Origin of the sequence: Streptococcus sp. cx1, from assembly GCF_052384325.1 — a bacterium.
GTDB classification, from domain to species: Bacteria; Bacillota; Bacilli; order Lactobacillales; family Streptococcaceae; genus Streptococcus; species Streptococcus salivarius_G.
On the sequence record NZ_JBQSUN010000002.1, the window covers coordinates 1 to 57,671 of the forward strand.

Below are 57,671 nucleotides of genomic sequence, written 5' to 3' on the forward strand. Positions count from 1 at the left end.
ACCTTGGATAAAGTTACAGGTAAAGAACTTTCAGCGACACCATGGGCATCAGATAAGACAGCCTACGCTGAAGTTCCAACACCAGGTTTGACAGGCTACTACGCTGATAAAGCAAGTGTTGCTTCTAAGACAGTTACTCAAGAAAACCTTGAAGAAACTGTTACTTACAAACCACTTGGAAACTTGGTTCCAAAACCAGAAACACCAAATGATCCAAACTTCCCATCAACACCAGGTGTTAAATATCCGAACGATCCAACAGATCCAACGAAACCAGGTCAACCGGTTGTGCCAGATATTCCAGGTTACAAGCCATACTTGCCAGATCCAAACGATCCAACGAAACCAGGTCAACCAATCCAACCAGGAACACCTGTAACACCAGAGGATCCAGGTAAAGATACACCAATCATTTATGTTCCGGTTACTCCTGATAAACCTGTAACTCCTCCAGAACAACCTAAGGTACCAACACCTAAGAAACCAGAGGAGCCAGAACAACCAGTTAAACCAGAACAACCAGTAAGTCCAACTGTTATTGAAGAAGTAACTCCACAAGTTGCTCAACCTCAAGAACAAGCAGTTCTACCAGAGACAGGAACAGAAAGTGGACATATTGCAGAAGTGACAGGTTTGTCAGCCTTGATTACAGGTCTTGGACTAGGTCTTTTGGGCCGTCGTCGTAAGAAAGAAGACTAATAACAAAGAGAATCCTTCCCTTCTTCTAAATAGTTAGTTAAAATAAAAAATTAGTCTTCAAAAAAAGAGGTTCTTCCCTATAGGTTGGGGGAGGACCTTTTTTGATCTATTTTTTAACCTAAGTACAAAATTGGAGTCTTGATTTTGTACTTTTATTCTTGATATGTGATTAAAGAAAATGCTTAAAAAGGAAGTTGAAATTAATCAACTTCCTTTAGTATAGATATATTTTGAGAAAAATTTAGGCTACTTTCCTACATTCTCTACAATTGCTTTGCACGTCCATTTTCATCAAAATGATAAGTCACACCATTGATGGTACGTGTTTGGTTGGTGACGAGCTCACCAGAGTTTTCATCGTAGTAACGAGTTCCCTTGTAGTCTGTAACGAAATCACCCTTCACTTGTTTACCTTCATAATCAAAGTAGAGGTGTTGACCATTGATAACTTGATCAAAGAGAAGAGCCTTACCATCGTTACCGAAGTAGTACCAGTTGCCCTTCCAATTAACGAATTGATTGGTTACAGCAGCACCTGTTTCAGCGTCAAAGTAGTAGTAACTGTAGATTTTAGGTTCGATGATAGTACTACTAGATGTCCGAGGATATCTAGTAGACTCTTTTTGCTCAGGACTAAGCACTTTATCTTTTGCGAGATAACCAGTAACTAAGCTTGTAGACTCTGTATTATCGAGATAATAGAGTTTCCCATCGATTTCTTGAAGACCGAGAAGTTTATTACCATTTTCATCAGTATAGTACCAATCGCCACCTACTTGATGGAACCCTTTTTCTCTGACTGCTGCTCCAGTAACCTCATCGTAGAAAGGTCCTGAACCGGAAGGCCCAAAAGTTCCTTGACGGGCTTGTCCATTTTCATAGAACGAATAGGTTACACCATTAATGGTATGAGAACCAGAAAGTGGTTTACCATCTTTATCATAATAGAAGAGCCCATTATCAGCACGAACAAATTGGTTCCGTGGGACTTCCTTCTGTTCACCGGTATCCTTATCATAGTAGTGGCCATTTTTAACTACGTTTTTGAATTGTGTTCCGAGGTGATCGTCAAAGTAGACAGGGATACCATCAATGGTATGAGCACCTTTTAGAATATTGCCTTGCTTATCTGCATAGAACCACTTACCTCGAGTTGTAAAGTAACGCCCCTTAACAAGTTCACCAGTATCCTTGTCATAATACTTAACTGGGATACCAAAGACAACAAAGCTATCATAGAGAACACTAATACCATCTTTATCTACAAAGCCATCTTTAGCTTGTGTTCCAAAGAACCTATCAAAATGTACCTGAACACCATTGATGATGTGGTCGCCTTTAAGGATTTTGCCATTTGAACCGACATAATACCAATGGTTATTAATATTATGGTAACGATTTTTTTCGAGTGTAATTCTCGTACCAGAGTCTTTATCATAGTAGTAACCGTCGTCTCCAAAATCACCTTTAACTTGTCGCCCATAATAAGAATCAAAGTAGACAGGAACATTATTTATGGTTTGTGAACCTTTTAATGGTTTGCCCTCAGCATCAACATAGTACCAATATTTATCTACATTGACATAACGGTTGGTCACGAGTGCACCAGTTGAAGTATCGTAGTATTTACCATTACTTTCAAACACACCTTTCACTTGAGCACCGGTCTTATCATCGAAGTAGTACTCTTTACCATCAATAAGAGTAGCACCTTTCACAGGTATACCTTTTGCGCCAATAAAGTAGTTTTTGTCTTTAACTGTTACGAATCGGTTAGTTACTAGCTTACCAGTGTGTTCATCATAATAGCGGTTATCCTTGTCAAAATTCCCTTTTATTTGAACACCATTTTCATCGAAATAGAGCTGAGCCCCATTAATGATATGGCTGCCCTTTATAATTTGTCCTCTATCATTGAGATAGTACCATTTTCCTTTGATTTCAACAAAATGATTGGTTCCTAAATTGACGAAAACACCATCCTGATCGTAAAAGTGTCCATTAGGAGCAAAGCGGTCAATGATTTGAGTCCCAAATTTATCGTCAAAGTAGGATGATCGACGATTAATTCGATACTCACCATACACGGGATTCCCTTTATCATCTAGATAATAGCGTTCATATTGTTTTGTATCGTTGCTGTAGGCAACGATAAATTGATTTTTGAGAAGAGCACCAGAATCTTTATCATAGAAATTTAGTTTTTTAGCATCATTAGGGTCTTTAGCAAAAACGCCTTTAGCTTGTATGCCATTTTCTTTATCGAAATAGACTTGAACCCCATCTATGGTTTGTGGTCCAGTCAGATCCTTACCATTGGCATCTCTGTAATGCCATTTGCCGTTTTGGTCGCTGTAATATTGACCGCCTGTAACGTTTACGTCCTCATTGATAACAGGAGTTGCCGTAGCTGTTTCACTAGCAGCACTGTCTCTTGTTGAAACGGCGTGTGCTTCAACGATGGCTGTTTCAGTAGGAGCTTGACTCTCATTAGTGGTTGCAGAGGCCGGTTCTCTAGTGTATTCCGAACTTACTAACTCTGGAGCATCTGTTGAACTTTCAGTAGAAGATGTTGCTTCAGTACTCTTTGTTTCAACTAAATCTGCTGTTGTTTCAAGATTGGCAGTAACACTTGCTGTCGTGTCATTCTTGAGTGTTTCACTAGCAGTTACTTCATCCGCAAAAGCAGCTCCGGCAATAAGTGCAAAACTAGCAAGAGCAGATGCACATGAAAAAGCAATAAGATACTTTTTAGATGCGTGTTTTTTGGCCTTATCATTTTTTTCCATAATAAATACCCCCTTTTAATTTATATTATAAGACAATAAGAAAGCCTTTTCAATATTAAAAATAAAAAGGTTTTCTTTTAATGTGAAGGGGTGGATAAAAGGGAAAAACATATATTTATCTGCATATTAAGTGAGATGTTGCCAGTTCTTACTAAATCCAAGATTCATAAAAAACAAAAAAATCCAGGACCTGAGTCCTGAATTTAGGAGATTATGAAAAAGAAAAGTTTTAGGATGGTTATAGTATATAAAGCAAAGCCTAAAGTTTTCTTAAAGTAGACAAAAATTATTTTCGTGGATTTTAAAAAGGAAGTTGAAATTAATCAACTTCCTTTAGTTTAGATGTCTTGTGAGAAAATTTTAGTCGATTTTCTTACATTTCTTACAATTGCTTTGCACGTCCATTTTCATCAAAATGATAAGTCACACCATTGATGGTACGTGTTTGGTTGGTGACGAGCTCACCAGAGTTTTCATCGTAATAACGAGTACCCTTGTAGTCTGTAACGAAATCGCCCTTCACTTGTTTACCTTCATAATCGAAGTAGAGGTGTTGACCATTGATCACTTGATCGAAGAGGAGGGCCTTACCATCCTTACCGAAGTAGTACCAGTGTCCATCTGCATAGACGAATTGGTTGGTTACCGCAGCACCTGTTTCGGCGTCGAAGTAGTAAGTTGGGTTTTCTTCTGGATTGTCAGGGAATGAAATGTAAAATTTAGGTCTAGCTAATTTTCCTCGAACTTGTTCGTGCGTTTCGTATTTGTTCATTGGATTGGCAGAGAAATAGTAAAGTTTCCCATCAATTTTTTTAAAACCTGCGACTTTTTTACCATTTTCTAGGTAGAACCAACTACCACGAGAATTAACAAAACCAGTTTTTTCTACAGCTTCGCCAGTTTCATCATCATAGTAAGGTGGATTTTGATAGATGTTAAAGGAACCACGAAGGACCTTTCCGTTTTGCTCAACATAGTAATTCTTCCCGTCAACATTTATATTCCCAGTTCGTCCATTACTGCTAAGGTAGTATAAATCGTCACCAATCTTTATAAACTGATCATGAGGGAGTTCTTTCCCTGCACCACTATCTTTATCGTAGTAGTAACCATTAAGAACAGTATCTTTAGCTTGAACACCATCATCATCAAAGTAAACGTCTACCCCATCAATGGTTTGTGAGCCTTTAAGGATATTACCTTGTGCATCTGCATAGTACCATTTACCATCATGGCTGAAGTATTGACCTTTTACAAGAGCTCCAGAATTTTTATCATAGAACTTACTAGGTGCTTCATAAGTATTGTAGTTCTCTTCACTGATTACTCGACCATTAGAATCAACTAATTCCCCCTTAGTTTGAATACCGTTATATGGATTAAAATTGACTTGAACTCCATCAATGATTTGGTCCCCTTTTAGAATCTTACCTTCAGCATTGACGTAGTACCAATTATCATTAACTTGGACATAGCGATTTGTTCCCAAATCTACTTTAGCACCAGAATCTTTGTCGTAGAAGTAGCCATCGTTACCAAAGATACCTTTGGCTTGTCTACCCCCATAAGGGTCAAAGTATACAGGAACATTGTTAATGGTTTGAGAGCCTTTAAGTGGTTTTCCGTCATTTCCTACATAGTACCAGTTTTTACCAACTTGGACATAGCTATTGGTTACGAGCGCACCAGTAATTCCATCATAGTATTTATCGTTACTAGCAAAATTTCCCTTAACTTGTGCGCCAGATTCTTTGTCAAAGAAGTATTCAACGTTGTCGATGACGGTTGCTCCTTTGATGGCCTTGCTATCGGCACCGATAAAGTAGGTTTTGTCTTTAACTGTTACGAAACGATTAGTAACTAGATTTCCAGAGTCTTTATCGTGAAATTGTTTGTTGTAGTCAAAATCTCCTTTCACTTGGATACCGTTATAGCCAAAGTAGACATGAGCGCCATCAATAGTTTGTTCACCTGTCAAGATTTTTCCATCGTTACCGATGTAGTACCAGTTGCCTTTAATTTGAACATAACGGTTTGTGCCTAGGTCGACTCGGTTACCATCTTGCCCATAGAAGTAGCCATCGTCACCAAAATTGTCGAAGACTTGTCTTCCATCATATGTAAAGTAAACCTGTTTACCATTGATAGTTTTAGCACCTTTTACACGAACACCCTGTTCATCCACATAGTAGCGTTCATTTTGGTGGGTATAGTTATCGTATGCAATAACGTAGTTGTTAGTGACTAGTGCACCAGAATCTTTATCATAATAGCGTTTATTATTGTCAGAATAGTCTCTGGCAAAATAACCTTTCACTTGAACACCGCCTTGGTCGAAGTAAACCTTAACTCCATCTATGGTTTGTGGTCCCTTTAAAATAGCACCATCATTTCCAGCATAGTACCATTTTCCGTTTAATTCAAAATAGCGGTTTGTCCCGAAATCAACTTGTTTTCCGTTTTCGTCGTAATAACGGTCATCAGAAGCAAATCTATCTTTAAGTTGTTCACCATACTGATCAAAGTAATACCACGCTCCATTAACTTCTTTGGAACCAATTGCCTTATTACCATTTTCATCAACGTAATAGGTTCTACCATATTCTTCAACGAATTTATTAGTAACAAGAGCACCAGAATCTTTGTCATAATAGTGACCGTCCCAGCCAAATCCCCCTTTAACCTGAACACCGCCTGGATTGAAGTAGACCTTAACGCCATCAATAGTTTGTGGTCCAGTCAGGTCTTTACCGCTAGCATCTTTGTAATGCCAGTAGCCTTGGTCGTCGCTATAGTATTGACCACCAGTGACGTTTGTTTCATTAGGTACTGAAGCTGTCTCGCTGGCAGCTCGGTCTGTAGTTACGGCTTCACGTGTTTGGCCTGCAACTGATTCTGTAGGAGTTTGGCTTTCGTTTGCAGTTGTTGAGGCAGTTTCACTGACAACTTCAGAGCTTGCAGCAGAAGTTGTGGCTTGTTCTGAGACATTTGTAGTGCTTTGAGTGGTGCCTAAATTTTCAGTAGTAGCAGGAGCTTCGACAACCTTAGTTTCTACGAGGTCTGCGGTAGTTTCCACATTTGCAGTGGTAGTAGCGTTCACATCAAGGTTTGATGAGTTATCAGCTTTAGCTTCCTCAGCGAAGGCAGGCTTTGCGATGAGGGCAAAACCTGCAAGAGCAGTTGCACATGAGAATGCAATCAGACGTTTTTTGGACTTAGGTCCAGTAAAATTAGAATGTACTTTCATAATTCTTCCTCCTTTTTCCTAAGTCCTATTATAGCGCTATTTTAGAGAGTTTCAAGGAAATATAAGAAATTTAGATAAAAATAAGAAAACGATTACATTACGTTACGAGTGAGAGGGGGATGATTTTAGTTGCTACGACCTTTCTAAAACAAAAAAAATCCAAGACCTGCGCCCTGGATTTGGGAGATTATGAAAAAGAAAAGTTTTAGGATAGTTATAGTATATAAGGCAAAGCCTAAAGTTTTCTTAAAGTAAGGGATATCTTAAACTTTAGTCGCATTACCATTCTCATCAAAATGATAAGTTACACCTTTGATAGTACGTGTTTGGTTGGTGACTAGTTCGCCAGAGTTTTCATCGTAGTAGTGACCATCTGGTGCAAAAGCGCCTTTAACTTGTCTACCATTACTTGTATTGAAGTAGAGCTTTTGCCCATTAATTTGAACTTCACCGGTTGCGGCTGTGCCATCCGCATAGAAGTAGTACCAGTAATTACCCCATTGATAGAAACGATTTTTAATTGCTCTACCGTCATGACCGAAGTAGTAGATTTTACCATCGATGTAATTAATACTGTCTTGCCACATGTCACCCAGTTGGGTGTACTTATAGGCACCTCCTCGACGGAAGTAATATAAATCACCATTGATTTCATGAAGTCCAAGGACTTTGTTACCTTTCTCGTCAAGATAGTAAGTTAAGCCTCTGTTATCTTTAACAAACCCAGCTTTGGTTACTTTGCGACCATTATCTTTATCGTAATAGTACTCAGGCATATAGACGCCATCTTGACCAAATCCTCCTTTAGCTTGTACCCCTCGATAGTTGAAGAAGACATCTTGTCCATCGATATTTCGAGCTCCCTTGACTGGCTTACCGTCTTTACCTACATAGAACCAATTACCCATGTATTCAACATAACGATTGGTTACAAGATTTCCAGAATTAATATCGTAGAATGCGTATAAATCACCGTAGGAATCACCATAAGCACCTTTAACCTGTTGACCATTGTCGCGGAAAAATAACTTTTGACCGTTAATGATTTGAGCACCAGTGAGGTTGTCTCCATTTACGTTCTTATAATACCAGTTTCCATTATCGTCGCTATAATAACCATTTGGGTTAGGAGCATCCATACCTACGCCGTTTTCATCAAATCGATAGGTCATACCATTAATTGTTAGAGTGGTGTTAGAGACGCGTGCTCCAGAATTAGGATCATAGTAGCGAAGAACACCATTGTCGAGAACAAGCTCTCCCTTAGCTTGACGACCATTAGCATATAGGTAAACGATTTGACCGTCTATATTGACTTCACCATCTTGAGGACGAATAGCATTTCCATCTGCACCATAATAGTACCAGCCATCATTTTCTTGGACATAGCGATTTTTAACGGCTTGACCAGTAACTGAGTCAAAATAGTAGCGACGGGTAATATTAGTAGGGGTACCAAAACCATAAGTACGTGGTGAATTTTGCCCTTCTTCTAGTAAAATGCTGATTCCTTTTTGTAGGACGCCGGTATCAACAGGAGAGGCAGCTTCACGTGCTTTGAAATAGTAGATATTACCATCAATTTCACGTATTCCTGTAAATTTAGAACCATCGTTCTTGATGTAAAAGGTTTGGCCTTTTTTATTCTGAACTAGACCTTCTTTTCGGACCCTTGCACCAGAGTTAGAGTCGTAATAGAAAGTTTGATCTGGATAGCTATAGTCCTCTCCGCTAAAGTCACCTTTGATTTGAACACCTTTATAATCGAAGTAGACTTCTTGACCATTGATAGTTTGTTCTCCAGTGAGTGGATAGCCATCTTTACCTAAATAGTACCAATTACCTTGGGATTCAAGGTATCGATTCGTCCATAGTTGCCCAGTATCAACATCGTAGTAACGAAATAGATTATTATTCCTATCGAGTAAAGGCCCCTTAACTTGTTGCCCATTACTGCGGAAATAAACATTTTGGCCATCGATAGTCTGTTCGCCTACGAGGTTTTTACCACTGGCATCTTTATAATACCAGTTGCCTTGGTCATCACTATAGTATTGACCACCAGTGACGTTTGTTTCATTAGGTACTGAAGCTGTCTCATTGGCAGCTCGGTCTGTAGTTACAGCATCACGTGTTTGGCCTGTGGCTGATTCCGCAGGTGCTTGACTTTCGCTTGCAGTTGTTGAAGCTGTTTCACTGGCAGTTTCAGAACTTGCTGTAGAAGTTGAGGCTTGTTCTGAGACATTTGTGGTGTTTTCTGTGCTAGCCACATTTTCAGTAGTAGCAGGAGCTTCGACAACCTTTGTTTCTACGAGGTCTGCTGTGGTTTCCACATTGGCAGTGGTAGCAGCAGTCACATCAAGGTTTGATGAGTTATCAGCTTTAGCTTCCTCAGCGAAGGCAGGTCTTGCGATAAAGGCAAAACTTGCAAGAGCAGTTGCACATGAGAATGCAATCAAACGTTTTTTGGACTTAGGTCCAGTAAAATTAGAATGTACTTTCATACTTTTTCCTCCATTTCCTAAGTCCTATTATAGCGCTATTTTAGAGACCTTCAAGAAAAAATAAGAAATTTAGACAAAAATAAGAAAACGATTACATTGTGATGCGAGTGAGAGAGGGGATGATTTTAGTTGCTACAGACTTTTCTAAAAACAAAAAAATCCAGGACCTATGCCCTGGATTTAGGAGATTATGAAAAAGAAAAGTTTTAGGATGGTTATAGTATATAAAGCAAAGCCTAAAGTTTTCTTAAAGTGGAAGAAATATCTTGTTCTTCCACTTTAATTCATTTTCTCAGTCGCTACACCATTTTCATCAATGACATAAGTTTTGCCATCTTTTTCTAGTGTTGCTTTGGTTGTGATTGGAGAACCGTACAAATCTTTCCCTAATGAGGTTGATTTTTCAAAGTGATAGAGCTTACCGTCGATTTCCTTCCAAGTTGGTTGGTAGAACTCGATTACCCTAGGCTCAAGATAGCATAGGTATCCTTTATCAGTACGGTAGAATCCTATTCGAACGATTCCATTTTCGTCTGAAACGTAACCGGAATTAGTTTCATTACGTAATAATTCTGCGTAAGAACCGAAAAGATAGGTCTTGCCATTTATGGTTTCTGTTGTATTGATATAGCGATATTGGTTGCTTGGATCTAGGTAATAGGTCTTACCGTCAATTTCTCTCCATCCGGATAATAATTTTCCTTCTGAATCTGCAAGATATAAACTATTATATGATTTAGCGGAACCATTAACAAGAAGTTGGCCATCTTGATTGAAGTAATAATAATTGCCATCAATTGAAAGTACCTTATCTTTAGCTTGTAGACCGTCTTCTTTAAAGTAAACACGATGACCATCTAGTGTGTACCATCCGAAAACTTGAGCACCATCATTTCCAAAGTAGAGCTTATATGAGGAACTAAAGGAATGGAATGCATTACGGAGGAGCTCGCCACTGTTCTTATCGAAATAGTAGTACTTCCCATCTATAAGTGTACGCTCACCTTTGATTTGTTTCCCCGTACCATCAAAGTAGAGTTGAACACCATCGATAGTCTGCCATCCAGTAGCTACTTGCCCTTTATCTTTGAGATAGGTCCAGTCACCATCTTTATCTTGAACAAAGGTATTTCGAAGTGACGATGTCACACGTCCTTGGTCATCAATTTCGTAGGTCATTCCATTGAGAGTTAGACTACGATTGGTCCACATAGCCCCACTGTCTTTGTCAAAGTAGTAAGTTTTACCATCAATGTCTACTAGGCTACCTTTGACTTGCTTACCATTTTTATCAAAGTAGAGTTGAACACCATCAATGGTTTGACGGCCTGTTAGGAGTTTGCCCTCTTTGTCGTAGTAGTACCAGTTCCAGAAATCATCGCGAACAAATTGGTTTTTAGCCGTAAATTCAGTCACTACTCCCTCATTATCAATTGTGTAGGTCTTATCATCGACTTTCAAAGTGTCGTTAGTAAGGATAATAGTGGTGTACATACCAGCATATCTTTCTGTTCGATATGATTTTGTTAGACGATAGCGCTTGCCATCGATTTCTTTCCACGTAGGCTTGTTAATACTTTCCACCTTTGGTTGGAAGTAGTGAAGGTAACCATCGGAGCCTCGTTGGATGCCCTCTAGGAGGACGCCGTTTTTATCAGTTCCATAGATTCCAGAGAAACTAGGCCCGCCCCAAAATGTTTTTTTTGAAAAAAGGGCTCCAAAATAGTTTTTTTCTATTTTACTATCTGTGACTAGATAAAGTTTGCTGTCATAACCTATGATACCATCAAGAACTTGACCCTTTGAAGCAAAGATATATTCTTTTCCATCGATAATTTGTTTACCAGTTAAGACTTCGCCGTTAGCATTGGTACGGTAGGTAGAAGTGTTTGCATGGAACATTGAAGGAGTTTCAACAATGCCATATTTGTTCTTGACCAATTGTCCTTGGTAATCAAAAAGATAAATCTTCCCATCAATTGTGACAGTATCATTTTTAGCCAAAAGTCCGTCAGGTTTGAAATAATAACGTTTACTGTCAATGGTATGCCATCCAATAAATGCAGCACCATCTTCGCCTAAGTAATTAGTATAAGTTGTATATTGAGGTTCTGTCCTATAGCCATTGAAAATTGAAGTGTGATGCCACTGATTCGTTAATAGAGAACCATCATTCTCATCGAATCGATAGTATTTTCCACCAATCTCTCGTTCTTGTCCTTTGACTTGTTTCCCATCTTTATCAAAATAAAGGATGACACCATCAACATTTTGCCAACCAGTCAATTTTTCACCGTTGGCAGTGTAGTAATACCAATCTTTTTGGTTGTCAGATTGGAAATGACCACCGGTCACGACCTGAGTAGGTAGTTGTGTTTTTTCGGTTAGGATACCATCAGCATCTGCTAGATAAGTTTTACCATCTACTTCAATACTTGTATCAGTTACCTTACGCCCATTATCTTTATCGTAGTAGTAATCCTTGCCATCAATGGTTACCTTTTCACCCTTTGCTTGGATGCCATTGTTATGGAAGTAGAGGTTAAAGCTATCGATGGTTTGTAGGCCAGTTAGTTTGTGGCCCTCGCTGTCTAGGTAATACCAGTTACCTTGCTCATCAGAAGTGAATCTGCCACCTTGTGAAGGTGTTTCCTGTGAAGTAGTTACGTTATCGCTTGTTTCAGATGAGGTTTCAACACTTCTATCGGTTGTAGCTGTCTCACCAGATTGAGCGGGTTCACCCTTTTTATCAGTCTCGTTAGCAGGCTGTGTAGTAGTCGTTTCTGTAGGCTGACTAGTCGCATTAGTAGAAGCAGTGTCAGTTGAGACTGTCCCACTAGGAACATTATTAACAGCAGTGTCAGTTGAGACTGTCCCACTAGGAACATTATTAACAGTAGTGCTTGCTGGAGCTACTTCGGTTCTTGTTATAAGGCTAGCACTAGTCTCAAGATTGCTGTCAGAGACGACATTTTCAGGACTGTTAACGGCAGTTGTTTCAGGCTTGACTTCATCAGCTCCGACCTGTCCTAGTCCAATTAGTGAAGCCCCAATAGCCAAACTTGAGGCAGCGATTGTGATCCAATGTTTCTTAACTTTATGAAGTTTGAAACGAACTTTGTTTTCCATAATTTTTCCCCTTATATGGTGACTTGGTAAATTCATGTTGTGACATTTAAAACAACATGAAAACCAAAATTAATTTACAGTTATATTTTAATCTTATTTTCTAATAAACTCAATAGAAAACGGATACAAAAACGCCATGATTTTATAAAAAGATTCTTATATTCGTGATAGTTGTAGCCTATAAAAGAGTTTTCCTAATTTATTTATTTTTTCGTCTATAGATATGCTTGAAAGGGTAATTGTCCCCATACAGTTTGAGAAAAAGACTCTTTTCTTCAAAAATCATCCTGTGTAAAATAGAGGGCATAAAAACATGAGAGGTGATTGCAATGACAAATCGTTACGACTTAAATAAAAATTTGGCACAGATGCTTAAGGGGGGCGTCATCATGGACGTTCAAAATCCTGAGCAGGCACGTATTGCTGAGGCGGCAGGAGCGGCTGCAGTCATGGCCTTGGAACGCATTCCGGCCGATATCCGTGCAGTGGGTGGTGTGTCACGTATGAGTGATCCTAAGATGATTAAGGAAATTCAGGACGCTGTTAGTATTCCAGTGATGGCTAAGGTGCGTATTGGTCATTTCGTGGAAGCACAGATTTTGCAGGCGATTGAGATTGATTATATCGACGAGAGTGAGGTTTTGACACCGGCCGATGACCTTATTCATGTGGACAAAACCAAATTTGATGTGCCTTTCGTCTGTGGAGCTAAGGACCTTGGTGAGGCTCTTCGCCGTATTTCAGAAGGGGCATCTATGATTCGTACCAAGGGTGAACCTGGTACTGGTGATATTGTTCAGGCTGTTCACCACTTGCGACTCATGAATCAAGAAATTCGCCGTATTCAAAATCTCAGAGAAGATGAACTCTATATTACTGCTAAAGACTTGCAGGTGCCAATTGATTTGGTCCGTTATGTCCATGAACATGGCAAGTTGCCCGTTGTCAATTTTGCGGCAGGTGGTGTAGCGACGCCAGCAGATGCTGCGCTTATGATGCAGCTGGGGGCTGAAGGTGTCTTTGTTGGTTCAGGGATTTTCAAATCTGGAGATCCGAAAAAACGTGCGGAAGCTATCGTCAAAGCAGTGACTAACTATAATCGTCCAGATATTTTGGCGCAAGTGTCAGAAGATTTGGGGGAAGCCATGGTTGGTATCAACAAGGATGAAATTGACATCTTAATGGCAGAGCGAGGAAAATAGATGACAAAAATTGGAATACTGGCTTTGCAAGGTGCTTTTGCAGAACATGAGCAGGTCTTGAAAGCACTTGGGGTTGAAACGGTTCAAATCAGAAATCGACAGGATTGGGAAGCTCACGCTGATTTGGACGGGCTCATCCTTCCAGGTGGCGAGTCAACAGTTATGGGGAAACTCTTGCATGATTTAGACTTGTTTGAGCCGCTTAAGGCAAAAATTGAAACGGGACTACCTGTATTTGGAACCTGTGCAGGTCTGATTTTGTTAGCTAAAACCATAGTGGGAGACCAAACAAAACATTTAGCAAGCATGGACATCAATGTAGCCAGAAATGCCTATGGTCGCCAATTGGGGAGTTTTGTCACAGATGCTGAATTTAAAGGAATAGGGGAGATCCCAATGGTCTTTATTCGTGGGCCAATTATTGAAGCTGTTGGAGCAGAAGTGGAGATTTTAGCTCAAGTCAATGGGGCAATTGTGGCAGCTAGAGAAAAGCAGATGTTAGTGACCTCTTTTCATCCAGAATTAACGGGTGACGAAAGGGTACATGCTTATTTCCTAGATATGATTAATCAGGCAAAAGAATATAAGAAATAGCTCAAAACCTATGACATCGTTTATTTCTTGATCGCACAAAAAATCCAGGACCTGAGCCTTGGATTTAGGAGATTATGAAAAAGAAAAGTTTTAGGATGGTTATAGTATATAAAGCAAAACCTAAAGTTTTCTTAAAGTAGAGAAAAATTTATCAAAAATAGGTAAAAAGGAAGTTGACAGTTGGTCGACTTCCTTTTTAGCGATTTCTAAATGAGAGTAATTATGCGATATCAATAGTTGTTATTTGAATACTATTCTTATACTTCATCGGGTCCCATCAAATGTCCATTACCGTCAGCATCGAATTTGAAGGCACCAGTGTTTGTTCTAACAATGGTATTTTCAGCGCGTGCGCCATTCTTAGCATCGTAATAGTGGACAGTTCCGTCATCATCAAATTTGAATTCACCTCTAAGTTGTTTACCGTTTTGGTCGAAGTAAACATGGATGCCATTTAAGGTTTGAGGTCCTGTCAGTTTATCCCCTTTAGCACCAACATAGTAGTAGAAATCTTCACGATCTAAATCTTTACTTTCTCTTGGATATTGTCCATCCTGACCTACGATATCATTTCCAGGAATGGTGATAGTAAAGTGGAAGATACGATCACCATCGAGATTTCGGTAATTCCAATTGTAGACATGAACAAAGCTATTAGTGACGAGAGCGCCAGAGTCTTTATCATAATAGTGTCCATCCGGGGCGAAGCGTCCCTTGACTTGTGCTCCGTTAGGAAGGAAGTAAAAGTGACTATTTCCAAAGGTTTGAGGTCCTGTTAATGGCTTACCATCAGCATCAAGATAGTACCAGGCAGTAGTATAGATATTTTGATTGTTAATGTCATCACGACCAATGTAAGTTAAGATTTCTTTAAAAGCATTGGTTACGAGAGCACCAGAATCTTTATCATAGTATTTACCATTTGGTGCAAAATGTCCCTTGACTTGTACACCAGTGAAATCATCAAAGTAGACTTTAACACCATCAATAGTTTGTTCTCCCTTGAGTTTATCACCTTTATCATTGACGTAAACCCAGTCACCATCTTGGGTTTCAAGATAGCGTTTGGTTACGAGAGCACCAGAATCTTTGTCATAGTATCGGCCATCTTCTGCAAAACGTCCTTTGACTTGTTTGCCATCCTTGTCGAAGTAGACTGGAATGTTGTCGACGAAGTTGAGACCGATGAGGTTTTTACCGTTTGCATCCTTGTAGTACCAGTTGCCCTCGTTATCACTATAATAGTGACCACCAAAAACTCGTGGTGCTTTGTCTAGGGTGACTGTAGGAGTGACGGGAGTATCTATTTCTTCACCAGGCCCCATCAAACGTCCATTACCATTTGCATCGAATTTGAAGGCACCAGTATTTGTTCTAACAATGGTATTTTCAGCGCGTGCACCGTTTTTCGCATCGTAGTAATGAACGGTACCATCTTCGTCGAATTCAAACTCACCTCTAAGTTGTCTACCATTTTGGTCGAAATAGACATGGATGCCGTTTAGGGTTTGAGGTCCTGTCAGTTTATCCCCCTTGTCATCTACGTAATAGTAGAAATCTTCGCGATTCAAATCATTGCTAGAAAGTGGGTAATGACTCATGTCCAAAAATTGGTTTTCACCGTTAGGTCCAATGACTGAATTATTAGGAATGGTGATGACAAAGTGATTCACACGATTTCCGTCTTGATTTTGATAATTCCAGTTGTAGACATGAACAAAGCTATTAGTTACGAGCGCACCAGAGTCCTTATCATAGTAGTGTCCGTCAGGTGCAAAACGTCCCTTAACTTGTGCCCCATTAGGGAAGAAGTACATGTTTGTACCATCAAGATTTTGAGGACCTTTAAGTGGCCGTCCGTCGGCATCAAGATAGTACCAATCAGTAGTATAGATGTTTTGATTGTTGATATCATCACGACCAATATAAGTTAAGAGTTCTTTAAAGGCCTTAGTTACGAGAGCACCAGAATCTTTGTCATAGTATCGGCCATCCTCTGCAAAACCACCTTTGATTTGAATACCGTCTTGACTAAAATAAACAGGAACATTATCCACATAGTTCAGCCCTACAAGATTTTTGCCATTTGCATCCTTGTAATACCAGTTACCATTATCATCACTATAATAATGTCCACCAGAAATATGAGGTGCATTTTCAAGTGTTACAGAAGGTGTGACTGGCTTTTCATTTTCATCGATTGGGGCAGGTTGTTCACTGTTTTTTGTAGGTGTTTTTGTTTCTTCGACAGGAACAGGTTCAGTGACTTTTTCTGACGAAGTCTTTGTAGCAGAGGCTTCTGAAGTTGCCGTTTTAATTGGTGTAGCTTTATTTGCCTGATTATCTTGATTGCTAATTTCTTGTTCAGAAGTGATTTCTACTGGTGATTCGCTTGCTAATTCAGATGATGCGACTTCATTGCTAGGAGCTTCACTAAGAACCGTACTTGTACTAGTAGGTAGCTCAGTATTAGTTGAAATAGGATTTGTAGTAGGTGCTTTGACCTCAACATTAGTTACTACAGTTTCTTGTGCAGGTGCAAGAATCTCAGTTGGTTGGCCTGTCGCTTCAGGTATTTTTACTTCATCCGCAAATGTAGGGCGTGCGACTAAAGTAAAAGTAGCTAGAGCAGTTGCGCAGGATAAAGCAACAAGGTGTTTCTTTGGGTTAGTCCTTTTCGTAATCATGATAAATTCCCCTTCATCTTAAAATCTTTTCAGTCTAAAAACTGAAATAATGCAAAAATAACTTAATTACAATTGATTGATGACTTAAATCTCTGTAAGGTAGCCGTTTTCATCAATATGATAATTTTTTCCATCAATGTTGGCATTACGATTACGCCACATTTGACCATTGTTTGGATCGAAGTAAAGCTTATGTCCCTTGTAGTCTACAATTTCTCCCTGAACTCTTATTGGGAGACCAGCAGCATCACGGAAGTAGTAGTATTCACCCCAAACTTGTTGAAGTCCAGTTACTGCAATACCGTCTTTATCGAAATAGAGCCATCCAGGAATATAACCATGTGAATATTCAAAAAGCATATTCTTGTCGTTATAAATCATACGATTTTTGACAAGTTCACCAGTATAAGGTTCAAAGTAACGGATACCTTCTGGGAACCTAATAAATTGCCCCATAACATTGGTTTGGCTGTCATTGTTGTTGAATCCGATTCCTCGAGCTTGTCGTCCGTATTCAAAATAATAATATTCTTTTTCGCCTTTCTTTTGCCAGCCTGTAACGTATTGTCCGTCATCGCCGAGGTAAAATGTTCCGAAATCCATGCTCTTATAGCCACCAGGAATTCCCCCTAGAGATCTGACATAGCGGTTTCGCCAAAGTTCACCATCATGTCCAAAGTAGTATGGCTTGCTATCAATGTAAACTTTATGGAAGTCATCCCAATCTCCTTGGTACCAAGGAATGGAGACTCTATACGCAGTGTCAGGATAGAAATAGTAACGGTTTCCATTAATATCTTGCCAGCCTGTTACAGCCACACCATATTTACCAAAGTAACGGTATTCATCGTGAGGAAAATCAGCTACCTTGACAAACTGTTCAGTTATCCTATGCCCTAGATTCTGGTCGTAGAAATAATAATGGTTATTACGTTGGACAGACTCACCTTTGGCTTGTTTACCATCTTCATGGAAATACACGTGCTGATTGTCAACAACGTGTGCGCCTATAAGGTCTTTACCGTCTTTTTTGTAGTGCCAACTACCTTGTACGTCACTATACCATTGACCACCTGTAATATTTTCTTCAGGATCTTCGTCTTGAATTTCTGTGTTTTCATCGTTATTGAAGGAAGAAACATCAGTCTTAAGTCGATTTTCTGAGATGTCCTCATATCTAGCGTTTTCTATACTAGCAGTTTCACTTACTGTAGCTCCTGTTTTAGAAGTAGGTATTTCTGATCTTGTTGAATTTGTTTCAGAGATAACTGTACTTGAAGCCTCTGAAGCGGGTTTAGCTGTTTCAGGAATAGCTGTAGTATCAGTGGTAACACTTGTAGCTTCGCTATTGATAATGCTTGTGCCTGTTGGTGCATCTGTTGTAGTTGCTGTTGGATTTTCATCAAGTGTCTTAGTCTCAACAGTAGCCACTACATTTTCTATAGCAGGTGCGACAACTTCGGTCTTAGCATTCGTATCAGATGCTTTTACTTCTTCCGCAAATGCAGGGCGAGCAACTAGGGAAAAAGCAGCTAGTGCGGTTACACAAGAAAGTGCCACAAGGTGCTTCTTGTACACGTGCCATGGATAATTCATTTCAGTATTCATAATAGACTCCTTTCATAAAATGAACACCGATGTTTGGGTGGTTATAAAGGAGCTCGCCGTTAAAATAGTGTTAAAAGTAGGCAAATCTGTTAAAACGACTGAGTCCCATATCTAAATCTCTCATGTCATGACCATAAGAAGATTTTATAGGGGAGCACGTCAAACGTGTGGCAAGGAGAATATGCTTATGCTGTGTAATTCATATCTAGAAACAAGTGTCTTCACTTATTTATCCTAATACTTTTATTTCTCTCCTTTCGTTTTATTATTGAATCCAGCCTATGGCATATGTCTTTAAATACAAAAAACTAGAACTTTTAGTTTGAAGCATTCTCTCTAAAGCTCTAGTTTTGTATTATAGACAGATGTGTGTATGAAAAGAGCCTTAGATTATCATGCCAAAGTGCCTAAGGACCAGTTTTCATGCATAAAAAATTATTTTGACGTTAGAATTCTAAAGCCAAGTTCCTAATCCTAATCCCTCTGTAGTACACTTTCAACGTTTTAGTAAAACGCTTACATGCTCACCTGCCTTTATTATAATACTTTTTTAATTACAAACAAGTTTTTTTACAAGATAATCGTAAATGTTAAAAAAATGTCATAATTGGGTTCTGTTTGAATGACAGTGATTGATTATATGAAAAAGGAAGTTGACCAACTGTCGACTTCCTTTTGTGTTTAGTAATTGAAATCCATAGCCACTTGTAAATGACTATCGAAGGATATGGCCAACCCCGTCATTATCAAAGTAATAAGTAACGTGATTTATTGTCAAGGTTACATTATCAGCACGATTACCAGAGCCAGGAAGATAATAGTAAGTCTTACCACCTAAAATGATGAGTTTATCTTTAGCTTGTATGCCCTTATATTGTCCATAATCATCATCGTAGAAGTAGACATGCTTGCCATCGATGACTCTTCTACCAGTCAGAATATTTCCCTTACTATTTGCATAATACCAGTTATTCTTATGTTCGAAGTATTTTCCAGTTACAAGGGCACCAGTCTCTTTGTCATAATAATGATCACCACGGTATGGATAATCAAACTCACCTTTCACTTTTTCACCGTAGCTAAAGTAGTACTGAATTCCGTCCAAATATTTAGTACCGTTAAACTTCTTTCCTTCTTCATCAACATAAAACTCTTTGCCGCCATCCTCAACCAATCTATCTGTTACTAAAGCACCGTTATCTTTATCGTAATAGTGATTATCAGGAGCAAAATGGCCTTTGTATTGAACACCATTGGTGCCGAAATAAACGTTGACGTTATCAATGGTGTGGGCACCAAGGAGGAGGTAACCCTTGTCATTGACATAGTACCAGTTACCTTCGGAATCACTAATATAGCGGTTTCGTTCAGTTGATTGACTTTTAATGCTGAGGGCACCAGATTGGTCTGCCACATAGGTCTTACCATCGAAATCAAAAGTTGTATCTTTAACCTTTCGACCGTTATCTTTATCAAAATAGTAAACCTTGCCTTTGATATCAACTAACTCTCCTTTTGCTTGGCGACCAGTTCCTAAATGGAAATACATGTCATAGCCATCAACAGTTGTTGAACCATTCACTGGCCATCCAATTTCGTCGTAGTAATGCCAATACCCATCTTTATCTTGGACAAAATAAGCAGTCTTTTGTCGAAGGTCCTTAAAATCACTAGAAATGAATTTACCAACCCCATCATTATCAAATTCATAGATATTTGGAAATTCTCTCATAATATAGTGTGTAGGAATATTCAATCGTTTATTTCTAGCAATGGTACCATCATTGTAGAAGTAATAGTTATTGAAAAATCTGTGCACGACCATATTTCCATCATCTTGGAAAAAGTACTTATTACCATTGATGGTTTGCCATCCTGTGACTGGTAGGCCATCGGCACCTAAATAATACCGTTCGAGTTCAGGATGTTCGTTGTTGTCATAATTTGCATAAGGAGCAAAGTCAAATCTTATTTCTTTAGCATAGTTTTCTTCAGGAATGAATCGTCCAGCTTTGAAGGTGACGAGACGGTTCGTCACAAGGGCGCCGTTATCTGGGTCGTAGAAATATGATTTGCCATTGACCTTACGGCGTTCACCCTTGACCTGTCTACCATCTGAGTCAAAGTAATAGGTTAAGCCGTCAATAGTTTGTGGTCCAGTCATAAGTTTTCCATCTTTATCCATATAGTACCAGTGACCACCATTATCTTGTAGAAAAGCGGGATGGTTATTTGCCACTGTAACGATACCATTAGGATCAATATTGAGTTTGAAATCACCGTTGTTGAGATGTGTGTCTTTAACTAATTGTCCTGCATTTTCTTTGCCAGCATCTCCAAACAGATAGAGCTTGTCACCAACCACGTTCAAGCCGTAGCTAAGTTGGCCGTTTCTATCAGGATTAAAGTAATAGGTTTGTCCTTTGATATCTTGTAAGCCAGAAACTCGCACGCCATCGCTACCTAGATAGTAAGTTTGACCATTTTCTTCAACAAATTCATCATGGAGCATACGTGCACTATCTGTAAAGTAATAGAGTTTTCCATCAATGGTTTCGAAACCAGGATGTTCTCGCTCTTTTTTGAAATAATAGCGTTCTCCATTAATATCTTGCCATCCCATAAGCTTATTACCGTTGTTATCGTAGTAATAAGTTACGTAATAAGGATGTCTTGTGGTAATAAGACTACCTAAATAGTTTTCTGTTTCAATGCGTTCTTCTTTTTCGGTAACAAATCCATTCCTTTTTTCAGTAAAGGCAGAACGGTCAGTTCCTCTTGTGGTATTTTCGATTGGGATATCACCGACAGGTGACGCATTCTCAGCTGTAACACTCTCACTAGTCGTTGTACTTACCTCAGAATGTGCAGTTTCAGAATGCGCTACTTCCGAACTAGCTGTACTTGTCACTTCAGAGCTTGGTTTTTCAGAGACTGTTTCTGTTGAAGGAACTTCTAAGGTAGCTACTGGTGCTTCTGATACTGTAGCAGTCTCGCTAGAAGGGGTAGCAGGTGTATTTTCTGTAGGTTTAGCTGTGGCTTCACTAGTCGCTGGAGCCTCAACGTCAATAGCGCCTTCTTTGATGATGGTTTCAACAGTCGCTTCATTAACAGGGGTAGACTGTTCTTCAGCTGAAGCATAGTTAAGGCCAGCAAAACTCAATCCCAAAGCCAGTCCTGTCACTGCAATAGTTACCCAATGTTTTTTAACTTTGTGAAGTTTAAAATGTACTTTCTTTTCCATGATAATTCTCCTTTCATTGAAAGACAAATTGGAATTATATGTGTGAAATAAATATTATTCGTAAATATATTTAATAACCCTTCCATCACCGTTTTCATCGAAATGAACAAGCTCAGCTTTCACCTTGTAACGAATTGAGTGATTAAAAGTAATGTCAACATTTTTAGCACGTTTTCCAGTTTTTGGGTAATAATAATGATAGTAGTAGTCATTTCCCGCCCAAATTGTTCGCAATTCATCGTAGCCTAGTCTACCATCATCGTGAAAATAGTAGTAATCATCTCCAATCTTTTGTTCACCCTTATAACATTTGCCATCACTACCAACATAGTAACGATAACCGTCAACGTCAACGAATTTGTCATGTCCTAAGTCAACAAGTTCACCACTATTCTTGTCATAGTAATAACCATCATCAGCAACAATACCTTTAGCTTGTTTACCATCTTTATCAAAGTAAACCTTCACATTATCGATAGTTTTGTGTCCAGTTACCTTTTGACTATTTTCATCGACGTAGTACCAACTATTAGAATATTTTTTACCAAAATATCTAGTAATTGCACCAGTTGAGGTGTCTGCTAGACTAGGGTATCTATCGAATTGAAATACTTGAACATAATTATGGTCGATAGGCTCATTACCTAGGTCGGTGATAAAATGCCATGGTTTTATTTGAACATAACGTTTTGTGACTAAAGCTCCAGTGTCTTTATCGTGATATCTACCATCTGGTGCGAAATCCCCTTTTAACTGTGGTCCATCAGGGTAGAAGTAGTAGTCCTCACCGTTAATAGTCTGATAACCTGACACCTTGTAGCCACTATTATCTAGGTAGTAGCGGAATGTAGTTGAGATACCATTAGCACGCCATTCACGAGCGATTCTTACAGTACGCTCTCTGAAAGTATTTCTTGCTAAGTTACCTGTATGTTTATCGTAATATTTACCGTTTTTTGCGAAACCTCCTTTTACTTGCTCTCCATTTTCATCGAAGAATACTGTTTCACCATTAATAGTATGCTCCCCTTTTAAAGCTATTCCTTCGGAACCAAAATAGTAAAATGGTTTTGTATCGTCGCTAAATCCATTGTGGTTAGAAGGAACGTATAAGTTCCTAGCTAGATGACCATTATCATTCATATAATGGATATTGTGGTAGTCATCATAGAACAGTCCATTTTTTTTGATATCATCTTTCTTTTCAGTAATGACACCTTCTTGATCTGAAATATAAAGTTTATCGTTCACTTCAAAAAGTGTTCCAATGACACGCTTACCATTAATTTTATCGTAGTAGTATTTGTTTCCTCCTTGTTTAATAAACTCACCTTTAGATCGCTTTCCGTTATGGTCAAGATAATACCATTTACCATTTATCATAACTGATTGGTTGACTCCTAAATTAACACGAGAACCGGTATCTTTATCATAATAGTAACCATCGTCTGCAAACTGGTCTTTGATTTGTTCACCATAGGCATTGAAATAAACAGCAACACCATTTATTGTTTGGGGACCGTGAAGGAATTTTCCGTCATATCCTGCATAATAGGTAACTTTTCTAATTTTAGGGTTAAGATAGTCATTCTCTAGGTGATAGATAGTAACGTATTGATTTTTAACCATCATTCCTTGGTAGTCATAATAATAGCTGTTTTCAAATTCGTCGGTAACAATTTGGTTGCGATAGTTTAAAGCATATGGTACTTCAGAGAGTTTACCTTCATTATCAGCTTTATAGGTCTTACCATCGATTTGAATAAGAGAGTTGATAACCATTTGTCCATTATGCAAATCATAGTAATGTTTTGGTAGACCTGAATTTGAGTAGCTAGCCTCACCTTTTAGTTGACGACCATCACTGTGAAAACAAACATGATAACTATCAACAATTTGGTTTCCAATGAGTTTTTGACCATTTTCATCGACATAGTACCAGTTTCCATTGTCTTCTACATAAGCATTGGTAACAAGTTCACCACTATCCTTGTCATAGAAGTGTCCATTCGGAGCGAAGTGTCCTTTAACTTGGACTCCACTGTCCTTAAAGTAGACTTTGACGTTATCAATGGTTTGTTCGCCAATGAGTTTATTGCCATCGGAGTTGTAGTAATACCAGTTGCCTTTATCATCGCTGACATATTGGTTATGGAATCTAGAATCACCTTGGATAGTGATGTTCCCTTCTTTATCTGCGATATAATGGATACCGTTTAACTCAAAGGAAGTGTCCTTGACTTTACGGCCATTGTCTTTGTCAAAGTAGTAGATTTTATTATCAATATTAATGAATTCGCCTTTAGCTTGATGTCCTTCTGGACGATATGATTCATGGAAGTAGAGTTCAAAGCCATCAACAGTCTTAGGTCCAGTGACAGGAAATCCGTCTTTGTTGAAGTAATACCAACGACCTTCGTAGTCCATCATAAATTGATTTTTTGGATAGTCTCTATTATTTTCTGAAGGAAGAGTATAGTAAGTTGGGAATGGATAAGTCACAATGTTTAGTTGTTTATTGAGATAATGTGCTACCCCATCGTTGTCTGAATAAAATACATATGGCATAGACTTCCATAAACCCTTTTCGATGATAGGATATTGTTTATTTTTGACTAAGGCCCCTTTGTCATCAAAGTAGTAGCGTTTGTGATCTAATTCCATTAGTCTATGAACAGCAACTTGGCCATTGTCATAGATGTAATAGTCGTTACCTAAAATTGTCTGACGACCTTTCTTAAGAGTGTTACCATTTTTATCGAAATAGTAACGTTCTAGTCCAGGCATTACATAATAGTTTGGTTCGATATAAGCAGGTTCATTGAAGTAAACAACTTTACTATAGTTTTCTTCTGGAATATAGTGGTTGTCTTTGAATGTAATAAAACGGTCTGTTACTAGCTTGCCATCGTTTTCATCGTAAAAGTGCAGTTTGTCGTCAACTTTCCTAAGCTGCCCTTTTACCATAGTGCCGTCATCGTTAAAGTAATATTGGAAACCGTTGATTACTTTTGGTCCGGTAACCAGCTGCCCTTTTGAATCTACATAATAGGTAACACCATTTGCATCTGAAACGAAACTCTCTCTTTTATCTGTCTTTTTTGTGATACCTTCCGCTTCAACAGTGATGGTGAAATCACCATATTTTTGTGAAGTATCTAAAGTTGTTTTATCGGGAGAAGCACTTATGATGAGGTTTTCGTTGTTTGTAGGTATATTTGTTGCACTTACCTCAGAATGTGTAGTTTCCGGGCTGGCTACTTCTGAACCAGCTGTGCTTGTCACTTCAGAGCTTGGTTTTTCAGAGACTGTTTCTGTTGAAGCAACTTCTGAGCTAGCTACTGGTGCTTCTGATACTGTGGCAGCTTCGCTCGAAGCGGTAGTAGGTGTGTTTTCTGCAGGTTTAGCTGTGGCTTCACTAGTCGCTGGAGCATCGACGTCAACAGCACCTTCTTTGATGATAGCTTCAACAGTTGCTTCATTAACAGCGGTAGGCTGTTCTTCAGCTGAAGCGTAGCTGAGTCCTGCGAAACTCAATCCCAAAGCAAGTCCTGTCACTGCAATAGTTACCCAATGTTTTTTAACTTTGTGAAGTTTAAAATGTACTTTCTTTTCCATGATAATTCTCCTTTCATTTTGAACTGTCGTTATTGAGAAGGAGTATTTATAACTTCATTAACTAATGAGTGTTCCGTTTCCATCCGCATCAAAATGATAGGTTTGCCCTTTGATAGTAATGTCAATATTTGACAAACGGGCACCTGAGTTAGCATCGTAGTAGTGGATTTTACCATCGACGGTGACTAGCTCTCCCTTGGCTTGTTTACCGTTACTGTGGAAGTAGACTGGGACATTGTCAATGGTTTGCTCACCGGTAACTTTATCACCATTGACATCAACGTAGTAGAAATAGTCCTCACAATCGAAGTCTTTGCTTGAAAGTGGGTAGTGACTAATGTCTACTGGTATTGTGTTATCATTGAGACCAAAAATAAAATTATGTGGGTACTTGATAAAAAAGTTATCGACAGGATTACCGTATTTATCTTGAAATTTCCAGTTATAGATATGGACGTAACGGTTTGTTACAAGTGCACCAGTATCCTTATCATAGTAGTGTCCATCAGGAGCAAAACGTCCCTTAACCTGTGCTCCATTAGGGAAGAAGTACATTTTGACATAATCAAGTGTTTGAGGTCCTTTTAGTGGTCGGCCTTCCCTATCAAGGTAATACCAGTCCTTTGCATATAAAATTTCGCCATTTATGGTACTACCAACGGAAGTCAATACTTCTTTAAAAGTATTGGTCACTAGTTCACCAGAATCTTTGTCATAGAATTTACCGTTTTGAGCAACCCTTCCTTTGGTCTGAAAACCCCAAGGATTATCAAAGTATAGTTTTTGACCATTAATTTCAACTTCTCCTGTTGCAGCTGTACCATCTTTTGTAAAATAATACCAAGTTCCAGTTCCATTACGTTCGAAAAAGCGATTTTTCAAGATTTTACCACTATGATCAACATAATAGACCTTATTATTTTCATAGATAAAACGATCTCGTAACATTTCTCCAATGTCATAGTGTTTATACGTATTTTCTGGACGGAAGTAATAGAAATCGCCATTAATTTCCTGAAGCCCAAGAACTATTTGTCCTTTATCATCAAGGTAGTAGGTTGAATCATTTTCATTAACAAAGCCTGCATGGGTTACTTTGCAACCATTGTCTTTATCATAGTAGTACTTAGGCATGTAATAATATTTGGAGATAAACTTCGGATCTCTTACAAATCCTCCTTTAATCTGTTTACCATCATGGGGATCGAACATAACATCTTGTCCATCAATAATGTAGGCCCCTTTTAGTGGGCTACCGTATTTATTAACATAGTACCAATTACCATTAACTTCAACGTAACGATTGGTTACGAGATTTCCTGTATTGATATCGTAGTAACCTTTAAGGTCATTATATATATCTAAATAGGCCCCTTTGACTTGTTGTCCATTATCCCGGAAGAATACTCTTTGTCCCTTAATGATTTGGGAACCGATAAGGTTTTCTCCGCTTGCATTCTTATAATACCAGTTACCCTGTTCATCGCTATAGTAGCCGTTAGGGTTTGGAGCATCTTTACCAATTCCATTTTCATCAAAGTTATAAGTCATCCCATTGATCGTTAGGCTTGTATTTACAACACGAGCTCCAGAATCAGGATCATAGTAACGGAGGACCCCATTATCAAGAACAAGTTCTCCTTTAGCTTGACGGCCGTTTGAGTAGAGATAGACGATTTGTCCATTAATAAGGGTTTCCCCATCTTTAGGACGAATAGCATTTCCATCATCACCGTAGTAGTACCATTTATCATGTTCTTTAATTGTTTGTTTTTTGACTAACTGACCGGTTTCTGAGTCAAAATAGTAACGACGGGTAATGTTTGTGGGCGTTCCATATTTATTAGAAGTTGGAAGAGTCTTTCCATCTTCTAGCTCTATGCTGATTCCTTTTTGCATGACACCAGAGTTGATTTCGAAATAATAAAGATTACCATCAATCATACGAGTTCCTGTATATTTAGAACCGTCATTATTGATAAAAAAGGTTCTTCCTTCTTTATCTTGAACGAGACCTTCTTTTCTAACTCTAGCTCCGGTGTTAGGGTCATAATAGTGCATCTTATCAAGATTACCAGAATACTTTTCACTAAAGTCTCCTTTGACTTGAGTTCCGTCATAATCAAAATAAACTTCTTGCCTATCAATGGTTTGTTCCCCCTTGAGAGGAATACCATCCTTGTCAACATAGTACCAGTTTCCCTTATATTCTAGATAACGTTTGGTTTGTAGTTGACCAGTATTATCATCAAAATAACGGTATAGTTTGTAATTTACGATTTGTGGTCCTTTAATTTGTTTTCCGTCCTCCCAGAAGGAGACTCTTACGTTATCAATCGTTTGGTCTCCAGTAAGTTTTTTCCCATTAGCATCTTCATAGTACCAATTCCCCTGTTTATCACTGTAGTAGTGACCGCCAGTGATATTATTTTCAGCAGAGGGAACTTGAGAATTAGGGGTATCAGTATCACTAGTTGTTGGTGACGAATTCTCAGTTGTAACACTCTCACTAGTCGTTGCACTTACCTCAGAATGTGTAGTTTCAGAATTAGCTGCTTCCGAACTAGCTGTGCTTGTGACTTCAGAGCTTGGTTTTTCAGAGACTGTTTCTGTTGAAGCCCCTTCAGAGGTGACCACTGGTGTTTCTGACACAGTGGCAACCTCGCTCGAAGCGGTAGCAGCTGTGTTTTCTACAGGTTTAGTTGTGGCTTCATTACTTGCTGGAGCCTCAACGTCAATAGCGCCTTCTTTGATGATGGCTTCAACAGTTGCTTCATTAACAGGTGTAGGTTGTTCTTCAGCTGAAGCGTAGCTGAGTCCTGCAAAACTCAATCCCAAAGCAAGTCCTGTCACTGCAATAGTTACCCAATGTTTTTTAACTTTGTGAAGTTTAAAATGTACTTTCTTTTCCATGGTAATTCTCCTTTCATTTTAAACTTTTTACATACTGCAAAATAAGGGCTGTCATGAGAGTTTATGAAAAGTGAGCATTGGGGAGGAGTCCCTAACGATGTAAGTTAATCTTTTTGTGACAATCCTTATTTCTCCAAGCCTCCTCAATTTCTATATTACGAGACTGTTCGAGGCAAACATGAGTCCTGACGAAATGATTCTAGAAAAACGAGAGCCGTTCGGAATTTTCCTCCTTTCTAAGCATAGAAGATCTCGTTTATTTTGGGCTTCTAAGACACAAAAAACTAGAGCTTACTAGTATGAGGCGTCCCCTCTAGAGCTCTAGTTTGAAATGATGCTGTATTCTTTTTATGAGCCCTAGTTTGATGGTTCAAAGTGACTCAGGAATGGTTATCCTACTATAATCCTTATTTAGGCATTAGGTAACTAATGTCAATCTTTTAGATAATCCCCCAAGTGTCCTTTAAAGCAAAATTAAAACGCTTACATATTCACCTAGCTTCATTATAATCCTTTTTTAAGAATAAACAACAGAAACTAACGGAATTATCAAAAATGTTAAAGAACTGACATAAAAGATTCTATATTTAGTTTCGTTAGTCAAATAAGAATTCACCTGTGTAAATCATTTATATTTTTAATTTTTGTTCCTCATAGACAGACCACGATCTTAGTCAGATGAAAAAATAGAGTCTTTCTATCTAAAATTTTCTTTTCAGAATTGTCTTTTTAGGGGCTACTTCTCTCATAGTTTTGCTATCTCTTAAGGTTAATTGAAGCTTGCTTTAATCTTCAAAAGCCTTTGAAGATAAGCACTTGAAGGAGTTTGAGAAGCAAAAAAACTCTATTTAGGACCTTACATATGGTGTAAGGTCTCATTTTCAGTAATCAAAGTTAATAAAACTGAGCGCGTGGCAGAGATTTATGAAGAAAAGATGACTTTTTCCTATTTGTAATTTGTCTGAATATATCATAGAGTAGAGACAACAACAGAAAAAGGATGATTGATATAGATGGAAAATAAGGTACGTTTTAAACTACACAAGGTTAAGAAAAACTGGGTAACTATCGGGGTGACGACCCTCTCAATGGTTGCCTTGGCAGGTGGAAGTCTCCTAGCTCAAGGAAAAGTAGAGGCCGATGAGACAAGTACGCCAAATGGTGATGGCTTACAGCAACTAAGTGAGGATGACACTGCCAGTCTAGTGACGACCACAACTGTTACTGAGCAAGCGAGTGCTCAAGCAAGTGTGTCAGCAGTAGCAACAGCCAGCGTAAGTCACGAAACAAACTCTCAGGTGGTGACAAGTGCGGTTAGCCAAGAAACAACTGCTCAAGCACAAACTAGTCAAGTTGCCAGTCAGGGAGTGGCAGTTTCTTCGCAAACTAAAGCCAGTGCCCAAGAGACACAGACTACGGAACAGACCTCACAAGGTCAGGCTATGACTCAAGTAGCTGGGCAAACAAGTGCTCAGTCTACTCCTAATGTGACAGAACAAGCAAGACCTAGAGTCTTGACCAATGCTGCACCAGCAATCGCCACACGCACTGCTGATAGCACTATTCGTATCAATGCTAACCGTAACACTAACATCACGATTACGGCCAGCGGTACGACACCAAATGTAACCATTATCACAGGGCCAAACACGCCTAAGCCAAACGTGACGGTGACAAGTCCAAATGGCACAAGACCAAATGTGACTATTGTAACGCAGCCAAATCAACCAAACAAACCTGTTCAACCAAGTCAACCGTCTCAACCAAACAAACCTGTTCAACCAAGTCAGCCAAGTCTTGACTATAAACCAGTAGCTTCAAATTTGAAGACTATCGATGGCAAGCAGTATTATGTTGAAAATGGCGTTGTGAAAAAGAACACAGCGATTGAACTTGATGGTCGTCTTTATTATTTCGATGAGACTGGGGCTATGGTGGATCAAAGTAAACCTTTGTATCGTGCCGATGCCATTCCAAATAACTCTATCTATGCGGTTTATAACCAGGCCTATGATACGTCAAGTAAGAGTTTTGAAAACTTGGATAATTTCTTGACGGCTGATAGCTGGTACCGTCCAAAACAGATTTTGAAGGATGGGAAGAATTGGACAGCTTCAACTGAGAAAGATTATCGTCCCCTTTTGATGACTTGGTGGCCAGACAAGGTGACACAAGTCAACTACCTCAACTATATGAGTCAACAAGGCTTTAGTGATAAGGCCTATACGACTGACATGATGAGCTATGACTTGGCAGCTGCTGCCGAAACGGTGCAACGAGGAATTGAGGAACGTATTGGTCGCGAGGGCAATACCACTTGGCTTCGCCAGTTGATGTCAGATTTCATCAAAACACAGCCTGGCTGGAACTCTGAGAGTGAGGACAATCTCTTAGTTGGTAAAGACCACTTGCAAGGAGGAGCACTGACCTTCCTCAATAATAGTGCGACAAGTCATGCCAATTCAGACTTCCGCCTCATGAACCGCACACCGACTAACCAAATGGGGACACGCAAATACCATATTGACCGTTCAAATGGTGGTTACGAGTTGCTCTTGGCAAACGATATCGACAACTCTAACCCAGCTGTTCAGGCTGAACAACTAAACTGGCTCCACTACATCATGAATATTGGTTCTATCCTTGGCAATGATCCAAGTGCCAACTTTGACGGTGTTCGTATCGATGCGGTGGACAATGTGGATGCGGACCTCTTGCAGATTGCTTCTGACTACTTCAAGGAAAAATACCGTGTCGCAGACAATGAAGCCAACGCTATTGCCCACTTGTCAATCCTTGAAGCTTGGTCTTACAACGATCATCAATACAACAAGGATACCAAGGGTGCTCAGTTGTCTATCGACAATCCACTACGTGAAACGCTTTTGACGACTTTCTTGCGTAAGAGAAATTACCGTGGCAGCTTGGAGCGCGTGATTACTAACTCTCTTAACAATCGTTCAAGTGAGCAGAAACACACGCCACGTGATGCCAATTATATTTTCGTGCGAGCCCATGATAGTGAAGTGCAAGCTGTTTTGGCTAATATCATCAGCAAGCAGATTAATCCAAAAACAGATGGTTTCACCTTCACTATGGATGAGCTCAAACAGGCTTTTGAAATCTACAATGCGGACATGCGCAAGGCTGATAAAAAGTACACCCAGTACAATATCCCAGCTGCCTATGCCACAATGTTGACCAACAAGGATAGTATCACTCGTGTTTACTACGGTGATCTCTTTACCGACGATGGCCAATACATGGCTGAAAAATCACCATACTATAATGCCATCGATGCCCTGCTCCGTGCTCGCATCAAATATGTAGCAGGTGGTCAAGACATGAAGGTTACTAAGCTTAATGGCTATGAAATCATGTCATCTGTGCGTTATGGTAAAGGAGCAGAAGAAGCCAACCAGCTTGGTACTGCCGAAACACGCAACCAAGGAATGCTCGTCCTTACAGCCAACCGTCCAGATATGAAGTTGGGAGCAAATGATCATTTGGTGGTCAATATGGGAGCTGCCCACAAAAATCAGGCTTACCGTCCATTACTTCTCAGCAAATCGACAGGTCTTGCGACCTACCTCAAGGATTCTGATGTGCCAGCTGGATTGGTTCGCTATACGGACAATCAAGGGAACTTGACCTTCACGGCAGACGATATTACTGGTCATTCAACCGTTGAAGTTTCAGGCTATTTAGCGGTTTGGGTGCCAGTAGGTGCTTCAGAAAACCAAGATGCCCTCACCAAGGCTTCGACGACTAAGAAGGGTGAGCAGGTCTTTGAATCATCAGCAGCTCTCGACTCACAAGTCATCTGTGAAGGTTTCTCAAACTTCCAAGATTTCGTTAAGACCCCAAGTCAGTACACCAACCGTGTGATTGCTCAAAATGCCAAACTCTTCAAAGAGTGGGGAATTACTTCCTTTGAATTTGCGCCACAATACGTGTCTAGTCAGGACGGTACTTTCTTGGATTCTATCATTGAAAATGGCTATGCCTTCGAAGACCGTTACGATATTGCCATGAGTAAGAACAACAAATACGGTTCGCTCAAAGACCTCATGGATGCCCTTCGTGCCCTTCACGCTGAAGGTATTTCAGCCATTGCTGATTGGGTTCCAGACCAAATTTACAATCTTCCTGGAAAAGAAGTGGTAACAGCTTCTCGTACTAACAGCTACGGTACACCACGTCCAAATGCTGAAATCTACAATAGCCTCTACGCAGCTAAAACACGTACCTTTGGAAATGACTTCCAAGGCAAGTACGGTGGTGCCTTCCTCGATGAATTGAAGGCAAAATACCCAGCAATCTTTGAGCGCGTGCAGATTTCAAACGGCCGTAAATTGACTACCAATGAGAAAATCACGCAATGGTCAGCCAAGTATTTCAATGGAAGCAATATCCAAGGTACTGGAGCTCGCTATGTCTTGCAAGATAACGCTACCAACCAATACTTCAGCCTTAAGGCAGGTCAAACCTTCCTTCCTAAACAAATGACTGAAATCACAGCAACTGGTTTCCGTAGGGTGGGAGATAAGGTCCAATACTTCTCAACGAGTGGCTACCTTGCCAAGAATACCTTCATTCAAGTCGGTGCCAACCAGTGGTATTACTTTGATAAGAACGGCAACATGGTCACAGGTGAACAGGTCATTGATGGCAAGAAATACTTCTTCCTAGACAATGGTCTCCAGCTACGTCATGTCCTTCGCCAAGGCAGTGATGGTCACGTATATTACTACGATCCTAAAGGGGTTCAGGCCTTTAATGGATTCTATGACTTTGCGGGTCCTCGCCAAGATGTTCGCTATTTTGATGGCAACGGTCAAATGTATCGTGGCCTCCACGACATGTATGGCACAACCTTCTATTTCGATGAAAAGACAGGTATTCAAGCCAAAGACAAGTTCATCCGCTTTGCGGACGGACGCACACGTTACTTCATTCCAGATACAGGAAATCTCGCAGTCAACCGTTTTGCGCAAAATCCTGAAAACAAGGCTTGGTATTTCCTCGATAGCAACGGTTATGCCGTAACAGGTCTTCATACCATTAATGGTAAGCAGTATTACTTTGACAATGAAGGACGTCAGGTTAAAGGACACTTTGTCACTATCAATAACCAACGTTACTTCCTTGATGGCGATAGCGGTGAAATTGCCCGTTCACGCTTTGTGACTGAGAACAACAAGTGGTACTATGTCGATGGCAATGGTAAGCTAGTTAAAGGTGCTCAAGTCATTAATGGTAATCACTACTATTTCAACAATGATTATAGCCAAGTCAAGGGCGCCTGGGCCAACGGCCGTTACTATGATGGTGACTCAGGTCAGGCCGTAACCAACCGCTTTGTTCAAGTCGGTGCCAACCAATGGGCTTACCTCAACCAAAACGGTCAAAAAGTAGTTGGTCTCCAACATATCAATGGTAAACTTTACTACTTTGAAGGCAATGGGGTCCAAGCTAAAGGGAAACTTCTGACTTACAGAGGAAAGAAATACTACTTTGATGCCAATAGTGGTGAAGCTGTGACCAATCGCTTTATCCAAATTTCTCGTGGCGTTTGGTATTACTTTAACGCCTCAGGCCAAGCCGTAACGGGTGAACAAGTCATCAACGGCCAACACCTCTACTTTGACGCTTCTGGCCGTCAGGTCAAAGGCCGTTACGTCTGGGTTAAAGGCCAACGCCGTTACTATGACGCCAATACTGGAGCTTGGGTCAGAAAACGATAAGTAGGTAGAAAAAATGTATTTTTGAGACTATCCCAGAAGCTTATAGATTGAAAATCAGTAGTTTTCCACATAATTTCAAAACTTTTAAGTACTTGAAGTATTTTCTTTCAAGTACTTTTCTTTTATCATTTCCCTCGAAATGTCTAGTGGATTGTAAGCAAACAATGAGTTTGATTAATAGAATCGTCAATAAACTGCTTACTTTCGCTTTAAACTATACTCAGTCCTCTAATGAAGGGGGAGATAAAACGGCTAAACATCGAAATTTCTGTGTGAATTTAAGAAAATCCGAACGTTTTTTTGGTAACGTTTTCTAACATATAAAGGCTATAGGTATATATCTTAGACTTGTTTCTTCAAATGGATTATGGGTAGAAGGTTAGTCTTATGAGACTAGGGTTATGCATCTGTAATTGTATTCGCTTCCAAAATCCCTTAACATAGTATAGAGAAATAAAGTTATATTGAAAGGTGTATGTTATGGAAAAGAAAGTTGGATTTAAGTTGCACAAGGTCAAGAAAAACTGGGTGACTATCGGAGTTAGTACGCTGTCGATGGTTGCACTTGCGGGTGGAGCACTTTTAGCGGACCAATCGGCACAAGCAGACGAAGTGTCACTTCCTAATGGTGACGGTTTTGAACAAACAGATGCAGGCATTGAATCAAGTGCTTCATTGATTAATGAAAGCTATTCGCCAACCTTGACAGAAGATGCTGGCCATTTGTCAGCAGTGTCATCTAACTATGGCAGTCAAACAAGCTCAAGCTACGAGTCTTCATCATCTGCCTCAACAGGAGGCTCATCACAGAATGTGGTAGGTGGTGGAGCTGGTCAAGTGAGTTCGTCACAATCTTCTCAAGTCGTAGGAACACAAAACTCTAATTCATCACAAACGGGTTCTGCTTACCAATCAAGTAGCAGCTCAGCATCAGTAAGTGCTAGTGCGTCAAGTTCGTCAAGCTCATCAAGTTCAGCTTGGTATTCTTACTCGTCGTCATCTTCATGGTCTTCATCATCGTCAGCTAGCGGTTTTGCGACAATTACGACAAGTTCGTCTGACTCAAACGGCATTCATTGGAATGGTGGTCGAAACACGACAATTACCATCACGGCTTCAGGAACGACGCCAAATGTGACTATCGTTTCGAATTCAAATAAACTCTTTCCGAATGTGACAGTAGGTCAATCAAGCGGTTCAAATGCTAATGTCACTATCATTTCGCAAGGAAATCAACAAAATAACTCAGGTTACCAAATCATCTCAGGCGAGACTAAACCAAGTGTTGATTCGAACAATGCCAAGTCATCATTTGTACGTGTAGGCGAAAATCAATGGTATTATTACGATCAATATGGTCAAAAGGTCAAAGGCGAAAAGGTTATCGATGGAAAGGCTTATTACTTCCTTGAAAATGGTCTCCAAGCTCGTGACTCACTTGTTAAAGGTAGCGATGGCTACACTTATTACTACGATAAGAATGGTGTGAAAGCTATCAACGGTTTCTACGATTTTGCAGGTTATCGTAAGGATGTCCGCTATTTCGACTGTTATGGTCACATGGCTACTGGTCTCATTGAAATGGGTGGCACAACCTTCTACTTTGATACACAAACAGGTATCCAAGCTAAAGACAAGTTTATTCGCTTCTCAGATGGCCGTATCCGTTACTTCATCCCTGATACTGGTAATATGGCTGTAAATACCTTTGTTCAAAATAAAGAAAACCAAGCTTGGTACTACCTAGATGAACATGGTTACGCTGTGACAGGAAAACGTATCATCAATGGTAAAGAATACTGCTTTGACTCAGAAGGCCGTCAAATCAAAGGTCAGATGATGCAACAAGGCAACAAGCAATACTACATTTCAGCTCAAACAGGTGAAATGGCTGTTTCACGCTTTATCTTTGAAAATAACAACTGGTATTATGCGGATGCTTTTGGTTGCCTCGTTCAAGGTGCAAAAGTGATTGATGGTAAACTCTATTACTTCAATAAAGACCATAGCCAATTAAAAGGTGGCTGGGCTGAAGGACGCTATTATGATGCCGTTACTGGCCAAGCAGTCATCAACCAATTCATTCAAATCGCGGCTAACCAATGGGCTTACCTTAACCAAGATGGTCACAAAGTAACAGGTCTTCAAAACATTAACAATAAAGTTTACTACTTTGGTAGCAACGGTGCTCAAGTCAAAGGTAAATTGCTCACTGTCCAAGGTAAGAAATGCTACTTTGATGCCCACACTGGTGAGCAAGTGGTGAACCGCTTTGTCGAAGCTGGCCGTGGTTGCTGGTATTACTTTAACGCAGCAGGTCAAGCAGTGACTGGGAAACAGGTCATCAATGGCAAACAACTTTACTTCGACGGTTCAGGTCGTCAAGTGAAAGGACGTTATGTCTATGTTGGTGGTAAACGCCTTTTCTGCGATGCCAAAACTGGTGAATTGAGACAGCGTCGCTAATTAAGATGTACTTTAAAAATCTAGAGCGAATTTTTCCTTTTCCTATATAAATTACTATTATTATTTTCCTATCAGAACTCTAGATGATTAAATAGACGAAAAAGCCAGCGTTTGCTGGTTTTTTAGTGAAGATAACGTTTTGCTTTTTGTTTAGGTGATTTTTCACGATTAAATCCTAATAATTTTATCCCTCTCATATTCAAAAGAAGGAGCCATAGACGTGTTATAAAGGGTATTATATTTGTATGTAGAAAATAGAGTTAGGGGTAGTTATGGGGAACTATCTTCGTTAAACTCAAGGTGTAACTGGCTTTTTAGAGGAGGAAAATCATGCTTATCTTGGCTTGGATTATCATTGTCATATTATTTCTTTTAATTTCGAATTATTACATTTATAAAACAGATTCCAGAACACGAAAAAAGCATTCCTCTATGCAATTATTAAAACCATAGGTGCATTTTTCACTAGTAGGTGGTAGTAAATAGAAAGTGAGTAAAAACACCAATCAAGAGTTTTTCGGACTACCAAACATGGAAAGCAGCGCAACCTCCTAACCCATTAGCCACACATGCTTTCACAGTCATTCGCTAATACCTCCCACAAAGCCTTTATTTTATCTTAGAAATGAAGGTTTTTTATTTTAAACAAAGTATAAATTTCTAATTATCTTTTTATATTTTCTTAAATGCTCGTAAAGCCTTATTCTATGTGCTTTCGAGTATTTTTACTGTAGGAAGATACTTCACGTTTCTTTGCATATTTCCTCATGTCTTAGCTGTCAGAAGTGGTAAATAAGTAGTAAATTCATTTGTACTACTAAGCAACAAGACGCTCCTGTTGCTTCTCTTTATTCAAGCGTTTCATTTCTGCCATTGCAGAATCGAATGTTGCATGTGCGTAATAGTTCAGCGTCATGGCTATATTAGCATGTCCCATAATGTACTGTAATGCCTTTGGATTCATTCCTGCATTTGCATAGTTGGTACAGAATGTATGTCGCAAACTATGTGGAGTGATGTGTGGCAATTTATCCTCGTTATACTTATTGTATTTCTTAACAAGACCTTTCATCATGCCGTTGTAATCACTTGCCACTTTTGGATAGTTCTTTCTATTAAGAAAGAGGAAATCACTATATCCATCAATCTCAACACGCTTATCATTCTTTCGATTCGCTAACACTCGCTTAAATGCTTGATAGGCTTCTTCAACCATAGGAACTTGACGTTCGCCACTTTTGGTCTTTGGTGTTTCAATGTAGTACCCAATTTCAGTATCTCTCAATAGCTGATGGTCTATATTGACAAGACGATTCTCAAAATCTAAATCTGGAAGTGTCAAACCACCAAACTCTGAAATACGAAGACCTGTTTTTAAGAGTATCAGAATTTCATCATAATTTTTGCTGTAGGTTTTATCAGCTTTTGCAAAGGCTAACAGTTTTTCTTCCTGTTCTTCTGTTAGTACGGTCTTAGGGACAGTATCATCATCAAGAACTGCTTTCAGTTGAAAGTCAAATGGATTCTTCCGAACACAATCATCTTGTATAGCAATATAGAATGAAGCCTTTAAAGAACGTTTGTAGTTATTGATGGTTTGATAAGCATAACCATTTTCACTCATTCTAATAGCCCATTCTTTAGCGTCTGATGGCTTAATACTGTCAATACTTCTTACACCTAACTTGTCTTTCTTCAAAATATCCATAAGATATTTGCGTCCAGTTTCAGTGTTTTTTCTAACCTTTGGTCTTTGAGCGTTCTGTTTTGCGTAAAGCTGGCAGAGTGTCATTTTCTTTCCTACAACATCAATACCATCATGAATGTCTTTCTGTAACTCTGCGATTTTCTCTCTAAGTGAGATACAATCACGCTTTCCTGCTGGTACTCGGTCTGTAGCCACAAGTTTCCACGAGTAAACAAATTGCGGTTCTCCAAATGAATCTATATATTTGTATAAGTATCTTCCGTCTTTTCGTTGGCTCTCTCCAGTCTTTAAGATTCGACCTTTATTGTCACGTCTTTTTTCTGACATGGCATTTGCTCCTTTCCTTTATGGAAAGAGCCTTGATACGACTTAATACTATTTTATCATATACAAGACCCTTTGGCGACGCTAGATTGCGTCCAATGTATCTATAATTTTTTCAAATTGTTTTCGTTTAATCTGAATACGATTGCCATTCATAATCAGCCAATTTGCATTTTTATTTTCCTCTGCCAAGCGTCGTAGCTTGTTTTCGCCAATACGAAAATATTTTGACGCTTCTTCAATGGTTAGGGTATAACGTTCCCAAATAGGAATGTCAGTCTGCTTCATAAAATCCTCCTTTCCAAATCACTTATTCGGATTTCATAAAAGTTGTTTTACCAGCAATCGAACAGCTTTAGCAAAGCTCACGGGAGTTCCACCCCTGCATGGTTCTCATGTAGCCATACTCATTGCCTGCGACGGTTTTATCACGCTCGGACTATTGACTGTATGGGAGTATCATTATCACGATAAGAATGTCGTTGCAGGCAATCCTGCTAAAGATTGCTTCTCGGATCACTAACATGAATCGCTCGCTATCTTTATAAGATAGGTCATGGCGGTTAGTTCCGTTGGCTCTTTTCTTATCGAAACGTATTCGATTACTTTTATTCAGTTTTCAAAGAACAATGGCTCGTTAGCCTATCAAAACACATTGAAAGCTCAATATGCTTTGGTGGAATAACAAACCTCCCTGTTCGGGAAGCGTGGAATGGTTTAGCACGCTTCCACGAAAGGAGAGAGGATATTACTTAATTTCAAATGACAAAATCTTTGTAATCAGTCTGGTTTCCATTCTTCCACGTAAGACTTCATCAACGACCATACTTTGATTGCCATATTCATCTTTCATAAGTCGTAGGGAACGCTTCGTTATGTACCCTCTGTAATGATGTAGAATCTGGTTAATCGCTTCGGTATCGCCATCTGTTGCCTTTACAATGAGAGGAAAGGGAATCATAGGATATTGTGTTTTCATTCTTCAAATTCCTCCATAAACTTTTTAATTAAGGCTAGTCCACTGGTTCTATGCCGATAGACAGTAGAACGGTTCAATTTCAACAGGTCTGCAATTTCTGAATCGCTCATGTCCATAAAGTAAAACAGCAGTAGAATTTCACGTTTCTTGTCTGGCAACTCACGTAATGCTTCACTCAACAAATCATTTTCAACGCCTACTGATAACCCATTGAGTGTAAAAATCTGAAAGTCAGTTGAATAGTTATCTGTTGTCGCAAACTGGCTAACAAGATAATCGCCAACATCCGAAAAGGACACCTCACGCTTTGCAATCCTTGAAAGATAAAGCATATAATTCTTTCGCTCGTCTTCCATAGCACGTTTACAGATATAGTCAAACTGATTTTCTATTGTGGTCTGAAAAGAAGATGGTTTCATGTTTCTCACCCCCTTTCTGTCTAGGAAAGGAAGTGAGCCTTGCTCGTTTATCTCCTTTCACTCTTAGTCCCAATGTGAAAGGGGGATTTGTTGCATTACTGATAAATAAACTTTGTAAAAAAGTTCTGAATAGCCAAAAAAGCATATAAACAGATTTATTTCTCTGTTTACATGCTTCTGTTATTCTATCTATATGATTTATAAAACCACATTGGTGGACGTACTTATCTATTGCAGATAGACGACTTTTTTTGACAAGAACCCAATGTAAGGAAATTTATTGTATATGATGTACTTCATGGCGACGTTGACCTCCAACAAACCGCCATTTGGAAGTAATATACAATATTTTAACAGCGTAAATAGCACTACCATATAACGGTTTTTTTTATTGGCGTTTAGTAGTGCTTTTTATTAAATATAAACCTATAAACCATATAACACGTTTTTCTATACCTGTTTTTAATTCAGTAGGAACAATAAAATGTATAGAGGTGGTCTACTATGCGTAAAAAAGAAGATAAATATGATTTTAGAGCCTTTGGTTTAGCCATTAAAGAAGCTCGATTGAAACGAGGTTTAACTCGTGAACAAGTGGGAGCATTGATTGAAATTGACCCACGGTACTTAACTAATATTGAAAATAAAGGGCAACACCCCAGCATACAAGTTCTTTATGACCTTGTATCGTTACTTCATGTTTCCGTTGATGAATTTTTCTTACCTGGGGTCCCGAGCGCTTAGTGGGAATTTGTATCGATAAGGGGTACAAATTCCCACTAAACCAATGTTTCAAGGCCTATTTATTTTTTATATTCAATTCTCTTAAGTGTTTAGGAATAGATAACAAGTCAAATTTATACTCTCCAAGAAAAGTGATATGCTCCCAATTAATAGGAGATACATGCTTCATATACTTAGTTACTTCGGGATCTATTTTGACGAGATAATTATAAGCTGCTTGTAAGTAGACGGCGTTCCATATACTTATTGCATTTATTAACACATTAAGCGCACTAGCACTTTGAAGTTGTCGGCGAATATCGCGCTCCATAAATTTTCCGCGTCGCCCAAAAAATAGTTCTCTAGCTAAAGCATTAATCGCTTCTGTCTTATTTAGTCCATGAGTGATCCTTCGCCGTAGCTCACTATCTGTAATATAATCTATCATAAAAATGCTCTTTTCAATGCGACCTAGTTCTCTCAGTGCAAGAGCTACTCTATTCTTACGTGCGTATGAGCCTAGCTTTCCTAATAGTAAAGAACTAGATACTTTTCCTGTTTGAATCGAATAGGCGATTCGTTTAATTTCATCATAGTTTTCTTCAATAATTTTTACATTGATTTTTCCGCTTATATCTTCTGATAAGTTAGGGTAGTAGGAAGGTGATTTGATAGAAAATAATTGTGATTTTTTTATATTTCTGATGCGAGGTTCAAAATCAAAGCCTAGTAATGCGGTCATTCCAAACACCTGATCAGAATACCCATTTGTATCAGTAAAATGTTCCTCAATATCTAGATCTGTTTCATGATAAAGTAGGCCATCAAGGGTATGAGTAGCTTCCCTTGTATTAGTTGAAGCAACCTCGATATGATGAGTCGTATGCCTATCATTTATTGATCGAATCATTGTAGCTCCTTTTTCCATACTTTTGTAATGTGGATTAACATCGGATTTTAGAGCTGAGACGCCCACTGGGACGCGCATTCCGTCTGAAGCAGTGGTTTTTCCTTCACCCCAAAAGTCTGCAACAGGAAGCTTTAACTGATAATTAACCAAAACAGATTGAGCACGAGTCAGAGCTTCTTTATAAAAGCGCCATTGTTTGGCATTGGCTAACTGAGAATAAGAAATTCCAGGAGTTGATTGGGCCATTTTTTCAAGACCAATATTCATCCCTAAACCCAGCAAAGCAGCAAAAATAATTTTTCTTTCTTGTTCACTCGGCGGTTTCCCTGTAGAATCATGACTAAATTCTTGTGAAAAGTTGGTCCAACTGTCCACCTCAATTAAAAGATCACTAAGCCTTATCTTAGGAATTATTGAATAAAGTTTTTTTCTATATATTTCTGCTTCGCTAGGTGTAACTTTTTCCAACTTTTTAAGGTTTGCTCTTGAAATTCTCTTATCAACTGTCGAATAAAATTGAAGCTGTAAATCTAAAATTATTTCCCGATCCTTTAAATAGTCCTCAAACGTGTCTGGAATAGTTTCTGAATCAATACAAGCAGATAAATCAACTAAGTAATCATCAATATTTCGATGGATCATACTTCCTTCAACTGAAATATCTCCTGATCGAATATTGTTCTTTAGCTCGGTGAAAGCTACTAACTCATAGTAAGACCGATCTATTTTCCCCTCTTCTGGCCGAACAAGGCTTTTCCATTTTTTACTCACAAAATCAGTAGAAGTATCTGCCGGTATTTTTCTTTTACCACTATTGTGTAAATCAGTTAGTTGAGTTAGGGCCATGAGGACTGGATTTGCTGCCGGAGTTGCTTTGAACGAAAGGGTCCTCAATAACATTGGCGTGTATCTTCGGAGGTAATTAGCTTTATTTCGAACCATTTCTAAATAGCCATGATTTTTATTACCTGTAATTTTTTTAGCTTCTTCTCCATCTTGTACTAAATCTTCCCAAGGCATGATTCGTTCAATTTCGTCAAAAGGATTACTATCATTATCTTTTGCAAAGTGAAGAGCATCAATTAAAGAAGCATAATGTTCCAATTTTTTAGTAGCCAATTTTCCTTTTTCTTTTAACTGTTCTTGTGAATCACGTGTCCCTTTGCGTTTAATACTTGCTAAAATGCGGTCATTAATCTCAATCAGTTGATCGATCAGATATTGATGATGATTGACTAAAAAAGCAATAAGTAAAGAGTATCTTTTTTCAAGCTCAAAACGGGAGAAGTCATATGCATCATAATTTTCCCCTAGTCTAGCTAGCTGAAGAAACCTGTTCCGATTAATATGGGAGACATTAATTGTCCCGAGTCCCATGGAAGCAATCACTTCCACTTTTTTACAAATACTCATAAAGCTTTCTGGATTTGCCTTACCTGGAATGTCTTTTAGCCAAGCGAGTTTAGTTATTTTCGTCTCTTCATAAATTTGAAACAAACTCTCTAGTTTTTCAATTTGTATATCTGTTAATGAACAGAGTAATATTGAAAATAAGTTGTTTTCTGCTTTATCTCGACAGCGGCTTATAATGTCTTCAAGTGTAGCTATAGATGGAAAAATAATTCTTTTTCGAGTTAAGAAATCAATTGTTTTTTTCATTAGATAGATAGAGTCATCATTTTCTAAAGCTAGTTCAATTAAATATTCTATTAACTGTTTTTGTGTATTAGCACTACCGAATCGATGATAGTTGAATACTTCTAAGATCTCGTTGAAGTGATTTGCACGTGTATTTCTATGATCATATGAATTTAAATCAATTGCATCAAGATGGAGCTGTCGACTCACATAAGAAGTTAGTCTGGTTGATTTAATCGGCCAATTACTTAAAGAACACCCAGGATACCGGGCCAAACAAAGTTGTATCGCAAATCCTAGTTTATTGACCTTTCCACGGTGTTGATTAATAACCTCCAGATCATAATCAGAAAAACTAAAATACGCTTTAAAATCCTCTTCTGATAAGTGGTCTACAGAAAGAAGTTGTTCACGCTGTGAAGTAGTTAAAATTCTTTTCATAGCCATATCTTAAGCATTCCTTTTATTGAGGTAACGGTAAAAGGTTGTTTTGCTTAATTTAGAGGCATCAAGAATTTGACGAATAGAATACTCTTTGCTGTCATACATTTTTAAAGCTAAATCAATTGATAGCTTACCTTTACTTGGACGGCCCCCTTTTTTTCCTCGGACTCTGGCTGCCTTAAGACCAGAGTTAGTTCGTTCAATAATAATATCCCGTTCCAGTTCTGCTAAACTAGCCATAACTCGGAAAAAGAATCTTCCCATAGACGTTGAAGTATCTACGTTATCTTGAATAGATATAAAATTGACACTAAGTTCTTCAAATAATTCAGAAAGTTCAATCAAATGTTTAGTTGATCGTGAAATTCGATCTAACTTGTAAATGACAACAGAATCTCCTTCACGTAGTAGGTTGATCATTTCTTCTAATTGCGGTCGGTCTTTTTTCGCACCAGTTACTTTTTCTTGAAATAATTTATCAATTCCATAATGAGTAAGTGCATCAATTTGTAAACTAAGATTTTGATCATCCGTACTCACTCGAGCATAGCCAAAAATCATAAAAAAACCTCCTTAATTTTATAATTTAAATGTACCATAACTCATTAAGTATAACTATATAGGAACTATGAAAAAGGAACGGATTTTGGTACTTGATTTACTTAAAAAACATTTAGAAAAAGCAGGAAAATGAAAAGGTACCATAAACGGTCGTTTATGGTACCATTCAAATTTATCCTTATTGTACAAAATAACAGCGAAATTTTTAAATCTATTCCTTATCGATACAAATTCCCCGTAGGCGCTAGGGACCTCTTTAGCTCCTTGGAAGCTGTCAGTAGTATACCTAATAATTTATCTACATTCCCTTTAGTAACGTGTAACTTTCCAAATTTACAAAAGCGACTCATAGAATTATTTCCTCCCGTTAAATAATAGATAACTATTAAAAATAGACAATACTTGCTCATAAGTAACGGTACTTAAATTGTTTACTTTGGCGTGTTTCATTGCTTGATGAAACTGATTTTTAGTAAACAGTTGACGATATTCTCGATTGACCCATTTTGAAACAAAGTACGTATATAGCTTCCAATATTTATCTGGAACATCTGTGGTATGGCGGGTAAGTTTTATTAAGACACTGTTTACTTTTGGTTTAGGATGAAAGCATTCCGCTGGCAGCTTAAGCAATTGCTGAATCGAGACTTGAGTGTGCAAGAGCAACCCTAGTGTTCGGTGAATATCCAAGGTACGCTTGTAGAATCCTTCTTCAACAATCAGATAGATGTCAGACGCATGGCTTTCAAAAACCACTTTTTTAATAATTTGTGTGCTTAAATGGTAAGGAATATTCCCAACAATTTTATACCTCTGTTTGTTAGGGAATTGAAACTGTAGAATATCTTGATGAATTAAAGTGACACGACTGTTCAGTTTTAATTTTTCTGACGATAAGTTGAATAGATGACTGTCTAATTCAATAGACGTTACCTGTTTACTTATTTTAGCCAGTTTCGTCGTTAAATGCCCTTTACCTGTTCCAATTTCGTAAACGGTATCGGTTTCTTTTAAATTCAATTGTTTTATTATTTGGTTGAGTACTTTTTCACTCGTTAAAAAGTTTTGAGAATATTTTATATTTTTTTTCATGTAATCACTCCTGAAGTGATTACATCTATAAACAAATACAGAAGTTAAACGATTTGTTTGTAATTTTAGTTATCTGTTTAAAAAGTCATAAGATTAGTCACTGGTAGGAATTAATCTAACGTATTTATTTATCTGTGTAATCACTGTTTTTAGTCTGTTTCAAAACAGTAGATGTTTTATCTACATTACGCATTTGGAATACCAACATGACGAATCCCTCCTTCTTAATTACAAATTTTTAGCATCTAATTTAACTTCAATTCCTATTATACAAAATTTTAAGATAATGCACAATCAACACACTCTTAAGTTTGCTTCTAAGTCTTATTTCCATAACTTTAGGGTTAACCATACGCAAGACCAATCACTCTCGGACAATACTCATGATTTTAATGATAAAATCCATGTTAAACCCATAGATAAGAAATACACCTGCAATAACCGTTACCTGTTTGTGCCAATTTAAAAATGCACCACTTTTTTATAATTAAAACGGTTGAAAACTGTACCACTAATAACTCACAATAGAGAGATGTCACCGTCAAGTTAAATGTACAAAATAACAGCGAAATTTTTAAATCTATTTCTTATCGATACAAATTCCTCGTAGGCGCTCGGGACCCCTACCTGCTAATAACTTGGTAAAAAGCACCCGACGATTACAGATAGAGAAATACATGGATAGCTTTACAGACAAAGAACTATCCTTAATGGAATCTTTAGCCAGCGGTATCAACGAAGCAAGAAACATCGAAGACTAATTAAAAGAATCCATACATAACGGAAAGAGCCGATAAAATGAGATTGTATTAATCTCATTTTATCGGCTCTGCGTCTTTGCGTCTGGCTCTGTAATCACAGTTACTTTGAACTGCTTTATTTCAATTAAATTTTCTTGTCTGCATTTCGGACAATAGAGGGGGAATTTTTTTAATTCAGTATCTTCCCTTATCTTTAATCGTGTTTTATTTCCACATACAGGACACAATATCCACTTGTAGTTTATAATAACTATCTCCTCCTTTACACTTTAATTCAAATCTTTATTAAAAAATATTTCATCTTATTTAACAAGAAACCATATTTATATAACAACATAAAATACACTAAGTTATTTTATTGAACATATATCGTACTTTATCTATCCGACTATTTGGACGACGGGGCTGGCAAACAGGTTCACCGGTAGTAACATGGTACCCTTTTAACTCTGTTAAACAAACACTACGTCCATTTGTAAAGAAAGTTAAATCACTACGATATTCTTGAATACACCGAGCAGGGATTTCTCCACTAAGAATGACCTCATTATTTTTCAATTGAGTGTCTACGATGTTCGCACAATATTTAGGAGCATCGTTGTATGCTCGTGAAAGATATTCCTGTGGCGCATAAATTTTAAAACTAAGATATGGCTCTAACAATTCTGTTCCAGCTTTTTTTAAGACTTGTTCCAATACAATAGGAGCAAGCATCCGAAAATCTGCTGGGGTACTAACAGGGCTATAGTATAAACCGTACTTAAAACAGATTTTACAATCCGTCACATTCCAACCATATAATCCTTGTTCGCAACCATAGCGTATCCCTTCCATAACTGCATTTTGAAATGATTGATTTAAGTATCCAAGAGAAACCGAGCTCTCATACTGCATTCCACTTCCCAACGGAAGCGGTGATACAGATAAACCAATGGAAGCCCAGAAAGGATTTGGCGGCACTTCGATGTGAATGGTATATTCTGCATTTTTTAACGGTCTCTCCATATAAATGACTGTAGGCTCTTTTAGTTCTATCTCCACATGATACTTTTCTTGCAACAGTGCACTAATCACTTCCATTTGTACTTTCCCTAAGAAAGAAAGTATGATTTCATGTGTCGCAGAATCCACATAATATCGCAGAAGCGGGTCACTGTCGGAGATTTCTAAAAGTGCATCAAGTAACATTTCCCTTTGTTGAGGTTTGCTCGGTTCAACAGTCGTTTGCAGCAGAGGGAGGGGATTTTCAATTCTCTCTCTCTGTGGCAATAGCTTTGTATCTCCAAGAACACTATTTAACTTCAAAAACTCATTCTGCAAAATAACAATTTCCCCGGAATAAGCCTTATCGATTTTACATAATTCACCATTTATTGAAGTATACATTTCTGTAATTTTTATTTTTTCCTTTTCCGATATTCTAACCGAATCTCGCAAATGCAGTACGCCACTATAAAGACGTATATATGCAAGACGCTGTCTTTTTTCCGAATACTCAATTTTGAAAACTTTTCCGCAAAGTTCAGACTGACCTCGATGTGTTGATGAATAAAATTTATTCGTAATCACTTCTATAAGGTTATCAATCCCTATATTGTTTTTTGCACTTCCGTGATAAACAGGGAACAGGGAACAATTATGAAATCTTATGCTTTCCTCTTGTTCGAGTTCTAATGCTTCCAATAATTTCCCAGACGTATATTTCTCCAAAAGGTAATCATTTCCTTCTATTACCATATCCCATTGTTCAGATTCGGTAAAGTTCATTACACGCATATTAGGATGCAGTTCTACCTTCTGTTTGATTACAATTTCCGCAGAAAGTTTCTCTTTAATATCCTGATAAACCGTTGATAAATCAATTCCATTTTGGTCAATCTTATTGATAAAAAAGATTGTGGGAATACCTATTTTCCTAAGTGCATGAAACAATATACGAGTTTGTGCTTGTACGCCATCTTTTGCAGAAATCAGTAGAATTGCCCCATCTAATACTGATAATGAACGATATACTTCTGCTAAAAAATCCATATGTCCTGGCGTGTCTATGATGTTTATCTTAGTATTTTTCCACTGAAAAGAGGTTATCGCCGTCTGAATTGTAATTCCTCTCTGACGTTCTAAAAGCGTATTATCCGTTTTCGTTGTACCTCTGTCCACGCTTCCTAATTCTGTAATCGCTCCACTGTTATATAATAAGCTTTCTGTTAAGGTAGTTTTTCCCGCATCAACATGAGCTAAAACTCCAATATTAATAATTTTCATGTGATTTTCCTCCATTCAAAAGCCCAAAAGGGCATAAAAATCCCAGTGATAAATACTCTTATCACTGGGATTTTTATGCATAACCATAGGCATACAAAGCATACAGATATTCTCCGGATACTTTAGAATCACATGATAAAGGTATTCTTAAACTGGGTACAAAAAACTAAGCCCTCCTAAAAAAGGACATCCAATTATTTGTTCCCACTATCAAATTGACAGTTTATTTAAGAATACCTTGCCGCATATTTATTAACTCCTTTTAAATAGATACTTAAATAATAGCACGTAAGAGCATATTTGTAAAGGAATCTCCAATTTTTTATCAAAGAGAGTACGTGATTACAAAATAGCTGTAATAATGTACCAATATTTGTTATTCTATAATCTTCCAATTACTCCCGTTCTTTTCAAGTACCAAATCAAATTGAGATACCTGCGTTGCTTTGGTCTGCTGGTCGATATACTCCACTGTCAGCGATACCGTGACTTGATTATCCTTACGATTGTGAATAGGATTTACCAGTTCTTGAAAGATGTACTCTTTTCCGATTGGTTTTAATATCCCGTCATTCACATAGTAGGAAAGTTCACTGGCTGTCGCTGTAGGATAGAGCTTGAAGAACGTCGTTAAAAACTCATTGATTTCATTGGTTGTAATGGAATCAACCGTCCCCTCACTTTCAATGGCTTTTGGTTTATAACTTGATTTCTTAGGTATGTTGGTAATGGTCGGATTCTTAACCAGTACCATATTTCCAGAACCATCTACATAGACACTCACTATATAAGCAGAGTGGACGGTCTTTGTATTTTCTCCCTCTGTAATGAGCTGGTCTACACTGTAGGTTACATTAAACTCATTGTCGCCAGTTGGCTCTACCGTCCATATCTGAAATCCTCTTACAGAAGACGATACAGGAATATCTTTGCGTACTGTATCAACATTGAGAGCTTGAAGTTCATCTGTCAGATAGCCTTTTAGACTTTCCATTCGATTATCAATGGACTTATCGGATTGCTCCCATGAATAGTAGACTTTCGCAAAGTTCTCTACAAAATTTTCTACATGATGAGTATCAACGTATTCCTTTTCTATGATAGTTGTTTCGTGAATAGTATGAGTATCTATAGCTGTAAAGTGCTTGAATATCGCAAAGCTGAAACTAAGCCCTAAAAGTACCCACAAGGCAATCACAACCTTTTTATGAGGATTGACCTTATAGTAGACACGAGGTTTCTTTTCCTTTGGTATCTGTTTTTCTTTATTCTGATTTTTTCTAAATTTCATCATTAAATCTTCCTTTCTCATTGTTTGATTCGTCCTGCTCCCACTAAATGCTGTTGCCAGTAGGGGCTTGTTAAGTCGGCATAACCGATTGGGTCGCCTGCATGAAACATACGGTTATTGCCAAGGTATATCCCAACATGAGTAATATAAGAGCCAGCGTTATAGGTAGAATGAAAGAAAACCAAATCGCCAGCTTGTGCTTCCGATAGTGGGATATGCTGGGTCACATCATATTGCTGTTGTGCGGTTCGTGGTAAGTTAATTCCAGCTTTTCCATACGTCCATTGTGTCAGTCCGCTACAATCAAAAGAAGTAGTCGGGGAAGCTCCACCGTAAACGTATCGCCAGCCCTCATATTTCAGTGCTTCGTCCATGATGGCTTGTACCGTATCATCATCAAACTCTGTTGTGACAAGATACTGCGTTACCAGTTGCACATAAAACATATTGCCATAGTTGTATCGCCAGCCCCCATTGATAGGTATGGCTATGGGATTGGGGTAAGACACTTTTTCGCCACCTGAATACTCTTTTGAGAAACTTTGAGCCAGTTCAAAGGTATATTTATTTCCACGATTAGCCACATACCCTAAGAAACCACCACCATAATTGTAGGACTGGATAACCGATTCTAAATCTACACTGAGCCTTTCGCTACTGGCTAATAATTCACTGAAATACTTCACACCTTGCTTAATGGATTCTTCTGTACTCAATGAATTAGGTGGAAGACCGAGGGATTCCGAGGACTGCATAACATCTTCCGCAGTACCGCCCGATTCCACCTGTATAATCGCAAGAAGTATGTTGACATATTCTTCAACGCCATATTCTTTGGCATATTTTTCTACCATAGGCTTATGAGCCAGCACTTCTGCGGAAACATTCACACCTCCATAATGAATATTGGAAATTCCGCTGTCCTGTTCATCTGAAAATAAAATGGCAACAAACAGAAGCAGTGAGAAGACCATCAAGAATAATCCAGAACCACCAATCACTAAAGTTTTCAACTTCATGGTTTCTTACCGACTTTCTTAATGGTGGCGGTTTTGATTGGTGGTCTACTTCTTGTATTTTGTAGTGGTACTCTTTGAACAGTAGACGGACGTTCTTTTGTGATTGGACGTTGTGAAGTTCTATCTGCTGTAGTGGTTGAAGTTGCTGGCTTTTGAACGGTTTTTTCTTGAACGGTATTGCCTTGGCGTTCCACTTTTGGACTTGAAAAATCGGACTTAACTGCTGGACGCTCTTGTTTGGCTTGTTGAGATTCCTTATATGAAGTCTGAATATTAGACTGTTTTGAGGTCTGTTCATCATGATATTGTTCTTGTCTTGTAGTCGGTCTTTCATGAACAGAAGAAGCAGGCTGTTTTTTCTGTTTGACCTGTTCCATTTCAGAGCGACGCTTCGCAATGGTTTTTCGCCTTTGTTCCTGCTGTTCCTTGCGTCCACTGGCTCTGTCCGCTTTGGTTTGAGAAATACTACTGGTTAAATCACGGACATTCTCTTTTACTTTGGATTTTCCTTGATATACTGCATATCTTGCATTGGTCGGCAAATCTTTAACCTGTTCTTTCAAACCACTAGCAGTGTCTACCATTCTGTCTTTGGTATCAGCTACTGTACCGATGGTTTGACCGATACGTTTTCCAAGTGTTGATTTTTCCTTTCCGTCTGGTCGGGAGTGATCTGCTTGTGTCCTTGCAGAACTCCCCGAACCCGACTGTCCTTTTTTACCTGTAACAATGGCAGACCCAGCCCCTAGAGTAGTCATGGAACGTCCAAGTTTCCGCTGTAGACGGTGCATGTGAGCGTGCATAAGCATACGAGGTTTTCTCATCACACGACTTCCCACACTTTGAGAATCGTTACTCTGTAGAGAAAACATACTCATTAAATCGCCCAGCTTGAAGTAGATTCCTGCAAAGGTCACAATCTGTAGAAAAGCAATCAAAAAGAACGGATAACCAGCCGATAAGGTATAGAGCATGGTTGAAATACTAAATGCTGTCGTAATAATCAATGTGATTCCAGCTCGTGTCAAAATGGTATTAAAGAGCTTTGTTATGGCTCGTTTTGACATACCATCAAATGATGGAATCATGCTTAAAATAAAGCTCACAGGCAGAAACATAGCATAGATGATAAAAAGTACCTGCGAGAAAATCATGATTCCTGTTAATAGGAATACAAATATGGAAATCCCAATATTGAAGACAAATAGGAAGAAGACTGTACCTAAACGGTTAATGGTCTTTGTAATGGTTAGATTGGTATTGCTTCTGTCTTCAATTTCTTCCGCAACAATTTTTTCTCTGTCTTCGCCATTGTTGGAATCTGGGCTGGTGGAGAGCAGGCTTTCCACACGGTCAATACCGATACTTTCAATGTCTGAACTGTTGTATTGAAGCAGTAGCCACGGTTGCTGAACCTGTATGGAAAACAGGCTATCTCTGATTAAGTCCACGCTGTCCTTGCCTTGACTATCGGAATGGGGCATGACAATCTTCGTGCCAAGTGATAAACTGGCATTACTGATGTCTGATGAAAAGTCATTGATTTTTTTAATGTAGTCGGGAGCGTAGGCAATAAAGGAAGCCGATAGGATAAACACCAGCACAAAATTCATAATGGCATGAATTGCCTTTGTGGTTTCTCTCTTTATCAGTCCCGTATAGGCAACATAAACCCCAAGAACCAAAATCAAGAGTAAGAGGAATCCAACATAGAAACCCTCTGTTGAAAATCCGTTTGCACTCACACCAGCTAAGGTCTGCATATTCTTACCAATGGAATCTGCTGTAGCGGAAATGAAGTCTAAGGAATAGGCTTCCTGTACTAAGTAACCTGTCGCATTGGAAACATACAAACTGATTGTCCAAATAAAATTGGTAATGGCATATAGTCCATACATGACCTGTTTTCCAATCCCGTCCGACCAGTTCCACGGAAGCCAGCCCCAGCTATTATCCACATAAAAATCCAGTTGATAGTTTTCAAGTGGGTATCGGCTGTATTCATTTGCCACATTGACCGTATCATCTACCAAGCCCGCAGCTTGAACCACCGTTCCCAGCATGGCTAAAAGAAAAATGGCAATCACAAGTGTGAAAGCCACTGTCATTGCCACTTTACCTAGACGTTTCAGCGTCCAGTTTGATTTTATTCTGTTTACTATTGATGGTTTCACATTTACACCTCTTTTCGCACAGGTGGTCTGGTATCAAAGGCATGGAGCAGTTCTTCAAATACAGGGTGGAACTGTATCACACCGACACGACCATATAAATCACTGATAAGGCATTGCCCGTTTTCCAAATCACGCAATCGCTTCTGATTGTTTTCGTCCTCTAGGTCTACACCAAAAAAGGCTAAGGTCTTTTTAATCTCGTTAAGGTCAGTGGAACGAAATGCAAATTTTAAGCCGAGGTTATTTTTCAGTTTTTCATCTAAGAGGTCGTCTGTATTTTGGGTCACGAAATATACCCCAGCGTTCATAGCACGACCAGCCCGAACCAGCTTCATAGATAGTGTTTTTCCTTGTGCTACCTGTAAAAAGCTCCATGCTTCGTCTAAATCTACAATCTTGAAAATGCTTCGGTCTGTATGGATAAAGTCTAAAGCAAAGGTACTAATGACAATCAGCATAGCAACGGATAAAAGCTCCATAGTGGTATATTCCTCAAAGGAAGTTTCCTTGTCGGGAAGTACCAAGTCCGCAACCTGTATAATGTTCAGTTGTTTTTCTAAGCTGATAGACTGCTCCACATAACCATTACTGAATAATAAATGTGCAAAGTCATAGTCTGTAAAACTTTCGATATGGTCGGCTATACTGGTACTTAGTGGCGTATTCTCAACCCGTAATTCCTCAATCACTTTCATCAACCCTCGTACTTCACTATTGGTTACTGCACGAATGGCTTTTCTAAGGATTGGGAAGCGTTCCCCATCACGAGAGGAAATCCCCGTAAGGAATGTCAGAATATCAATAGCCAGTGATTCAGAATCTTTGGGATTTTTCATAATCACATAAGGGTCAAGTAAGCCTTTGTTTTTCTCATCAGAAGTCAGAGTGACGATATTGATTTCATGGGAAATCTCTGGCAAGGTTTCTTTCCATCTGCCACGTTCTGCTTTTGGGTCTACAATCACTGCTTGTGCCCCATAAAGCACCGCATAATAGACGATAAGGTTATTCGCAAAGGATTTACCACCACCCAGCGAACCAACAAAAGCCGACGCTAACGCATTGGTTACTGAACCCTTAACCCCTTGACTGGCAAGAGCAGGTTTCAGATAGACATTGCGTCCAGTATCTAAGCTGTAGCCAACATAAATCCCCTCATTTTCCCCCAGCATTTGAGTAGCACCAAAACCTAAACCAGCGAGGAAATCAGAGGTCACGTATTGAATATAATCATTCATATAACGCTTGCTGGCAGGTAAAAATTCTTCATGTAAGCCGAGCATATCCCCAAATGGTCGTACCAGTTTTACGCTTAAATCGTCATAAAAATCTTTCACTTCATTACAACGACGTTTGAGTTCGTCAAGATCATTTGCTGATACCCTTACCACATAAGACAGCTTGTACATAGATTCCTTGCTTTGGTCTAAATTGGTTTCCAGCTCATTCACACTTTCCAGAGCTTCCGCCACATTGGAGCTGGTTTCATTATCACTTTGCCAAGCGTGGTTATCCAAGTCTTTCAGTTCTTTCTTTTTATTGCGGACAGTAGATAGGGCTTTACGATTCGCTACAATTTCCACATTCATTGACGTATCAATCGGGAATGTAAATTGCTGTTGCTGGTAGTAGAAGATTTCAGAGGACGGGAAGTCCAGTTCTCCGACAATGCTGTTAATGGTAAAGTAAGCTACATAGACGGTTTCATCTTCCTGCTGGATTTTCAAATATCGCTGTTTTTCTTCCACCAAACAGCGAGTAGGCTTAATCAAGTCATAGTATTTAATCAGCGTTTCATTATCCAGCTTTTTCTTTGATAGATGGTACTCATACTCTTCATAGGCAGTGCCTGTCTGTCCGTAAAGGTGTTCAATCAGATAGCCGAAGTCGTCCTTATCTAACCTGCGGATTTTGAAACGACGAGAGATTTTATTTTCTAAGAGCTTTTCCATCTTCTGAAAACGCAGGATTTCATCATTACTCATACTAACAAAATCGCCCATCAGCTTATGGTTCACATCATAGACAAAATCAGACAAAGCATTTTTTGCTTCAACGGTAAGACTTTTCATAGAAAACTCCTGATCGTTGAGAAGCAACTTAAAGCCGATAAAGAAACGGTAGTTCACTTGATTTTCGCCAATCATGGATATTAAAGCGTCTGTCTGTTGGTCGATTTTGTCATAGGCAACCGCTTTGAGCTTGCCAGTGACTTCATTTTTGGAACGCTCTTGTGCAGAACGTATGCTGGATTCTGTACTGATTTGTAAAGCATGAATTTTGCCATCACGATTTTGTGCGATAAGCTGTCTGAAAGAATCATGCACTTGTATTTTCTGTTCTGGACTTAGAAATGAGTAATTGTAAGGAACAAGCTCATAGTAAGCATAACATTCCCCGTCTTTATTCCAGACGAGATTGTTTTCAATGTATTTAATTGGATATGCCATAAAATTCACTCCTAACTGCTGTAATGGCTTCTTGTGGCTGGTTTCTGCCAAGCGTTACTTTTTTTCCTGCATAGGTCAGCTTTGGTCGCAGTGCATAAGCAATGACAGACTTCAAAAATCCATAAGGCTTTTTACCATCAAAAGTTTTTGTAGACATAAACCATGTGAAAGCCACAGGAATCCCAAAGTATTTGAGAAATGCTCCCTCTATCATGGAAAGAGGGGGCAAGTTGCCAAGTATCATCACTGCAAAGAGTGACACGACAAACCATGTCATTTGCGTAAAGGTTATGGGAAACGGAAGTCTAAAATCATTGATAGAATACAGTACCTTTTCCACAGACCAGATACTGGTATAGCTTCGTATTTTCTTCATGTAATCAATCCTTTCATAAAAAATAGGGGTAGCTGATTGAGCCACCCCGTAAAATAGAAAATCTGCCAGTAGTAATGTACCGACAGATTTAATAGACGATTTCAAAAATCCCATGATTGGTTGAGATAAACGTTCCTGAAAGGTCTAAATCCCGACCATAGGCTTGATAATCAATATAGTTTTGAAGACTAGCTGGTACTTCGCCTAAAGCACCCGTTTCTTCAATGTAGTAGCGTGCCACGTCATACATATCATCACAATCGGAATGAATGATAATATCCTCTTGATGTTCGCTTAGTTCTTCAATGCTTGAAAAATGAGTGAGCAGAGCAGATAGCTCCGATTGTAATTCTTCGGGTAATTCCGATACCATTTCCCATAGTCGATTGAGTTCGCCAATGGAAGTGTATTCGTCAACCGTAAAGGGTAACTCGTAGTCATGAATGGCGTATTCCTCATATTCATCATTCAAGCCGATTTTCTCTTTGACTTCCTCAAAGTCAATGGGAAAGGTAAACCACGCACCGACCAATTCGCCCTCATTGTATTTGCCTAAATTCGCAATATAGACTTGCATATCGTCCATATATTCACGTCCTTTCTTTGTAGAGATTCAAAAATCCCTACCGCACTTCGTTTGGTGTACCATTCCTTTGCGGAACATAAGAAAACCACTTATATTCCACAAAAGAACGGTTTTATTTAAGCACCAATAATGCGATTGAATAGCTCTAGTAAAATGTCTTTTACTCCAGCAGCGTTGAAGACTAAGCCAACCGCAATAATCGCAATAATTAAAAAGCCAATCAGTTTGCTAAACTCACGCTTGAAGCCAAGATACAAGCCAATCACAACGATTGCTAAAAGCACCAGTGATTGAGCGTTTGATAGAAACCAGTTATAAAGGTTTTGTCCAAAATTCATAAAAATGTTCTCCTCTCTATATTCAATGAATTTGTATTTGAGTTATTTTTTTGTTGTTATCACGTCCTGTTCTTTTACTGACTGTTGCTTCAAAATCTGCTTGTGTCGGTCTGTCAGTTTCGCATGGTCGAGAATGTCTTTTACAACCTGCGTCTGGTTGATTTCATCAAGTTTAATCGCAACCTTTAAGGTCGGGGCAACTTGATGAGATAGCCAGTTCAGCGTACTTTGGAAGGAGTAAGGCTCTGGTTTTGTGGTTAGTTTTAATCGTTCACGATTGTTCCCAATAAACCAAGCCCATTCTTCATTCAGTTTCCAATCAGAACGAGGTTTGGAATCGTCTTTATCTACAAAACGGATATACCGATTGATAATTTTAAAGGCGGTATGCTCTGGATTGTCATAGACGAGTAAATCACGGACTGCATAATAGGCACGCTCATTTTTCAATCGAATCTCAAAACGGTTTTTTACTTCTGCGTCTTCAATGGGAATATCATTTTTCTTGTACTGCTCGTAGTCCTTTTCATAGATACAGAAATAAACTTCACTTTGTAATGAACCGATATAGAGGGTGTTTCCCATACATTCCTTTTCCTCTTTGCGTACCAGTTCGCCACTGCGATAGCTTTTAAAACTGCGGAAGACGGAGATACATTCTTCCTGTTGGCACTTTTCAGTGAGTACAGGGATATTTAAAATCCCTGTCTTATCGTTAATGGCAAGGTCAAGGCGTTTCATCACACCGCCAGCCACCAAAACGTCCATAAAGAACTCATACCAGCTTCTTTGTTGTGCCAGAAGATAGCTTTCAAATTGTCTGCACCCACGACCTTTCAATTCCACCAGAACTCCTTTGTCCAGTTCATGGGAGCAAAGGACGAATATGTCGCCTAAAGCATAATGCTCTGAATAAGAATAGAAACCATAGTCCTCATGAAGAAAATAGGACAGTTTCAGTTGTAAGATGTTTTCGACCACCTGCTGTACGTCTGTTGTCGGAAAGCGAATTCTTACATAATCAAACAGCATTTCAAGGGGAGCGTCGGGATTGAAGCGTTCCAGAGCTTCCCAAAGGGACTGCTGTAAATCCTCTGATGGCTTGACTTTTCCTGTTTCAATATCGCTTAGATACTGCCTTGTAATACCAGTCGCAACAGCTAAAC

32 protein-coding genes and 4 pseudogenes (1 of these 36 running past the window's edge) are annotated in these 57,671 nt (G+C 38.8%); 7 read left to right on the forward strand and 29 right to left on the reverse strand.

Annotated elements, in window-relative coordinates; all coding sequences use genetic code 11:
* The coding region (locus ACT170_RS03775; protein WP_444818052.1) for a mucin-binding protein at positions 1–699 on the forward strand (699 nt) is incomplete at its 5' end.
* A gap of 263 nt (positions 700–962) precedes the next feature.
* Here the strand turns inward: ACT170_RS03775 and ACT170_RS03780 are convergent.
* From ACT170_RS03780 to ACT170_RS03795, 4 genes are all read right to left on the reverse strand, one after another.
* Complete coding sequence (locus ACT170_RS03780; protein WP_444818053.1) at positions 963–3,488, reverse strand: N-acetylmuramoyl-L-alanine amidase family protein; 2,526 nt, start codon at positions 3,486–3,488, stop codon at positions 963–965.
* A gap of 382 nt (positions 3,489–3,870) precedes the next feature.
* Entirely contained in the window at positions 3,871–6,735 is a 2,865-nt protein-coding gene (locus tag ACT170_RS03785) for an N-acetylmuramoyl-L-alanine amidase family protein (protein WP_444818054.1), read from the reverse strand.
* A gap of 263 nt (positions 6,736–6,998) precedes the next feature.
* Positions 6,999–9,239 carry a glucosyl transferase gene (locus tag ACT170_RS03790; protein ID WP_444818055.1) on the reverse strand — a complete coding sequence of 747 codons (2,241 nt, stop codon included), beginning with the start codon at positions 9,237–9,239 and terminating at the stop codon, positions 6,999–7,001.
* 279 nt (positions 9,240–9,518) lie between these two features.
* Positions 9,519–12,368 (reverse strand): KxYKxGKxW signal peptide domain-containing protein, encoded by a 2,850-nt coding sequence (locus ACT170_RS03795; RefSeq protein ID WP_444818056.1) that lies wholly within the window; start codon positions 12,366–12,368, stop codon positions 9,519–9,521.
* Between the two features lie 329 nt (positions 12,369–12,697).
* Between ACT170_RS03795 and pdxS the strand changes: the two genes are divergently transcribed.
* Together pdxS and pdxT are read left to right on the forward strand one after the other, a co-directional pair.
* Positions 12,698–13,570, forward strand: a complete 873-nt coding sequence (pdxS, locus tag ACT170_RS03800; RefSeq protein ID WP_002883851.1) for a pyridoxal 5'-phosphate synthase lyase subunit PdxS — start codon at positions 12,698–12,700, stop codon at positions 13,568–13,570.
* Complete coding sequence (pdxT, locus tag ACT170_RS03805) at positions 13,571–14,164, forward strand: pyridoxal 5'-phosphate synthase glutaminase subunit PdxT (RefSeq protein ID WP_444818057.1); 594 nt, start codon at positions 13,571–13,573, stop codon at positions 14,162–14,164.
* Positions 14,165–14,421: 257 nt separating this feature from the next.
* On the opposite strand, the gene ACT170_RS03810 is transcribed toward pdxT, so the two are convergent.
* From ACT170_RS03810 to ACT170_RS03830, 5 genes are all read right to left on the reverse strand, one after another.
* Positions 14,422–16,851, reverse strand: a complete 2,430-nt coding sequence (locus ACT170_RS03810) for a glucosyl transferase (RefSeq protein WP_444818058.1) — start codon at positions 16,849–16,851, stop codon at positions 14,422–14,424.
* Between the two features lie 84 nt (positions 16,852–16,935).
* The gene (locus tag ACT170_RS03815; RefSeq protein ID WP_048790823.1) at positions 16,936–18,459 is read right to left on the reverse strand and encodes a glucosyl transferase; all 1,524 of its coding nucleotides are present in this window, start codon (positions 18,457–18,459) and stop codon (positions 16,936–16,938) included.
* A gap of 715 nt (positions 18,460–19,174) precedes the next feature.
* The gene (locus ACT170_RS03820; protein WP_444818059.1) at positions 19,175–21,703 is read right to left on the reverse strand and encodes a KxYKxGKxW signal peptide domain-containing protein; all 2,529 of its coding nucleotides are present in this window, start codon (positions 21,701–21,703) and stop codon (positions 19,175–19,177) included.
* A gap of 54 nt (positions 21,704–21,757) precedes the next feature.
* Complete coding sequence (locus tag ACT170_RS03825) at positions 21,758–25,321, reverse strand: KxYKxGKxW signal peptide domain-containing protein (protein WP_444818060.1); 3,564 nt, start codon at positions 25,319–25,321, stop codon at positions 21,758–21,760.
* A 57-nt stretch (positions 25,322–25,378) separates the two neighbouring features.
* Positions 25,379–28,234 carry a KxYKxGKxW signal peptide domain-containing protein gene (locus tag ACT170_RS03830; RefSeq protein WP_064525385.1) on the reverse strand — a complete coding sequence of 952 codons (2,856 nt, stop codon included), beginning with the start codon at positions 28,232–28,234 and terminating at the stop codon, positions 25,379–25,381.
* A 1,013-nt stretch (positions 28,235–29,247) separates the two neighbouring features.
* Here ACT170_RS03830 and ACT170_RS03835 point away from each other — a divergent pair.
* Together ACT170_RS03835 and ACT170_RS03840 are read left to right on the forward strand one after the other, a co-directional pair.
* Positions 29,248–33,981, forward strand: coding sequence for a glycoside hydrolase family 70 protein (locus tag ACT170_RS03835; RefSeq protein WP_444818061.1), 4,734 nt, complete (start codon positions 29,248–29,250; stop codon positions 33,979–33,981).
* Positions 33,982–34,461: 480 nt separating this feature from the next.
* Positions 34,462–36,447, forward strand: a complete 1,986-nt coding sequence (locus tag ACT170_RS03840) for a KxYKxGKxW signal peptide domain-containing protein (protein ID WP_444818062.1) — start codon at positions 34,462–34,464, stop codon at positions 36,445–36,447.
* Between the two features lie 817 nt (positions 36,448–37,264).
* On the opposite strand, the gene ACT170_RS03845 is transcribed toward ACT170_RS03840, so the two are convergent.
* From ACT170_RS03845 to ACT170_RS03860, 4 genes are all read right to left on the reverse strand, one after another.
* Positions 37,265–38,482, reverse strand: a complete 1,218-nt coding sequence (locus ACT170_RS03845) for a tyrosine-type recombinase/integrase (RefSeq protein WP_001291561.1) — start codon at positions 38,480–38,482, stop codon at positions 37,265–37,267.
* Positions 38,483–38,563: 81 nt separating this feature from the next.
* On the reverse strand, positions 38,564–38,767 hold the full coding sequence (locus tag ACT170_RS03850; RefSeq protein WP_000814511.1) for an excisionase: 204 nt from the start codon (positions 38,765–38,767) through the stop codon (positions 38,564–38,566).
* A 460-nt stretch (positions 38,768–39,227) separates the two neighbouring features.
* A complete protein-coding gene (locus ACT170_RS03855) occupies positions 39,228–39,458 on the reverse strand; it encodes a helix-turn-helix domain-containing protein (RefSeq protein ID WP_000857133.1) in 231 nt (76 codons plus the stop codon).
* Positions 39,455–39,877, reverse strand: a complete 423-nt coding sequence (locus tag ACT170_RS03860) for a sigma-70 family RNA polymerase sigma factor (RefSeq protein ID WP_000804885.1) — start codon at positions 39,875–39,877, stop codon at positions 39,455–39,457. Before ACT170_RS03860 ends, ACT170_RS03855 begins: the two co-directional genes overlap by 4 nt.
* A 504-nt stretch (positions 39,878–40,381) precedes the next feature.
* Between ACT170_RS03860 and ACT170_RS03865 the strand changes: the two are divergent.
* A pseudogene (locus ACT170_RS03865) lies at positions 40,382–40,603 on the forward strand (helix-turn-helix domain-containing protein); the annotation flags it as partial.
* A 73-nt stretch (positions 40,604–40,676) separates the two neighbouring features.
* On the opposite strand, the gene ACT170_RS03870 reads toward ACT170_RS03865, so the two are convergent.
* The 5 genes and pseudogenes from ACT170_RS03870 to ACT170_RS03890 all read right to left on the reverse strand — a co-directional run.
* Complete coding sequence (locus ACT170_RS03870) at positions 40,677–43,595, reverse strand: Tn3 family transposase (protein ID WP_001240982.1); 2,919 nt, start codon at positions 43,593–43,595, stop codon at positions 40,677–40,679.
* Between the two features lie 3 nt (positions 43,596–43,598).
* Positions 43,599–44,153: a recombinase family protein gene (locus ACT170_RS03875; protein ID WP_000576156.1), complete on the reverse strand. Its 555-nt coding sequence runs from the start codon at positions 44,151–44,153 to the stop codon at positions 43,599–43,601.
* Positions 44,154–44,507: 354 nt separating this feature from the next.
* Entirely contained in the window at positions 44,508–45,245 is a 738-nt protein-coding gene (erm(B), locus tag ACT170_RS03880; protein WP_444818063.1) for a 23S rRNA (adenine(2058)-N(6))-methyltransferase Erm(B), read from the reverse strand.
* A 124-nt stretch (positions 45,246–45,369) separates the two neighbouring features.
* On the reverse strand, positions 45,370–45,453 hold the full coding sequence (locus ACT170_RS03885; protein ID WP_001865637.1) for a 23S rRNA methyltransferase attenuation leader peptide: 84 nt from the start codon (positions 45,451–45,453) through the stop codon (positions 45,370–45,372).
* A 48-nt stretch (positions 45,454–45,501) separates the two neighbouring features.
* Positions 45,502–45,585 (reverse strand): annotated as a pseudogene (locus ACT170_RS03890) (MLS leader peptide); the annotation flags it as partial.
* 283 nt (positions 45,586–45,868) lie between these two features.
* On the opposite strand from ACT170_RS03890, the pseudogene ACT170_RS03895 reads away from it, so the two are divergent.
* Positions 45,869–46,006, forward strand: a pseudogene (locus tag ACT170_RS03895) (XRE family transcriptional regulator); the annotation flags it as partial.
* A 59-nt stretch (positions 46,007–46,065) separates the two neighbouring features.
* On the opposite strand, the gene ACT170_RS03900 reads toward ACT170_RS03895, so the two are convergent.
* The 11 genes and pseudogenes from ACT170_RS03900 to mobT form a co-directional block, all read right to left on the reverse strand.
* Positions 46,066–46,251 carry a cysteine-rich KTR domain-containing protein gene (locus ACT170_RS03900; protein WP_011058338.1) on the reverse strand — a complete coding sequence of 62 codons (186 nt, stop codon included), beginning with the start codon at positions 46,249–46,251 and terminating at the stop codon, positions 46,066–46,068.
* A 100-nt stretch (positions 46,252–46,351) separates the two neighbouring features.
* Complete coding sequence (tet(M), locus tag ACT170_RS03905; protein ID WP_444818064.1) at positions 46,352–48,271, reverse strand: tetracycline resistance ribosomal protection protein Tet(M); 1,920 nt, start codon at positions 48,269–48,271, stop codon at positions 46,352–46,354.
* Positions 48,272–48,286: 15 nt separating this feature from the next.
* Positions 48,287–48,334: pseudogene (locus tag ACT170_RS03910) on the reverse strand (hypothetical protein); the annotation flags it as partial.
* 313 nt (positions 48,335–48,647) lie between these two features.
* Positions 48,648–49,583 (reverse strand): conjugal transfer protein, encoded by a 936-nt coding sequence (locus ACT170_RS03915; RefSeq protein WP_001224320.1) that lies wholly within the window; start codon positions 49,581–49,583, stop codon positions 48,648–48,650.
* Positions 49,580–50,581: a bifunctional lytic transglycosylase/C40 family peptidase gene (locus ACT170_RS03920; RefSeq protein ID WP_000769868.1), complete on the reverse strand. Its 1,002-nt coding sequence runs from the start codon at positions 50,579–50,581 to the stop codon at positions 49,580–49,582. Before ACT170_RS03920 ends, ACT170_RS03915 begins: the two co-directional genes overlap by 4 nt.
* Entirely contained in the window at positions 50,578–52,755 is a 2,178-nt protein-coding gene (locus tag ACT170_RS03925; protein ID WP_000804748.1) for a CD3337/EF1877 family mobilome membrane protein, read from the reverse strand. Before ACT170_RS03925 ends, ACT170_RS03920 begins: the two co-directional genes overlap by 4 nt.
* A gap of 2 nt (positions 52,756–52,757) precedes the next feature.
* Positions 52,758–55,205: an ATP-binding protein gene (locus ACT170_RS03930; protein WP_444818065.1), complete on the reverse strand. Its 2,448-nt coding sequence runs from the start codon at positions 55,203–55,205 to the stop codon at positions 52,758–52,760.
* Positions 55,189–55,581, reverse strand: coding sequence for a conjugal transfer protein (locus ACT170_RS03935; RefSeq protein WP_000723888.1), 393 nt, complete (start codon positions 55,579–55,581; stop codon positions 55,189–55,191). Before ACT170_RS03935 ends, ACT170_RS03930 begins: the two co-directional genes overlap by 17 nt.
* An 88-nt stretch (positions 55,582–55,669) precedes the next feature.
* Positions 55,670–56,167, reverse strand: a complete 498-nt coding sequence (locus tag ACT170_RS03940) for an antirestriction protein ArdA (protein ID WP_000342539.1) — start codon at positions 56,165–56,167, stop codon at positions 55,670–55,672.
* Positions 56,168–56,283: 116 nt separating this feature from the next.
* Entirely contained in the window at positions 56,284–56,505 is a 222-nt protein-coding gene (locus tag ACT170_RS03945; RefSeq protein ID WP_001009056.1) for a hypothetical protein, read from the reverse strand.
* A gap of 42 nt (positions 56,506–56,547) precedes the next feature.
* Positions 56,548–57,671, reverse strand: the 3' portion of a protein-coding gene (gene mobT / locus ACT170_RS03950) for a MobT family relaxase (protein WP_375343167.1). Its footprint extends 82 nt past the window's final position; the window shows 1,124 of its 1,206 coding nt (coding positions 83–1,206); its start codon lies beyond the right edge, outside the window — the gene reads right to left on this strand; its stop codon occupies positions 56,548–56,550.

Coding starts and splice junctions, on each gene's coding strand:
- ACT170_RS03860 (WP_000804885.1), bottom strand. CDS start 39,877: ATGAAACCATCTTCTTTTCAGACCACAATAGAAAATCAGTTTGACTAT.
- ACT170_RS03940 (WP_000342539.1), bottom strand. CDS start 56,167: ATGGACGATATGCAAGTCTATATTGCGAATTTAGGCAAATACAATGAG.
- ACT170_RS03870 (WP_001240982.1), bottom strand. CDS start 43,595: ATGGCTATGAAAAGAATTTTAACTACTTCACAGCGTGAACAACTTCTT.
- ACT170_RS03780 (WP_444818053.1), bottom strand. CDS start 3,488: ATGGAAAAAAATGATAAGGCCAAAAAACACGCATCTAAAAAGTATCTT.
- ACT170_RS03830 (WP_064525385.1), bottom strand. CDS start 28,234: ATGGAAAAGAAAGTACATTTTAAACTTCACAAAGTTAAAAAACATTGG.
- ACT170_RS03845 (WP_001291561.1), bottom strand. CDS start 38,482: ATGTCAGAAAAAAGACGTGACAATAAAGGTCGAATCTTAAAGACTGGA.
- ACT170_RS03840 (WP_444818062.1), top strand. CDS start 34,462: ATGGAAAAGAAAGTTGGATTTAAGTTGCACAAGGTCAAGAAAAACTGG.
- ACT170_RS03810 (WP_444818058.1), bottom strand. CDS start 16,851: ATGATTACGAAAAGGACTAACCCAAAGAAACACCTTGTTGCTTTATCC.
- ACT170_RS03850 (WP_000814511.1), bottom strand. CDS start 38,767: ATGAAGCAGACTGACATTCCTATTTGGGAACGTTATACCCTAACCATT.
- ACT170_RS03915 (WP_001224320.1), bottom strand. CDS start 49,583: ATGAGAAAGGAAGATTTAATGATGAAATTTAGAAAAAATCAGAATAAA.
- ACT170_RS03825 (WP_444818060.1), bottom strand. CDS start 25,321: ATGGAAAAGAAAGTACATTTTAAACTTCACAAAGTTAAAAAACATTGG.
- ACT170_RS03935 (WP_000723888.1), bottom strand. CDS start 55,581: ATGAAGAAAATACGAAGCTATACCAGTATCTGGTCTGTGGAAAAGGTA.
- ACT170_RS03785 (WP_444818054.1), bottom strand. CDS start 6,735: ATGAAAGTACATTCTAATTTTACTGGACCTAAGTCCAAAAAACGTCTG.
- ACT170_RS03815 (WP_048790823.1), bottom strand. CDS start 18,459: ATGAATACTGAAATGAATTATCCATGGCACGTGTACAAGAAGCACCTT.
- ACT170_RS03920 (WP_000769868.1), bottom strand. CDS start 50,581: ATGAAGTTGAAAACTTTAGTGATTGGTGGTTCTGGATTATTCTTGATG.
- pdxT (WP_444818057.1), top strand. CDS start 13,571: ATGACAAAAATTGGAATACTGGCTTTGCAAGGTGCTTTTGCAGAACAT.
- ACT170_RS03885 (WP_001865637.1), bottom strand. CDS start 45,453: ATGTTGGTATTCCAAATGCGTAATGTAGATAAAACATCTACTGTTTTG.
- ACT170_RS03820 (WP_444818059.1), bottom strand. CDS start 21,703: ATGGAAAAGAAAGTACATTTTAAACTTCACAAAGTTAAAAAACATTGG.
- ACT170_RS03930 (WP_444818065.1), bottom strand. CDS start 55,205: ATGGCATATCCAATTAAATACATTGAAAACAATCTCGTCTGGAATAAA.
- ACT170_RS03790 (WP_444818055.1), bottom strand. CDS start 9,239: ATGAAAGTACATTCTAATTTTACTGGACCTAAGTCCAAAAAACGTTTG.
- ACT170_RS03945 (WP_001009056.1), bottom strand. CDS start 56,505: ATGAATTTTGGACAAAACCTTTATAACTGGTTTCTATCAAACGCTCAA.
- ACT170_RS03855 (WP_000857133.1), bottom strand. CDS start 39,458: ATGAAAACACAATATCCTATGATTCCCTTTCCTCTCATTGTAAAGGCA.
- pdxS (WP_002883851.1), top strand. CDS start 12,698: ATGACAAATCGTTACGACTTAAATAAAAATTTGGCACAGATGCTTAAG.
- ACT170_RS03795 (WP_444818056.1), bottom strand. CDS start 12,368: ATGGAAAACAAAGTTCGTTTCAAACTTCATAAAGTTAAGAAACATTGG.
- ACT170_RS03835 (WP_444818061.1), top strand. CDS start 29,248: ATGGAAAATAAGGTACGTTTTAAACTACACAAGGTTAAGAAAAACTGG.
- ACT170_RS03875 (WP_000576156.1), bottom strand. CDS start 44,153: ATGATTTTTGGCTATGCTCGAGTGAGTACGGATGATCAAAATCTTAGT.